Here is a 57,671-nt window from a genome sequence, read left to right on the forward strand (position 1 = left end):
CGGCCTTCGCGAAGCGGACCAGCACCTGGAGGCGCCCGGGCGGGATCGAGGACAGGTCCCGGCCGCTGCCGCCCAGCGCGTTCAGCGACTCATACCGTTCCAGGGCGTTGCCCACCCCGCGCGCGGAGATGTCCCGCGGGGAGCGGCGCATCCGGTCCAGCTCCGATATACGTTTCCCGGCGGGGACGACGACCAGTTGCTGCAGCTGCGCGGCCTGTCGGGGATGGGCGCGTCCGCGAGGGTAGCCCACAGCCGCTTCTCCGCCCGCTCGCGGGTGCCGGGGACCAGCCGCTCCAGCACGGTCACGCCGGGCAGCACCACCTTCTTGTCCACCAGCCGCTTGGTGGCCAGGTCGAACAGCAGGGTCGGGCGCTCGCAGCCGATCCAGGCACGCTGGTACATCCAGCGGGCCAGCGTGAACCACTGGTCGAACTCGAACTTCGTGTACCCGTACGCGGTGCGGATCTGCTCCTGGTGGTCCCAGCGGTGTTCCATCGCGCCGTACCCGGCGAGGTCGCCGGCCTGAAGGCCCAGTTGCTCGGCGACGTAGTCCACGACGACGGCGGGGACCTCCTCGGGGTTGTCGAGGAAGGTCCCCAGGTAGCGGGCGGTGCCGAGCTGGAGTGCCCAGCCGAGCCGGTTTCTGGCGCCCTTGGCGGCCATCGCCCGGCGCCGCGCGGTCTGGTCCATCAGGAAGGACCCGGCGAGCCGCCCCTCATCGGGTTCCTCGGTGAAGCGACCGAAGCGCTTGCGCTGGTCCCAGCTCAGAAAGTTGGTGGGCACGCCCGCTCCCTCGGTCCTCGGCAGTCGCGCGCGATGATCGCAGCCAGAACCGGCAGGTCACCGAGTATCGGCGATAACCCCACCCGCTCCCGAGGGATGGTAATGGCCCGATGTCGCACAGCAGGCGAACCCAAGGGGCGACGCTGCTCGTTGAGCAGTCAATGGGACGGGACAAGGCGAACAAGCCGCTCCCGGCCTGGGTACCGGGCCGCGGCCTCAGTCCGTCTCGAAGGCGTCCTCCCGCAGGTGCGCGGTGAGAAGTTCCGCGATGGTGTCGAGAGCGTCCTGGATGGCGACGTGGTCGGTACCGCTGACCGTGGCGCCCAGCAGCTCGCTGTCGCTGGTCACGGTGGTCCATCCCTCGTTAGGGCTGCGGAAGTCCTCTCCGCCGAGCGTGACGGTGATGGTGCGGCCGATCGGCAGCGACAGCTGGAGCGTGGCGCCGCTGACCACGGCCTGCTGAACGCCGAGCAGGTCGAGATCCCGCGCGGCGGTCCGGGCGGCGAGCTGGTCGTTGCTCTGGAGCGAGGCCCACTGATCCGGACCGGAACCGACTCCTACGGTTCCAGGCCATCGAGGACGAACGCGGCACCAAGAAACACCCGGTGAGTTTGTCCTCGGACGTCCGGGCCGGTCAGTTCAGCAGGGCAGCCGTGAACGTCTGGCGGTGCTCCACCAGCCAGGTCTGCATGCGGTCCCAGCGTTCCCATCCACCACGCTCGGCCAACGCCTGGAGATAGCTGGGGTCTCCGCCGGCCACACGGCGGGCGACGAAGGCCCGGCAGACCTCCGTGGCCTGCTCGATGACGCCAGGCAACTCGGCGCGGCCCCCCGCCGAGAGGCCGTAGCCGTCGGCAAGAATCCGCAGCCGTGCGGCCGCATCCAGCCCGGGGGGATGGAGAGCGGCCGCTGACTCGGGATCAAGCATGGGCACCCAATAACGGGCGGTCATGGCGATGTCCCAGAGGGCACGGCCCGGGGCCGCCAAGTCGAAATCGATCAGGGCCGCGGCACGACCGTCGCGAAAGACGACGTTCTCCGGGCACACATCGTTGTGGCACAACATCCTTCCCCCCTCCGGGTCGGCAAGGTCCGAGGGCCACTCTGCACGGGTATCCACCGCGACGACCGCGCTGGTCTCATGCAGACGCCGCAGCAGGCTCCCCACCGATGCGAGGGCAGAACTCGTCATCGCCCAGTCCGGGAACGGCGGCAGAGCCACGTCGCCAGGGATGAAGGTCAGCTGCTCACGGCCATCCCCGGTGAGACCGACAGGGGCCGGCGCCGCGTCGAAGCCGTGCTCCTTCAGCGCGAGGAGATAGGCATGCAGGGCGCGCGCGTTGCGCGGTGCCGGTCGCTCCACCAACTCCCCCCGGCGGAAGACCGCCCCCGCGTTCACCATCCCGCCGACCAGCGCCTCGTCTTCAGCCGTCATGAGGATCACGCTATCGCCAGACCGACCCCGCGCGGGGCGGGCCGCACACGACGTGGATCAACGCACGACGGAACGCGCAACGCGGAATCCCACGTCGTCGACCTGGAAAGTCGGGTGGCTGCGGCGCCGCGTGGAGGCCCGGCAACTCCAGTGCTCATCGAACCAACCACCGCCACGGAGCACCCGGTAGGTGCCATAGACCTCGGCGTCGTAGACGTCCCAGCACCAGTCCCAGACGTTGCCGAGCATGTCGTAAAGCCCCCACGAGTTGGGGAGTTTGCCGCCCGCCTCGTGGATGCGCTCGTGCGAGTTGCCGCGGTACCAGCCGATCTCGTCGAGATCCCCGTAGCGCGGCCCGGTCGTCCCGGCACGGCAGGCGTGCTCCCACTCGGCTTCGGTCGGCAGTCGATACCCGTCGGCGGACGCGTCCCACTCGATACCTTCGGCCTCATCTTCGGCCTCGGCACGGAAGTGGTACGCGGGTGTGAGGCCGGCGCACTGGGACAGGGCGTTGCAGAACCGCGCCGCGTCCCACCAGGAGACGCACTCGACGGGCAACTGGTCCCCAGGGGTGGTACTCGGCTGCTGGCCTGTGACCTGTGTGTACAACGCCTGAGTGACCGGGGATACCTGCCCCGGTGGGGTGGCCGGGGTTCAGCGCGTGCGGGGAGGCGGACTCATGCGGGCAAGGAGCAGCCTGCTGCGGGTTAGTTCGGCTCCTTGCTCGTGTTCCTCGGTGAAGAGCGCGATCAGGCCACGGGGAGCCTTCCAGTGCTCGTGCAGACTGGCAGTGGCTCCGAGATCGTCCAGCAGCGCGTCGGCGACCGTCGCGGCTTCACTGGGCCGGTCGTGACGACTGTCGCCCCACCACAGGTGTTCGGTCTGAGTGCAGGGTGCGGGGTGCACCTGGCCGTCGCTGGTGGTGATCCACACGGTGTGCTGCAGGACGATGGTGGTGAGTTCCGCACTGCCGGCCGGGAGGGACAGCGGTGCGTAGAAGCGCCAGAGCGGTCTGCCGTTGACGGCGACGGTGCGCAGCGCGGGCATGTCGGTGAGGGGGTCGACGAAGAACGCGTCCACCGGGTCTCCGTGGGCGAGCACGGCATGAGCGGCGGTCGGGTCACACGGTGCGAGCCGTCGGGCCCACCGTTCGGTGACCGTGCCGGGCTGTACGGGTACTTCGGTGACGGCCCCGAACGGCAGCAGTTCCGGATCGTGACCGATGGCCACCTCCAGCGCGGCGACGGCGTCCGGATGGTTGCTGACGGCGAGCTTGTGCCAGCCCGCTCTGACGGCTTGGCGGTCGCCGTGGCACGGCAATGGGTGCTCGGTGGTGTCGGGTTCGGCGGCAATGACCACGGGATGGGGTTGCGCGCCGAACCTCTCGGTGCCGAAGACCTCGTTCTCGTGCTCCGCTCTGTTGATCCGGTCGTTGCGGATGTGGTTGGCCATGTCTGTGGCGGCCGCGCGGGAGACGGCATCGAAGGCTTCGTTGCGCGCTGCCCGGCGCAGGATCTGCTCGTTGCTGTTGGGCGGCACCTCGGCGACCGCCGGCGGGGCACCGGGCTGCCACGTGCGGATCAGTCGTGGTAAGCGCAGCAGGTCGGGCCACCAGGGCAGCGCCTGGCCGGCGAGGGCGGCGACGTCGCCCCACTCGGCTTCGTACTCGATGCCAGGGTGGGCGGTGTCCGAGGCGATCAGGGCCGGGCCGGTGAAGCCGACGTCCCCGTACAACGCGCAGACGGTGATCACACCGTCCGGATTCCCCGTTGCGGCCACGTCGGTGGCGACTTCGGCGGCGGCCTTGCGGTCATCGCTGTAGACGATGCGGACCGTACCGAGCACGGTGTGCCAATCCAGCGCCGGCCCGCGCACCGTGTGCGTATACCCGGCCCAGTCGCCGTCCGCCAGATCCTCGGGACGCGGGCGCAGCAGCACGGCCCCGCGGTGGGCGAACTCCGGTGTGTCGGCGGCCCAACGGTAGACTTCCGTGGCGTCCCAGACTGCGTCGGCTTCCTTCGTGTGACGAAGGGGGTCGTACGGTTCGATGGGCTGCGGAAAGTCGTCGTACTTCCGCTCCAGCCGCCACAGCCCGAACGTGTTGATGCCCAGCATCTGCTGGACTTCCACGCTGGACAGGTAACTGCTGCTCACACCCATACCGACACTCCTCACCGTCCGTGGATCAATAGTGGCCCAGACCTGATCATGAGACGGTCCGGGCGGCGCGAAGCGTGGTCCCCTGCCCGGTTCCCCACCCGTATTGGCTGGGAAGGGACGGTGGCGTTCCCTTGAGGATGGCTCGGACCGCATGCCGGAGCAGACATTCAGCCGGGCATCTCGTGGGCTGCGCCACCCTAACTCTCCTTTGTTCAACGTTACTTGACCCGGGCGGGGCACTACGGGCGCGGGTTCCTGGCAGGCCGAACGGCTGGTGCCGGCCGACTGGCGATGCGGTACTCGGTGAGCAAGCCCAACGCGCATCTACCGCGAGGTGAGTAGGCCCACTCGGGCGCCGTTCATTGCGGATATCTGCGCTCGGCGACATGGGCACCCAGCAGTTCGCCCAGTAACGCTCGGCGCGTGGGCAGGGGGAGCTACTCCGGGATGCGAGGAGCGGAATCAGCCGACAGGCGACGGGCGAGGGCCGGGATCGCCCCGGTGCCATCGCCGTCACCCTCCCACTCCTCACGGTCGTCTGGGTCCTCTGCGTCCTCTGCGTCCTCTCGGCCCAGCTCCGGCAGGCGGCCTCGAAATCCCGGCATTCGGCAACGCGGTCGGCTGCGACGTGGTGATCCGCCGATGCCCGGTCTGTCGAGTTACGTAAGCCCTCACAGCACCACGAAGATCCGCCCCACGGGTGTCGTTGGCGGACGGGGCGGATGTCGTGCGGCGGAGTACTGCAGGCGTCCCCGAGATCCCGCGGGCAGTCGCCCAGGGACAACAGGTAACAGGTAGTCGAAATCTACTCATACCGAAGGGAAACCTTCGACTTTCAGACGGCCGACCGATCAATATCGGGCCTAGATCGAGAGAAATTTGAGAAGAACTTGGCTTTACCAGGGGTGGTGAACCAGGATCGACGTGCTGTCCGGAACGACCTGCCGGGCAGTGAGGCGGAGCGGGAAACTCCCTTCCGCGCGGGCAGCGCTGGCCACACAGCCGCATAAGTCCCCCCGGGGCCGGGCCCTTCTCGCGCCCATGTCCAGGCCCGGCAGACAGGGCCCGGACAACGCCCGGTCCCTCAGAAGGCGTCCTAGCCGTTACCACATCCGGCAGCAGGTCGACAAGGGGGAGAGCAACCGGCCATGAGCTTCAAGTTCACCGCTCCCGAGTGGATGCACGCACTGCATCGCGTCGGCAGCCTCACCAGCCGAGAACTCGAAGTCTTCCAACTACTCGCCGACGGCTCCAGCAATGCGGAGATCGCGGATGAACTGCTGGTCACGGAACGGACCGTCCGTGCTCACACCGGCAGCATCCTCTCAAAACTCGGGCTGGGGTCACGCCTGAAGATGTGCCTCGCGGCATTCGCCTACACCCAAAGACTGGCCCCGAAGCCAATAGTCCACGACCGGCGAGGCGGACACCATGGATTCACCACCGAACGAGAGGGGGTGAACACCATGAAGAAGTCCTACGAGGCTCCCGCCCTGATCGCGCGCGGCCTTTTCGCCACCGCGACGGCCGGTTTCGGCCGCATCAAGGGTGACCAGCTGGTCGGCCGTCTCATCCCGTAAGGCCACGCACTGCCGAGGAAGGCACTCGATAGCTGATGGATTGTTTTGTGGTAGTACCCGAACACACTACAGCTCAGACTGTTTCCGAGTGCCTTCCTTTCAAGCCGACGAACGTAGTGAGATACGCATCCGGGCGTCCTTGGATCATCGCGTCCCTGCCGTTCGCTTCATTGACGCGAATTCGGTGCGGAAAGAACACTCTTGTCCTGATCGGCCCTGGAGAGCCGCCCGAGGATTTCGTGCGGATCGCCTTCTCCCGCTGTCGTACCGTCAACGATCTCGACGAGATCATCACGTCGATCCCCGGCGTCTTCCACGCCGTCGCCCATATCGGCGGGCACACCAGGGTCCAGGGCACCGCCTCCGGTGAACGGCGCGTCTTCTACTCCCGGTTCCAGGGCTGCTGGCTGGCCGCGGACCGCGCCACATCCCTGGCCCGCCTCACCCACGCTTCCGTGGATGACGCCGCGATCGCGCTGCGGCTGCTGGAACCCGTACCCCACCCGCTGTCCCAGCGCGTGCCGTGGCAGGGCGTCCACGCCGTGCCACCGGGGCACTGGCTGCACCTCACCGACCAGGGCCAGGGCCAGGTCCGGCGCTGGTGGCAGCCCCCCGTACCGGAGCAGCCGCTGGCCGTCGGGGCCCGGGCCGTCCAGGAGGCACTGAGGTCCTCCGTCCGTCTGCACCTGCGGGGACGCACCAAGGTCAGCAGTGAACTCTCCGGCGGGTTCGACTCCACAGCCCTGCTGTTCCTGGCCCAGGAGGAGCACAGGACACTGGCGGTGACGGCAGCGAGCCGCGATCCGCTGGACGAGGACGAGGCCTGGGCCGTCCGCGCGGTGCGCGACAGTCACCGGGTCGACCACCGCATCGTCCCCGCCTCCCAACTCCCATTGGTGTATGCAGAGTTGGACGGCGCGGCGGAGCAATTGGACGAACCGTCCATCGCGATCGCCAGCCGTGCCCGTGTGCTGGCCATGACCCGCGAAGCACAGGCCGAAGGCTCGCAGGTGCACCTGACCGGGCACGGCGGAGACCACCTCTTCGTCGGACTGGCCACCTTGTACGCCGACCTCGTGCGCCGCCATCCGGTGATCGCTCTGCGGCGCATCGCGGCCTACCGCGGCATGTTCGCCTGGTCCTGGCCTCACATCGCCCGGCAGTTGCTGGCCCCCCGGTCCTTCCGGACCTGGCTGGCCACCGAGTCGCTGTCCGGGACGGGGGCGGACTGGAAGCATCCCTTTCTCACCTGGGGGCTGGGCGCCACCGCCCCGCCCTGGCTCACCGCTCAAGCACACGGCCTCATCCGGGACGAGGTCCGCGCGGCCACTGCGACGGCCCGTCCGCTGGCGCCGGGCCCGGGCCGCCACCTCGAACTCGACGGCATCCGCGACGGAGCCCGTCTGGTGCGGGCCCTGACCGACATCACCGGCCACGCCGGCCTGCCCATCAGCGCGCCCTTCTTCGACGACCGGGTCATCGAGGCGGCGCTGGCCGTGCGCGTCCCCGACCGGGTCCAACCCCACCTCTACAAACCCCTGCTGGCCGCCGCGATGCGCGGCGTGGTGCCCGATCCCCTCCTGGCACGTACCACCAAGGGTGTGGGAGACCTCGACCAGGCCCTCGGGCTGAGGAAGAACGCGGTGGCACTCAACCGGCTGTGGTCCGACTCTCGTCTCGCCGCCCGTGGCCTGATCGACCCGGGGCGGCTCTCCGCGCTCTGCGCACAGCCCGACTCCCCGGAACTGGACGACGGATCCCTGCTGACCACCGTGGCCTGTGAACTGTGGCTGCGATCACTCGACACCGAATCGGCGACTCCCAGGAGCGAGAACCATGGCACTGCGCTTGCGTGAGGACGTATCCATCGTCAAGACCGACTACGGGTCCGTGCTGCTCGACGAGCGCAGCGGGCGGTACTTCCAGCTCAACCCCACCGGCACCCAGGTGGCCGAAGGCCTGCTGGCCCAGTGCTCGCCCGAGGACATCGCCCGGCACCTGGTGCGGGATTACGACGTGACGACGGCGCAGGCGGAAGCGGACATCACGGCCCTGGTCGAGCAGTTGCGCGCGGCGGAACTGGTGCGGCCGTGACCGTGGGAATGACCATGCCGACCGCCCGTAAGGGCGGCCGCCCCCGCATCAAGGTGCGCGTGGCGATCGCGGCTGCTCTGCTGCTGCGCCGGCTGCCACCGCGACACCTGCGCAGCGTCATGCGGCGGGCCGCCGCGCGCGCCCGTCCCGCCGACTACGCCCGGACCGAGCGCCACTACTTCGCCGTCACCGCCACCCACCCGCGGTGCGCGGGCTGGCAGGGCTGTCTGCCACGTTCCATCGCCGTTGCCCTCCTCTGCCGTACCGAAGGAACCTGGCCCCAGTGGTGCACGGGCGTACGGACCACTCCCCCGTTCGCGGCGCACGCATGGCTGGAGGCAGAGGAACGGATCGTGGCCGAGCCGGGCACACCCGGGGCCTACCAGGCCCTGCTGCGGGTGGAGGCGGGCCGTGGCCGCTGAACGCTCCCGCCCTCCCGCGCCGAACCGCCCCGCGGCACGGGCGGTCATCCCCCCTCCGCGCCGCCCTGCCCCAGCCGTCGCCCCGGCCGGGCGGCTGCGCGCGGCTCACCCCCGACCCACCCGAGATGCCTGACATGAAGCGGACTTCATCCACCCCACCGGGCGGCACCGTCGGGACGCGGGACCTCCTGCGGCTGCTGCGCCCGCACCGTCGGCTCGTCTCCCTCGCCATGGTCCTGGTCCTCGCCGCCTCCGCCCTCGGCCTGGCCCAGCCGATGCTCGCCGGCGAAGTGATCGACCGTGTGCGGACCTCCTCTCCCATCGCCGGTGTCGTCACGGCCCTGACACTCCTGTTCGTCGTGCAGACCCTGGTCGACACCTTCGGCCGGTACCTGCTGGAACGCACCGGGGAAAGCATCGTGCTGGGCCTGCGCCGGCTGCTCGTCCACCGGCTGCTGAGGCTGCGCATCCCGGTCCTGAGCGAACACCGCATCGGCGACCTGATCTCGCGCGCGAGCAGCGACACCACGGCGCTGCGCGACACCATCACCCGCAGCCTGATGGAGATCACCGTCGGCGTCCTGACCGTCGTCGGTGCCACCGCGCTGATGCTCAGCATCGACGCCGTGCTCTTCCTCGTCGTGATCGGCGTGTTCGTCGTGGCGGGCGCCGGCGTCATGGCCGTTCTCGACCGGATCCGCGTCGCCGGCGAACAGGCCCAGACCGCGGTCGGGACCTTCACCGCGGACATGGAGCGCGGGCTGTCCGCGATCCGCGCCATCCGCGTGTACCGCGCCGAGGACCGCGAGACCGAGCGCATCGTCGCCTCGGCCCAGGCGGCGTACCAGGCCGGAGTGCACGGAGCCAGGCTCACCGCCGCCGCCCAGCCGGCCATCCAGCTCGCCGCATCCGGCTCCTTCCTCCTCGTCCTGGTCATCGGCGGTGTCCGCGTCTCCACCGGCGATCTGCAACTGGGCGACCTGATCGCCGTCCTTCTGTACGCCCTTCATCTGGTGATGCCGCTCGGCAACCTCCTCGAAGGGCTTGCCACCATGAAACGGGCCATGGGTGCCCTGCAGCGTGTCCACGACGGCCTCAACCTGCCCGCCGAACCTCCGGACGGCCCGGTACGTCCTGTCACCCCCGCCGCTGCGGACACCCCCATGCTCGCCTTCGACGACGTGCACTTCTCCTACGGCGACCGCCCTGCCCTGCACGGCGTCACCTTCACCCTGCCGCCCGGCTCCCGCACCGCGATCGTGGGACCGTCCGGCGCGGGCAAGTCCACGATCCTCTCCCTCATCTGCCGCTTCTACGACCCCGACAGCGGCGCCGTCTCCTATCGGGGGCACCCCGCAAGCCAGTTGACCCGCGCCGAGAGCCGCCAGTTGATCTCGCTGGTCGAGCAGGACGCCCCCGTCCTGCACGGCACACTGCGGGACAACCTGTGTCTCGGCCGACGGGCCGATGACACGCAGATCGCCAGCGTCCTGCACCAGGTCAACCTCCACGCTCTGGTCGACCGCCTGCCCGCCGGCCTCGACACGCCCGTCGGCGAGCACGGGACCCTGCTGTCCGGTGGCGAACGCCAGCGCCTGGCCATCGCCCGCGCACTCCTTGCCCGGCCTGCCCTGCTCCTCCTCGACGAGCCCACCTCCAGTCTCGACACCGAGAACGAGTCCGTCATCGTGGAGGCTCTGAACCAACTCCCCGACCACACGGCCGTCCTCGTCGTCGCCCACCGGCTGTCCACCGTCCGCAGCGCCGATCGCATCCTCGTCGTCGACGACGGCCGGATCGTCGCGGACGGAGACCACGACCACCTAGAGCGGACCAGCCCCCGCTACCGGCTTCTCCTCAACGGCCACCTCACCGACCAACCCGCAGCCCCACAGCAGGAAGTGACGTCGTGACAGCCGACCTCGAATTCTCCGAAGCCGTCACCGGGCTCGGCCCCACCGCGCTGCGTGCCGCCGCCACACTGCATCTGGCCGACCACATAGCCGCGGGCCACGACACCGTGCCAGGTCTGGCCGACGCCACGAAGACGGATCCCGACGTCCTGGCCCGGCTCCTGCGCTTCCTGGCCGCACGCGATGTCCTCGCCGAACCCACCCCGGGCACCTACAGCCTCACCCCGCTGTCCGCGACCCTCCTGGACGGCCACCCCGCACACCTGCGCGCCTGGCTCGACCAGGACGGCATCGGCGCACGCATGGATGCCGCCGTCCACGATCTCCTCCGGGCCCTGCGCAGCGGTGAACCGCCCTACCCCCGCCTCCACGGGCGCGACTACTACGCGGACCTCGCCGACCACCAGGACGGCCCGGCCTTCGACACCCTGCGCCACACCCACGCGACAGGCTTCGCCGCGGAACTCGTCGACGCCCATCCCTGGCACCAGGTCCGGCACGTGGTCGACGTCGGTGGCGGGACCGGCGCACTCGTCGAAACCCTCATGCGCCGCTTCCCCGGCCTGCACACCACACTGGTGGATCTCCCCGACGCCGTCGCGGCGGCTGTGACGCGCATCAGTGCGGCAGGGTACGGATCCCGATTCACCCCGGCCCCGGGCAGCTTTCTCGACCCGCTGCCCACCGGGGCGGACGTCTACACGCTCGTCAATGTGCTGCACAACTGGGACGACGACCACGCCGTCCAGATCCTGCGCCGCTGCGCCGCGACCCCCAATGCCACGGTCATCGTCGTCGAACGCCTCGCGGACGACACCGACCCCCGCGCGATGACGGCCATGGACCTGCGCATGTTCCTCTTCCTCGGCGGCCGTGAACGCGGTCGCGAGCATTTCCACCGGATCGCCGCCGCAGCCGGCTTCTCCCACGTGACAACCGTCAGTACGCCCTCCGGCCTGGCCCTCCTCAAGTACGGCTCATAGGGCAACGAGCAAGTGTCATGCGGCCGATCACCATCGTCACGGCGGTCCGGGCAGGCATCGCGGCGCGTGTCGCGGCCGGTGTTGGTGACGGTGGCCCATTCGGCATTCGGGCTGCGCCGGTAGCGGTCGTCATGTCCGGGACTGTCGTACCGGATCTTCCAGAGGACGATCGTGGGCTGATCCCTGTTGCCTGGGACGGCGCGGGCTTGGTGCCGGACGGTTGCCCATGGGTAAGCGGTCAGTTGAGCCACGTGCCCCGGCAGGCAACCCCTGAGAACCCCGGTCCGAAGGCCAACAGGAGTGATCCGTCCCCGGAGACCGGGGGGTCGTCGTGGGTCCGCCGGAGAACGTCGAGTACGGCTGCGCCTCCCAGATTTCCGTTCTCTGCCAGGCTGTTCCGTGAGTGCTTGGCTGCTTGTGGGCCCAGCCCGAGGCTCTCGGACACGTCGTCGATGATGCCCGGGCCGCCCGGGTGGATGACGGGAACGGTAGGACGCCAGGGGCCGAGCCAGTCAAGGAGGGGCGACATGACCTCTGCTGCGGCTTTGGGTGCTTCCTTGGTGCTGTCGAAGTGCAGCCCGGTGGGGTCCATCCGGCCGGTGTAGCGGTCGATGCTGTTCGGCAGCAGGTACTGCCAGGTCTCCTCGATCCGCAGGCCCGGCCCCAGGGGGGCGTCGGAGACGATGCAGGCGGCGGCGGAATCGCCGAACAGCGCCTTGTAGACCATGGATTCGATGCTGTCGTCAGCGTGGTTGTAGACGCTGCTGATGACCTCGGAGACGACGACGAGGACTTTGGCGCCGCGGGGCAGGGACGCTGTTGCTTCTGCGGCCCTGATCAGGCACTGGGTGCCGCCGGCGCAGGCCAGTGCGGTATGGGACTGGTGGCGCGTGGTCGGTTTCATGCCGAGCGCGCGGATGAGCTGGATGTCCAGCTGCGGCACTCCCCATGAGGTGGAGTGGCTGGTGACCACGGCGTCGATGTCGGCGGGTGTCAGCCCATGGTCGTCGAGCGTTCGGCGGGCTGCGCGTTCGGCCATCTCCATGGCGTCGGAGAAGGCGGCTTCCACGCGCGTTTCCAGGGGGGCGGTGCCTGAGATGACATCCGCGTCCAGGGGCCGGGTGAAGCGCCTGCTGGTCACGGTCGTGTTCTCGATGATGCGCCGCATGGCACGCAGTCGGGGGTGGTTGGGGTGGTGGGCTGCTATGTCACTGATGATCTCGTCGGTGCTGACCTCGTGGCGGGGAAGGAAGACGGTGGGGCGCGATATGTAGCTGGGCTGCATGCTGCTCCTCGGCGCGTGGTCCGCTTTGTCCGGCCAACTTAACGGCAATTCGGCCTTACGTGTCAGTTCGGGCGGTGAGCAGCGGCTGCGGCCTGCCCAGCCGTGGTTCGGATGCGACACGCAGGATGATGAGTCGCGCCCCGGGGCTGCCCAGGGGCTCGGCGGCGCAGACGGTGACCCAGCAGGGTCCGTGGTCGGGGTGGAGCAGTGGTCGTTCGTCGCCGTCGAGGGGCACGAACAGGTCCGGGACCGCCTCGTACAGCGGACCGGCGACGGGGTCTGCCAGTACGTCCTTCTCGATCGCACGGAGGATGCGGTCATCGGGGCGGGCTGCCAGGGCCGCCCGCATCTGGGGGATGATCAGGGGGGCCCAGGCATTCTCCCAGTCGATGAGGATTTCTCGGGCGTCCGGGTTCAGGAGCATCCACCGCATGGTGTTCTGCGGTTGCTTCTGGTCGGGGAAGAGTCTGCTGAAGAGCTCGTTGCCGCCGAGGACTTCCCAGCTCTCGTTGTTTATGTACGCCATGTCACTGAAGTGCGGCAGCGCGTTGATCCACACGTCGGACACCTTCTGCCCGGAGGCCGGGTGCAGCGGGTGGGGGGCTTCCATGCCCGCGGCGTACCGCCACAGGGCGTTCCATTCGTGTTCGTTCATACCCAGCAGCCGGGCCACGTCCTGGAGCAGGTCGGCGGGCGGGTTGGTGTAGCGGCCGGACTCCAGGCGCTGGTAGACGCCGTCGGCCCGGTTGAGGAGCCGCTCGATCTGGCTTTGCGTCAGACCTGGTGCGCGGCGGCCCTGTCGGGCCAGGGGGCGAGGGAGGCCGCAGTCTTCTGGGCGGATCGCGGCCCGCTTCTTCTCCAGCAAGATCTTGAGTGCGGCCTTGTCCACGAGCGCCTGGCCTCCTAGCAGATCGACGTTAGGTGAGGAAGGGTCTTTGGGCGGTGAGTTTTTGGGTGCAAAAACCTTCCGCCGCTGGTTGGTCATTATTCACGGATCATCAGGAGGGACTGGTGTTGCATGGAGCTTTGACAGTCGGACAGAGCGTCGCAAGCCGCGCAGATATGACCATTTTGGGTAGGGAAGCAGCCAATTGACCTGAGCAAGTCGACTGCGTGAGCAACCAGCAGAGGCGGCAACGCCCGCCCTGTACGCGGAGGTAGTGGCCGGAAGCCCCGACAGGGGCAGCGCGTCATCGAGATGCGGCAACCGACCCAGTCATCGAGATAGGCCAAGGCAGAGATGTGTGAGACCTCGGGCAGCGCGGGCACGCCGACAGCTCTGCGCGCGTCCGGGCCGGACCCGGACTTCGCTCCGAGGCTCTGCCGCCGCCCCTCGATTCGGCAGCCCGCGGGGCAGCTTGAAGGCCGATTCAGTTCGCGGCGACGCGCGGTCCCTTCTCACCGATGCCCGGCAGTCCCTGATGCACAGCGCTGTCGTGCGAGTGCGGGCAACAGGCAGGGCGAAGCTGCTGGTGCACGCCCCAAGCCTGGAGCCCTCGACCGTCTCCCGGGTCTCGCCGCGCCCTCCAGTGATCCCTCTGCCGCCGTCTGCCACCCGCCGCAGGAACCGTGCCAACCACGAGACTGTGCGCGGCATATGGCCGCTCACGCACTCACCTGCGTCCGAAGCGCCAGAGGACCACGATCTCGTGCTCCTGGCCTGGCCGAGAGCCTGCCATCACCCGGCGCCCGCATATCAACCCAGCCCAGGGTAAGTCCGCACCGCGAGCTGAACACAGCACCGCTCGCCGATGACCGCAGAGGTGAGGATCTGCCGGTGGCCAGGGGGAGCCATATGGCACCTCCGCCTCTTGACGAGAAGTCCCGCGTCGCAGCACAGGGACCCACTCACCGTCGCCACGCTCGGGGACGCGCCTCGTCGGCGCTGTGCACCTCGACGGGCGTCGACGCCACGATCCGCCCCCTGAGGGGGTGGTCATGAGCTGACGGACAGCGGCGGCTGAGCCCAAACCCTCGCCAGGGTGCTCGCCGCCCGGCCGCAAGCCCACACGGTGTGCCAACACCGAGTGCGGCTGCGGCCAACACATCACCCCGCCGACTTGAGTCGCCACTCAGTCCGCGGGCCCGGTACGAGCCGGGTTCTTTCAGGTTCTCCCAGAACCGGCCCCGCCAAAGCGGGGACTTCCCCAAGCGCACTGGACGGGGCCGCCGCGCTGCGGGCCTGTCGCAGGCGCAGGTGGCGCAGGCTCTGTTCGTGACCGAGCGGACCTACGCCGTCCTCGAACGTGGGGAGAGTGTGCCCAGCCCGGAGTTCCTCGATGCCGTGGCCGGCGTCTTGCGGATGGAGGAGCGGGAGCGCACCACCCTCTATATCTACGCGCTCGGGCATGTGCCCCCCATCCCCATGGATCCGATGACTGGGACCAACGTGGCTCCGGCCTGGCAGAACGCCGTCAACCAGATATCCGGGCAGCCCTGCTACATCAACGACGTGGCTTGGAATGTCCTAGCCGCCAACGACGACTTCATCAAGATGTTTCCTCAGGTCGAGGGCCGGGCCCCGCGGCTTCCCGAACAGAACCTGATGCGCTGGCTGTTGCTGCGCGAGGACGCGCGCGAGCACCATCTGGTCGACTGGGAGAGGCAATGGGCTGTGCCCGTGGCGGCCCAGCTGCGCACGGCGGTGGCCGCCCATCCCGACAACGAAGACCTCCAGCGGCTCGACAGGGAAGCCAACGAGGACCCGGTCGCGGGACCGCTCTACCGCAGCCGCAACCTCGCCTACGTACACCCGGACGGAGACTCCCGGCCCATGCGCCATGCCGGTTACGCGGTCGAGAGGGGTGCCCAGGACCGCCGCAGCCGCTGCTGCGAGGCGCACGCACCCTCCCAGTTGGGCACCGTCACCATGTGCACCGCCCAGCCGCTCGGCAGCCCCGGTGCCCGCTTCTTCCTCCTCCCCTTCGCCGCTCAGGCCTGATCAACGGTGACAGCCGGCTCGGTGTGGGATTTCCACCGGCCCACCACACCCGCAGAATGGATGCCCATGGCACCGATATCTCAGCTGAATCAGATCGCGCCCGGCGTGTTCGCATGGCAGCCCGGCCGGGACGCGGCATGGGGGCTGGCCAACTGTGGCCTCATCGTCGACCAGGACGAGGCGCTCCTGGTCGACACCCCCTACACGCCGGCCCTCACCGATGCCTTCCTCAATGCCGCCCGGACGGCCGCCGGCCCGGGCATCGACCTGTCCCGCGTCGCCGTCACCCACGCCAACGGCGACCATACTTGGGGCTTGCAGCAACTGCCCGGCGCCGAGGTCCTGGCGACTCACGCCACCCTGGAGCACCAGTGCCTGGAGCCGACACCCCGGCAACTTCAGGAGCTGATTCACGACACCGACCCCGCCCACCCGCTGGGCTGGTACTTCCGGAAGCACTTCGGCCACTTCGACTTCTCGGACGTACAGGTCCTTCCCCCGACGGACACCTTCACCGGGCGCCGCGACCTTCAGGTCGGCTCCTTACCCGTGGAGTTGCACGAGGTCGGCCCGGCGCACACCGTCGGCGACCTGATCGTCCATCTGCCCGAGCAGCGCGTGGTTTTCGCCGGAGACATCGTCTTCGCCGGCGACCACCCCTCGCACTGGGCCGGCCCCTTGGAGCGAGTCTCCGCCGCGTGCCGGCGGATTCTGGATTTCGACCCTGCGCAGATCGTGCCGGGCCATGGGCCGCTCATGACCCCCGAGGACCTGCGGGCGTACGCCGCCTATCTCGACGACCTCGCCGACCAGGCCCACCTGATGCACCGTCAGGGCCACACCGCCACCGAGGCGGCACGCATCCTGCTCAAGGAAGACCGCTATCCCGGCCTGGGTCTTCCTGAGCGGCTCGCCATCACGCTCAGCACGGAGTACCGCCACCTCGACTCGGACTCCACCGCCCCTGACCTGCTCGCGCTGATGGATCACGCAGCACGCATCGCATGGGAGCGCTCGTCGGCTGTGACGTCCACACCCTGATGCGCCCAGCCATGTGTCCTCGGTGTTCCAGCAGGTGGAACAACGGCCGTCGCCCATTCCGATCGTTGAGACAGGAGCTGACTTCGTAGTCGTCTGTCTTGCGCCCTTGGCCGGCCGCGCGATGAAGTACCGAAGTCGGCGCGCGTGCAAGCACGGGGGAGCGCCGCACAGACACCGAGGGCACTCCCACGCCCGATGACGTGTGCGACCGAGCAGCATGCCGTTGCTCGACTCGGTTCCGGATGCCGTCGCCGTTCCCCCGGCGGCGGCACCCGCCGGCGGCAGCCTCACTCCAGGAAGTCGGCCAAGTTCTCGGAGACTTCGGGTGCGGGACGCGGGTTGGCCACCAGCCGGTGGTCGCCCCGGCCCAGGGACAACGCTTACGCGACCCGTGTGGCGGACCTGTGTGGGCGAGCCCCCGGGACAGCCGGCGTTCAGGACGCGCGGGCCACTCTCGTAGAACGGGGCCGGCGGCAGGGCGAGGCCGCCCCAGCGGTCCTGGAGGGCAGCAGCCCGGTCGATCTCCACGGCGGGGACCCCGTGCCCGATCCACCCGTCACGGCGACACCGGATGTCCTGGTGCGAGACGCGAATGCCGTTCACCTCGACGAACTGCTGAGCCCTGCGGGCCAGGCCGGCCGGCGCGACCAGGTACGGCGATGCACCCTATCGGTCCAGCGGCGCCGTCCGCGCATGCCCCCTGCGGGGCCCGATACCCCCGCCAGTAGGCTCTCGGGGCTCTCTCGCCCCACTAGCCTGTCGACCCGCCGACCAGGAGTGCACGATGTTCCAAACCCGGATGCCCATGGCCCCGTCGATCCTCGCGTCCGTCACAGCCGTCGCCGCCGGCACACTGCTTGTGGGCTGCTCGGCCCACGTCGAGGTGGGGAAGCCCACGCCGAAGTTGTCCGCCGACAGGGTTGCCGACACCGTCGCCGAAAAGCTCGCCGCTGCCACAGGACAGCCAAGGCCGCACGTCACCTGCCCCGAGGATCTCGTTGGCAAGGTCGGCACGACCATGCGCTGCACCCTCACGGGGGGGGCGACGGCCGCACCCTTGGTGTGACAGTCAACGTCGCCTCGGTCGCCAAGGACCAAGTCAACTTCGACATAAAGGCCGACGACAACAGTTCGCCCGCTCCGAACTAGGTAGAATCCAAAGCGAGTTCACCGGAAGGTGAGCCAATGCGGGGCGAGGGCAACCGTGCTGGTCAGCGCGCGAAGCGCACACACGCGAAGGAACCCGTGCCGCTCTGAGCGGCGGGGCCCTGTCGGTGTTCGCGGAACGGGTCTGTCGGGCGACCCGATGGCCCGTCAGGCGGTCTTGGCCTGGGTGCGCTTGAGGGTGCGGAGGATGAGCCACTGGTCGCCCCAGGCCATCGCGGTGATGACCGCCATCACGATGCCGAGGGTGGGCTGACCGGCAGCCGCACCAGCGCGAGACCGGCAACGCCCAGCCCGTACCGGATGACGAACCGGACGGCGAGGAGCCCGAGGGCGAAGAACCGGGTGCGCTTGTTCTTCCACAGCGACTTCATGTACCGAATGCGGGCCTTGAGGACGGTAAAGGCGAGCACGATCTGCACGATCGCGACCACCGGGATCAGCGCGTAGAGGACGGGGTAGACACGGGCGATGTCGAAGATCCCGGCGAACAGCCCGACCAGCAGGAAGTACCACGCGAGCTCGGATCGTGCTGTGGTCGGACGCAGGGCGTCGTCGCAAGGACAAGGCCGAACTGCTCGGGGTGTCGCTGCCCACCGTGGACCGTCGGAAAGGTCTGTTATGCCCAGAGCAGGCTGGCCAGGCTGGAAGGTGACTGGCCCGGCCGGGCCAGAATCGCACCCCATCAATGCTGAGGATCAATGCTGAGGCCGTCGGACTCGTCATCGGCGGCCTCTCAGCAAGTGCCGGGCGGCTCAGGCGGACGGCTCGGCGTGCCGGGCTGGGGCCCGGCCGGACGGTTTCGGATGTCCGTCGTGACCCGCCGGGCTCCACGGGCGATAATCGGGGGCATGGCTGTCACCCGCTCTCGTTTCCCGGTGCCGAACGCCTTCGAGCTGCTCCGCGAGCAGTACGCCAAGCGGTTGCCCGCGCGCCTTGAGGATCTGACGGGACCCACGCGCGGTTCGGTCGACCTGCCGTTGCACGTGGTCTGGTCGGGGCGGCACTCGTACGACGTGGAGCAGCCCCGGTCGCGGATGGGCCTGTACCGCACCGTTCTGGCCGAGGGGCAGCGCGAGGATCTGGTCGCCTTCCTGAACCGGGATCTGCTGGTCGGCCAGTGGCCGGTGCTGCGCACCCTGATCAGCCGGCCACTGCGCGATGCCTGGGAAACGGCCTTCCCCGAGCTGGCCACCGTACGGGGCGCGTCGGCCGCGTGAACCTGACCGACCTGCACCGCCGCCTCCTTGCCGACGTCCTCGCTGTCGGCACTCCGTACCCCCTGGTGATCACTGGCGGCTACGCCGTCCAGGCGCACGGCCTGGTCGACCGCCTCAGCCAGGACCTCGATGTCGCCACCGAGAACCCCGCCCCGATCGCCGAGATCGTCGCCACGGTCAGCGACGGTCTCGCCGCGCGCGGCTGGCGCGTGCGCCAGATCGAGACGAGCCCCCTCTCCGGTCGCCTCATCGCGATCGACCCGGAGTCCGGCGACGCGTGCGAGGTGGACGTCCTCAAGGAGGCGTTCTGGAGCCCGCCCACCGAGACCGAGTACGGTCCGGTGCTGGCGCTCGACGACGTGATCGGCACCAAGGTCCGCGCGCTCGCGGACCGCGGCGCGGTCCGCGACCTCATCGACGTCCATGCCGCCTCCCGGCACCACACCACCGCCGGCCTCGAAGCGCTCGGCCGCCGCCACGCCCGCTTCGAATTCAGCCTCCAGGACCTGCGCGACCGCCTCAACGGTGCCGAGTGGTGGGACGACCAGGACTTCACCGACTACGGCCTGGGCCCCGAGCAACTGGCCGACCTGCGCGCCTGGGCCCTGGCCTGGGCGGCCGAACTCGACGCCCGCCTCTACGCCGAGGAAGACCCGGACGAAGTCTGAACCGGCGCCCATCTGCACACGACGGCCCGGACCAGGTCTCAGCCGGCCCCGTGCCGGACCGTACAAGCAGCGCTCAGAGCTCCGGTGTGCCTAAGTCACGGACGACTTGGCGAAGGCTCGGATGAGGTCGGTCTCGGCTCCGGTGCGCCACACCGGGCTCCAGCGCAGGCGGGGTGCGTCGTGGAGGGGCAGATAGACGATGTCGGGGCGGGCGGACGTGGTAGCGGGTTTTGTGGGCAGCGGGCAGTTGAGTGCTTCGCCGGTGGCGGCAATGGCGTACAGCTCGTCCAGGTTCCCCACGGTGTGGTTGCGTTCGATCGTACGGCCGCTGGGGGTCTGACACGGGATGAAGGCGTCCTCCCAGTAGTCGGGCAGCGGGCTTGTCGGGCCGATGACGCAGTGGCCGCCGAGGGGACGCAGGCCCGGACCAAGGGATTCACGGGCCTTCGGCTACAGCATGGGGGCGGCAGCTCGGCGTCGGGAGCGAGGAGTGGTACGTCCTCGCCCCCGACGCCGTGTGGTGGGCGTTGCGCAGTGCTCAGTTGGTGCGGCGGCGGTGGCGGCCGGTTCCGGCGACGAAGGCGGCGCCCATGCCGACGAGGGCGGTTCCGGCTCCGAGCGCCCAGGTGGTGGCATCGCCCGTTCCGGTCTGCGCGAGCTCACCGGTGGTGTGCGTGCCGGTGTTGGTGGCCGTGATGGGCGTCGTACCGCCGGTCTGCGGCTTCGGCTTGCTCCCGCTCCCGGTGTCGGGGGGCGTGCTGGTCCCAGGAGCCAGGATCGCGGAGCGGAACCACGGTGAGAAGCTTTCCATGCGCTTGCCGTTACCCAGGTAGGCCTCGGTGATGGCCCTCAGGGTGATGGGGACGGTGGGGGCGTCCGCGGTGAACCGCATCCGCACCTTGAGCGTGGCCCACGGATCAGCAACGAGCCATCGGCATACAGCGACCGTGTGGTTCGAGCCCGAAGGTGCAAAACGTTCTGGAACTCAGAACACCGTGGTGAGCTTCTTGTCCCGCATCAGTTGGTCAAGCTCAGCGTCCGACAACGGGTGCAGCGTGTTGAGCAGATGACGGAGCCCGGGTTCGTCGACGCTTGAGCTGGTGACTTCGACCTCCGCCTTCCCCTGACGACGGGTCAGGCTGACGTTCCGGCCACCGCCGGCGAAGTCGTGGACTATGCGCATTTCGCCGTCCGCGTTCACCGTGCAGGTCGCGCCTTGGTCGGCAGGCTCAAGGCATCGGGGTGCGGGCCCGGCGGGAACGCGCACGCTGAGGTCTGCGTACCCCGTCTCGTACCCCGCCCGGACAGGGCGGTACTCAACGACGAAGGAGGCGGGGCCCGCCTGGGCACGGGACACCTCCATGCCGGGCGGGGCTGCGCCCAGGAGGAGCAGTTCGGAGTGTGCCCGGTAGCGGGCGACCTCTGCCTGATGCTTGCGCTGCTGTGCCTGTGCCGGACCGACGATGCCCCCATAGACCACGGCAGCCACCAGCGCGACCGCCGCCCCCAGCCGCACCCACCGGTTCGGCACGAACAGCGCCGCGACCACCACGTACGGAGCCCCCGCCAGTACAGTCCGGGTGCCGGCGCTGCCCAGGTCGACGTTTGCCGCGTACGCAGCCAGCCCTGCCAGGACGCCGAGCGTGCCAAAGACGAAGACCAGCACCGCCCAGCCGAACGTCCGCGGCACGGTGCTGCACAGCGGCACCACGGTCCGCGCCGGCAGGCCCGCCGCCGTCAGCAGGCCCACCGCCAGCGACACACCCAACACGAAGACCGGCACCGCCGCCCCGACGCCTCCGCCCCAGGCCGACAGCACCAGCCCGAAGCCCACCGCCGGCATCACGACCGTCATTACTGCCCAGACCGCAAGGAGATGCAGGGCCGTCAGAGCCCATCTGCCACTCGTCATACCGCCGATCCTGGCGCCCGGCACCCTGACGCACATGAGTACGTGTACTCAGACGCGAGCCCGCCCGGTCGGCGAAGAATGCGCACACTTCAGGGTGCGGTAGACGACATTCGACAGGAGCCGTCTGAGGGCCTTGCGAGCCTCGGCCGGGGTCTTTCCCTTCGGGGATTGTCCGCAGGCAGCCGGACCCGGAGGACATCGGGACGCTGCTGGTGCGGGCTCGGGCCGGGGGCTGACGGCTCCGGCAGGGTGGCAGGCCCGGCAGGACCCCCGAGCAGCGCCGTCGAAGCGGTCCCGGCTGCGGCCTCGGTGGGCGCCGGGACCTGGGGGGGGTCAGTGGTGTTGGTGCGGTTGAGGGCTGAGGTTGCGGACCTGGTGCTCGTATTCGGTGAGCAGGTGGTTCAGCTGGTCCAGTGCCTCGGTGGGGATCTCGGCCGGTGCGGACTCCACGACGTACCGGGCTGCCGCGATCAGGGCCGCCAGCTCGTAGGCGTGGAAGGTGCCGCGCAGCACCAGTGGGCGGATCCGTTCGAGTTCCATCAGGCGGCCTTGGACCTGACGTAGTCCGTGACCTGCTTGAGTTCGGCGGCGAACTGGTCGTAGTCCTCCTGCATGCCGTTGATGTAGGCGCTCCAGCCCAGGCTCGCCTTCGCGTAGTGCACGGCTTCCTGGATCTCCTCGTCGGTCGCGCCGAACAGTTTCGCGGCCTCGGCGTGGAACAGGCTGCAGTAGCGGCACTTGGTCTCGGAGTGGAGTCCGACGCCGATCAGTTCCTTGTACTTGTTCGGGATCAGCGTCTCGCCGAGTTCGATCCGCTTGAAGATCTCCCATTCCGGGCCCAGCAGCTCGGTGGGGATGCTCTGGAAGAAGTGCGGGACCAGGCCGAGGGTTTCCTTGATGTCGGCTTCGATCTCGCCGCGGTTGACCGTGGCAGACATGACAGCCTCCTCATCGGGCCCCGCCTGCCCGATCCGGCCCAGCCCGCTCCGGCCACGAGCTACCAGGACCGGCTCTCGGAGCGGGCCCTGTGACCATTTTAGGTCCGGCTCCGGGAGCGGTACGGGGAAGATCTTCGGCTGGGTCTTCGTTGAGATCTTCGTTGTCGGTTCAACGGGATACGGGTCGGTCCGGTCGTCCGTGACGGTCCGCGGTGAGGCACTCGTACGGGCGCTCAGAGGCTGCGGGCCGTGATGTCGCCGTACGAGGTGGTCGCGTGGATGTTCAGGGCGGCGGCCGCGCCTTCGGTGTTGTTGAGGGCGTTGTGGATGCGGCCGTAGCTGGTGCCCGCGTCCAGGGTGGCGGAGGCTCCCTGGGCGGCGCCGACGGAGATCTTGCCGGACTCGGTGCGCAGCGTCAGGGTGCCGCGCAGGGCTTCGGCGATGTTGATGTCGCCGGCCGCGACGCTGATCTCGCTGTCCCCGGCCAGGCGGCCGACCGAGACGTCTCCGGCGTGGACGGTGAGGTGCAGGCTCGCGGTCTCGTCGAGCTGGGCCGTGCCGTGGGCGCCGTCGAAGGTGACGTCGCCGAGGCGGCCGACGGTGCGGAACTCGGCGGCCTGCGACTTCGCCTCGATGCGGGATCCCGCGGGGACCTGGACGGTCACGTCGAGGGATCCGGAGGCGCCGAAGTACTCGTTCTTCACCACGGTCTCGATGCGCAGGACGCCGTCGGCGTAGGCGACCGTGGTCCGCTCGGCGGCCTTCACGTCTCGGTTCTTGGAGGGGTCGGCGGGCTTGACCTCGACGGTGGTGTCGGCCTTGTCGGCGGCGATGACCTGGATGCGGCCAGCGGGGATGTCGAGGACGGCGGTGATCGGGGCGGCGGTGGTGAACTTCTGCATGGCGGGCTCCTGCGACTCGTTGTGTTCTGCGGCTTCCGCGGTTTCGTTCGCCGCGGTGTCGATGTCGTAGAGAGTGCGCGGGGTGGGTTTCAGTGGGGCGTTACTGCGGTTTCAGTGGGCTTCAGGGGGGCGGGGCCCAGGTCACAGGGCGGGGCGTGCCGGGTGGTCTGGCCCTGAACTGGCAACTGGCTCAAAGCAGTTGGCCGTTTCGGTGCTGCCGGTGATCTACTGGCAGGAATCCCAGGAAGGAAGATCCGTCATTCCCATCAAGACTCTGCAGATACCCACCCCCGACGGCCAGGCCGACGCCTTCGCCGCCTTTCCCGAGCACGGCGAGCGGCACCCGGGCGTGCTGCTGTACATGGACGCCATCGGGCTGCGGCCCGTGCTGGAGGAGATGGCGCGCGAGTTGGCCGGGCACGGGTACTACGTACTGGTGCCCAATCTCTTCTACCGGTACGGTCCCGCGCCGGTGGTGGAGGTTCCCGAGTTCATCGGGCAGGACAACCAGGGCGAGCTCTTCGCCCAGCTGATGCCGATGGTCCACGCGCTCACCCCGGAACTCGCCCTGCGCGACGCCGAGGCCTACCTCACCTTCCTCACCGGCCAGCCGGAGGTCAGTGCCGGGCCGGTCGGCGTGATCGGCTACTGCATGGGGGGTGGCCTGGCGATGCGTACCGCGGCCGCGCACCCCGGGCTGGTGGCCGCTGTCGCCGGGTTCCACCCGGGCGGCCTGGTCACCGACGCGCCCGACAGTCCGCACCGTCTCGCTCCCGGGCTCACCGCCGAGGTCCACTTCGGGCTCGCCGAGGGCGACCTGACGCCCGAGGGCATCGCCGAACTCGACCGGTCGCTGGACGCCGCCGGTGTCGACCACAGCTGCGAGGTCTACCCCGGCACCCTGCACGGCTTCACCATGGCCGACACCGCGGCCTTCGATCCCGCCGGGATGCAGCGACACTGGGAGCGGTTGCTGCCGCTTCTCGGGCGGGCGCTGGGCAAGGGCTGAGGTTCGTGCTTCTCGTACGGAAGCAGTCCTGACGTGTCCTGCGGTTGCCGGTGCCCGACTGGTGGTCGGGCACCGGGCCCTCAGGCCAGGTCCAGGACGCGGACCGGGTGGGATTCCCAGCGCTTCGGGGCGGTGGTGGCGACGATCGCCCCGTCCGGCCGGTCCGGGGTGGGCTGCGCGGTGTACTCGGCGTGCGCGGCGGCCCAGGTCTCGTGCGGGGCGATGGCCAGGGCTGCGGGCAGGTCCAGGTTCAGGACGATGATGCCGGGCATCGCGGCGAGGTGCTCGACCGTTCCAGGGCGGCTGCGTTCGGCTTTGACGAGGGCGCAGGCCGGGGCGTACAGGAACCAGTCCGGCTCCGCGTGTGCGCGATGGATGAGACGGGATGCCAGGACGTTGCCCTGGCCGGCCGCGGCCATCGCCGTCTCGTCCAGGACGATGTGCACGGATTCGCTCACCGGCCGGTCACCCGGGCCAGGCGCTGGTCCAGTTCGGCATCGAGGTCCTGCTGCTCGGTGGCCGTCGGGGCATACCCGTTCCACTTCTTGAGCGCAGCCCGGGCCTGCTCGGCCCGCTCTTCCCTCTCTTGAGGGGTGAGCAGGGTGTCGGCGAGGCGGGCGAGGTAGGCCCGCAGCGAGAGCCCTTCACCGGCTGCTATGGCCGCGAGGCGGTCCTTGGCTTCCTCAGGGATGCGGACGTTGGCGTCGGCCATGGTGGTGCTCCTCTCCACCCCTCCAGGATACGGGTACGTACCCGTATCCGTATCGGATTGCGGGAAGGAGCTCCGGATCGGATCTGCCGGACTCATCAGCAGCTCACGGGGGGGGGCGTCGCTCGAGGTGTCGTGCATCCATTTCCGTGCCGTCGCGAGGTCGGGGGCGGTTCCGACGGCGACGTACGCGAAGGCGGGTTCACCGGGCGGCTCCGGACGGGACAGTGTGGCAGGGGCACGCGCAGTTGAGGACTTCCAGGGGCAGCGCCCCCGAGGGCTGTCGTACTTCGAGTGGCCCGGGGCAGTGGAGGTGGCCCGTGTCCCAGCGGAGGTTGCGGGCCTCGCGGCACTCGGGGGTCACGTATGTACTCGGGGCCTGGGTCCGGTTCAAGATTCGTCCCCGTTCGTCAGGGCGTCCGATCCGGCCGTGGGCATGCCGGCCGGACGCATCGGGTCGCACAGGTCGCTGGGCCGGAGCATGGGCGCGGACCAACAGTTTGCCAGGAACTCGTTGGGCTCGATGTGCTCCACCCGGGGGATGCCGACGTCGTGGCCGGGGCCGGGGTACATCGGGTACCGGACGGCGCCCGCCCCGGCTAGCGGTGCTCCTCCCGCCCGTACCTGAGATACACGATCAGCCCGAGCACGTTCCCGAAGGCGCAGATCGCCAGCCACGTCCCGGGGGTCAGGGTTCGGGTGTTCGGGTGGCGGGTTATGTCCAGCATGCAGACGATCGCGGGGATCAGCGCCATCAGGGGGACGAGCGTGGTCCACACGGCATGCGGGGCCGGCATCGCAAGTCCTTACGGGACTTCCGGTGCCAGGATGAACAGGCCCGCCACCTTTTCGTCCGTGTCGAAGGCGACCCTTGCCTTCATGTCGCCAGCCTCGTAGCGCAGCGGGATGTCCACCACCGTGTGGTCGCCCACGCGGCGGACGAACGGCTCCTCCTGCGCGAAGGCCTCGAACTCGCCCACCAGGCCCGCCACTGTGGCCAGGCCGCTGCCCCTCACCTCGTCCGTGAAGGCCTCCAGGACCTGGGAGTTGAAGTTCTGCCTCGCTTCGTCCATGCGGTCCTCCAGGACGGCCTCGACGATCTTCCTCGCGCGTGCTGCCGCGTTTTCCATGCGCACCGTCTTGTCCATGGGGGCTCCCGTCCTCGGGTCGATCGGCTTGCCGAACCTCTGGAAGGCGGCCTGGCGGGTCACGCCGAGCAGGTCGCCGAGCTCCTGCCAGGTGTGGCCGGCGTCCCTGCTCTGCTGCACGAACAGCTTCAGCACCTGTTCCGCCAGGCCGTCCAGGTCCCGGGCGCGCCGGACCAGGTCGAGGTAGGCGGGCGGCTCCAGCGGGCTGCCGACCGCTCCGGCCAGCACCGACGCCTGCTCGGCCAGCTGCTCCGTCAGGGCTCCGAGCGGCATCGAGGGTGGTTCGACTGTCGTCATGCGTAAAGGGTGCCTTTACAACCTCCTTCGCGTCAAGGGATTCTTTACGTCCACTCCCTCAGTGGTAGCGGCTTCCGTACTCCCACGTCACGTTCCTCGCGCGGCGGCACGAAGGGCTCCTCTCGCCGCTCCCGCGCGGACGCGGTGCGTACAGGCGGCATGCCAGGGACACGCCCAGTGGCAGGCGAAGGCGGTGGCGGCCAGGAGCAGGAAGCCCTGGATCACCGCTGAGACCACTTGGTGCCAGAGCGATGTTGCGAACTGGCCTGCCTTGTCTGTCGCGTCGCCGTCTCCGGTGATCAACTGCCAGGTAGACACGCCCAGTTGGGATGCGTTGTCCCAGACGTCGGTGATCTGGTGGACGGTGTAGACGCCGATCGCGCACGCGGCCGCGAGGACCAGGGCGAAGTCGAGGCCCAGGCCAGTGCGCGGCGGGCCGTGGCGGGGCGGTTCTCGGGCGCTAAGGGGTCCAGGGGGGTGCATGGTTGTCTCCCGCTGATACGGCGAGAGCGGCGGCCTCGGCCGGTAGGGGCCCAGGTCACCGCTCTCGCTGTCCGTGTGTGGTGGGGGGGCGGGGTCAGTGGGTGGCGAGGACCGCGTCCGCCGGGTTCTGGTCGGCGGTCCCGGTGGCCGGAGCCTCCTTGTCCTTGCCCTTCATGAGGAACACCGCGAGGATCGCGGCGCCCACGACGCCGGCGGCGCCGACGAGGAAGCTGGCGGACATGGCGTCGGTGAAGGCGCTGTGGGTGGCGTTCAGCAGGTTGCTGTCCTTGGCCTGGGCGGAGGCGGCAAGGGCATCGCCGATGGAGTGGCGGGCCGCCGCGGGGGCGTCGGCGGGCATGTTGTTCGTGAACGTGCTGGAGAGGATCGCGCCGAGGATGGCGACGCCGAGGGCGGCGCCCGCCTGCTGGATCGTGTCGTTCAGGGCCGAGCCGACACCGGCGTGCTCGTCGGGGATGGCGCCCATCATGGCGCCCATCGCGGCAGGCATCGCCAGACCCGAACCGGCGCCCATCAGGACCATCGCGCCGGCCAGGACGCCCCAGCCGGACTCGGTGGTCAAGTTGGCCAGGAGCGCGAAGCCCGAGGCGATGATCAGCAGGCCGAGGACGGCCATGACGCGGTTGCCGGTCTTGGCGATCAGCGAGGCGCCGATCGTGTTGAACAGCAGCGTCGCCACGGCCAGCGGGGTGAAGGCGAGGCCGGTCTCGGTGGGGGTGTAGCCGAGGACGAACTGAAGGTACTGGGTCAGGACCAGCATCAGGCCGCCGTTGGCCAGCGTCAGCAGGACCAGCGAGAAGCTGGCGCCGGTGAAGACCTTGTCGCGGAACAGGGCCAGCGGGACCATCGGCGACTTCGAGCGGGCCTCCCAGATGCCGAACGCGATGAGCGCGACGACGGTGACCGCCAGGGAGACCTCCGTGGACTGGTGGGACAGGCCGCCCTTGGGGAACTCGTTGATCGTCCAGACCAGGGCGCTCATGCCGACGACCGAGAGGACCATGCCGACCGGGTCGGCCTTGCGCCAGGGGCCCTTGGACTCCGGCATCAGGACCATCGCGGCGGTGATCGCCAGGATCGCGATCGGGATGTTGATCAGGAAGACGACGCCCCACCAGAACTGGGCGAGCAGTGCGCCGCCGAGGACCGGGCCGCCGACCAGGCCGACCATCGCGACCGCCGACCACACGGCGATCGCCTTGGGGCGCTCGGCCTCGTCGAAGACGGTGATGAGGATCGAGAGGGTGGACGGCATGACCAGCGCGCCGCCGACCCCCATCAGGGAGCGGCCGATGATGAGCATCCCGGGCGAGGTGGCCTCCATCGCCACCACCGAGGCCGCGCCGAACAGCGCGAGACCGATGATCATCATCTTCCGCCGGCCGAACTTGTCGGAGAGGCTCCCCGCGGTGAGCAGGAGACCGGCGAAGACCAGCATGTACGACTCAAGGACCCACTGCAGGTCCTGAGCGCTCGCGCCCAGATCCTCCGCGATCGTCGGGACCGCCACGGTGAGCACCATGTTGTCGATGACGAGCACCAGGGTGCTCAGGCACAGCACGACCAGGATGAGCCACCGGCGGGGATTACGGGCAGCAGCTGTCGGTTCCATAGACATCTCTCTGAAAGGCGCACGGGTATCCCGGACTGGCGGGGCGGTGCGCGTTTGGGGGTGGCTTGGGCGCAGACGCGGCACGTGTGGATGCGTACGTCTGCTGAAGGGGGGTCAGGCTCCGGCGGGCGGGACCCACTCGACGAGTTCGACGACGACCCCGTTGGAATCGGTGAGCTGGAGTGTCCACTCGCCCCAGGGCTTCTGGCGAAGCGGTGTGGTGATGGGGGCGTTCTCCCGGAGCAGCCGGGCGTGTTCGTCGGCGATGGCGGTGACGGTGAACGTGACGGTCACGTTCCTCGGCCCGCGACCGTACGTCGGCTCGGGCGGCGACTCGGCCGAGCGCTGCAGCAGCACGATGTCGGCGGCCTCGTCGTCACGGCTGAGACAGATGTACTCCTCGCCCAGGGACACCACTTCCCTGAATCCGAGGTGGGTGGTGAAGAATTGGGCCGAGGCGGCTGCGTCGTCGACGTACAGGGCCACGGTGGAGGCGGTGATGTTCATGCGGTCGCCGTGTGGGTGCGTCGCGGGTTCTTCCGTGGCGTCGCATCGCGGGTACGGGTCATGTGAGACTGCCCTTTGCTGGGGTCAGATGTGAAGTCGGCCGGGCATCGGCGACACGAACCAGCATCGGCCGTGGTCAGAGGGGGAACAACGGCCAATCCTGCAACGTTCGTTAACCCACAGGTTTATGACGACAGGTTCATGAAGGGCCAGGCACGGTGGAGCTGCGCGACATCGAGATATTCCTGACGCTCGCGGAAGAACTCCACTTCACCCGGACCGCCGAGCGGCTGCATGTCTCACCGGCCCGGGTCAGCCAGGCCATCAAGAAACAAGAACGCGTCATCGGCGCCGAGCTGTTCGAGCGCACCAGCCGCCAGGTCGTTCTGACTACCGTGGGCCGACGGCTGCGGGACGACCTAGAGGTGGGCTATCGCCAGATCCAGCAAGCCATCGCGACGGCCTCGACGGCGGTGCGCGGCATCACAGGCGTGCTGAAGGTCGGCTTCTCCAGCGCCTGGTGCGGCAACCTGATCGTCAAGGCCGCCGACCAGTTCCGGACCCGCCACCCCGGCTGCGAGGTCCAGATCGCGGAGATGCCGCTGCACGACCGCTTCGGGGCGCTGCGGGCAGGAGACATCGACCTTCAGCTGACCGAACTGCCCGTCGACGAGGCCGACATCGTCAACGGGCCTGTCATCTACTCCGACCAGCGCGCCCTCACAGTCTCTGCCCACCATCCCCTCGCCCGGCGGGAGTCGGTGTGCCTGGAAGACCTTGCGGGCATTCCCCTGATCACGATCACCGGCCCGCCGCAGTACTGGCTCGACGCCCACCTGCCGCACCGCACTCCGGCCGGCCGCGCGATCCCGCGCGGGCCCGCCACCATCGCCTGGCAGGAGGCACTCTCCCTCGTTGCGGCGGGCAAGGGCGTCTGTCCCACTTCCATCCGTTCCGCCCGCTACTACGCCCGCCCCGACCTCGCCTACATCCCCCTGCTCGACGCCCCTCCCATCGAGTTCGGGCTCTCCTGGCAGGCCGGCAGCGAAACCGTCACTGCCCAGGCCTTCGTACGGACCCTCCTGGAAGCCGCCGACAAGGAGAGCATGGACAGCCCGGCATAACCCCCTTCGCCCACTGGTGGGACGTGCTTGCGGCCGGGACCCGCGCAACCGTCCTGGCTACGCCGACGGCCGAGCACATAGGGTGCGATGTCGCAGGTCAAAACGCATGGCTGGACGGGGGGCGAGACAGCGGTGGAGCTGCGTGACATCGAGATATTCCTGACGCTGGCCGAGGAGCTGCACTTCGGCCGGACCGCCGAGCGGCTGCATGTCTCACCGGCCCGGGTCAGCCAGGCCATCAAAAAACAAGAACGCGCTATCGGTTCCGAGCTGTTCGAGCGCACCAGCCGGGCCGTACGGCTGACCACGGTCGGCGAGCGACTGCGCGACGACCTGCGGCCGGTCTACCGGGGACTGCGGCAAAGCCTTGAGCGGGCCAGAGCGGCCGCCCAGGGCAAGGCGGACGTCCTGCGGGTCGGCATGATGCCCAGCAACGCCCACGACCTGCGCGCGTACTGGGACGCCTTCCGCTCCCGGCACCCCGAGTGGGGGCTGAGGATCCGCCACAACGGGTTCATCGACCCGTTCGCCCCCCTGCGCGCCGGCGACATCGACCTTCTGGTGTCCTGGACCCCGGTCGAGGAACCCGATCTGACCGTCGGGCCCGTCCTGTTCACCGAGCACCGGGTGGCACTCGCCGGGCGGGACCACCTGCTGGCCGACCGGAAGTCGGTCTCCGTCGAAGTCCTCGGCGACTACGGCGTCATCGGCCCGACCACGCCGCTGCCCGACTACTGGGAAGACGCCTTCATACCGTTCCAGACCCCTAAGGGCCGGCCGATCGACCGCAATCACACCGCGGACAACCTGGACGCGCTGTACACCATCGTCGCCGCCGGTGAAGCCGTCAACAGCCTCGGCGCCCACGTCACCCGCTACTACACCCGCCCCGACATCGTCTACCTCCCCCTTCACGACGCCCCCCGTCTGAACTGGAGCCTCGTGTGGCGCACCGGCGCCGAGAACGACCTCGTCCGGGCCTTCGTCCAGGTGGTCCGTGACCTGGGAACGGCGGCGCTCTGAGCTTCAGTCCGAACCGCGCGCCGGCGTCCTGCCCCCGGGTTCGAGGCCGACAGTACGGTCCACTTCTTCGCGCGGCACTTCGGCCGGCCGGGCACAACTCCGGCCTGCCCTAGGGGCGGTAGCGGCGCCCGGCTCATCAGCCGGGCGCCGCTGCCTCTGTCACAACGCGTCAGGGCGTCCGGCAACAGTGGCCGCGCAAGGAGCTCCGTCAGTCGAGGATGTCGGGCTCCTCCTCGGCGCTAGGGTCGGCGAGCAGGTTGAAGTTGTGGCGGGCCAGGTCAGCGTTGCCGAACTGCCGGTGTCGGGGCCGTCCCGGCAGTCCACGAACCCTGCCCCTCCAGTCACTGGACCCGCCCCAGGCGCGCCTTGATCACCCGACAGGCGCTTCCACCGCCGCCGGGGAAGCGCGGGCCGGACGGTGGGGGCGGTCGGCGGTCTCTTGCACGGAGTGTGTCGGACGGGCACGGCAGCGGCATGGCCGGAAAGCTCCGGCCGGGTTGAGGCCGGACCCAGAACCGCTCGGCAACGGCCTGACGTCCGCGCCCGGAGCGGGTCACGAAGTGAAAGCTGCTGGGGCATTCCCCCGCACAAGTGCAGCCCGGGGCAGGTACTGGCGAGCGGACCGGTTCGGCAGCACCACCTGGCCGGACGGCCCCGGCCCACAGCACCTGGAAGACCTCGACGATGGGGCCGACCGCACGAACGCGCGGGCCGTGGGCACCATCCGGCCTGTTGTCCCATCGGCAGAGATCCCGTCAGCGCCTGCCTTCACCGCAACGAGCCCGGATCGGAGACCCGTACCGTGACCCCACTGGTTCCCGCAGCGCGCACCGCAGAACATCTCGTCGCCAACCTGTTCACCATCATTGACGGTCGCAGATGGGACGACCTGCCCGACGTCTTCGCCCCCGACTGCGTCTATGAACGCCCCGGCTACGAACCGCTCACCGGCCTGGCCGACGTGGACTTCTTCTACCGGCACACCCGGATCGTCTCCGTCGGCCGGCACCGGGTCGACCGGGTGGTCTCCGACCTCGGGTCGGCCGCCTGCTGGGGCCGGTTCACCGGGCAGGACCGATTAGGGCATCCGCTGGAGGAGGGCTTCGCGGACACGTATCTGGTGCAGGGCGGAAAGATCGTCCACCGCACCACGTACTTCTTCCGAGCCGCGATCTGACCTGCTCCCCCGCCCCTCTGCGGGGTTCGTGCCGCAAGCCGCCGGCCCAAAGGGGATCGGCTCCGCACCGTCCTGGGATGCCGTTGGTTCATCCCAGGACGGTGCTGAGCCCATCGTTTCCGTCCGCGGTCTCCCGCTTCCGGTGTCCCTCACAAATAGTGGGTCCCGGCCCCGTCACCGATCTCGACGAGCAGCAGACTCCACGCGGCAACCGGGCTGGCGCTGAGCAGCACCGCCCGTTGTCCGTCCGCGAGGCCGCCGCGTTCGAGCTCCGTGTGGAGGTTCAGCAGGACGTCGTTCGGGCCGAGGTGCCCGTACTGCCGGAGGTTGTCGAAGCACGCCGTACTGATCTTGATGTCGAGTGCCTCCTCGGTGAACCGGAAGGCTCCGGCGGACAGGTTGTGGCTGAGGTGGCAGGAGATGTCCCGCGGTTCGAGGCCGTTGCGTTCGAGGAGACGCCGGTACAGCGCGCACAGCCGGTTGCGGGTCTCCACGGCCAGCCGGAAGGAGTAGTCGGGGATGTCGCGGCACTCCTCGCGCCATTGGGCGGTGGGCCGGTCCCGGAAGTCGACGCGGAAGAGGTCCCAGTAGGCGCCGTGGGTCTCCTGGAGGATGTCGAGGATCCGGACCGGCCCTCGGCGGGATACCACGGCTGCCGCACCGCCGTCGCCGCTGACGGTCACCGGGTGCCGGTAGCGCAGCGGCGTCGGCGGCTTGCTGCCGTGTACCACCAGGACGTTGTCCATCTCCCGGTCGGCCGCTAACAGTCCGCGGGCCGCGAGCAGGGCCGGGGTGAGGGAGACGCAGCCGAGACCGCCCACGGAGAACGTCACCGCTTCCTCCGCCCCCAGCAGCGCCTGGAGCCGGGTGGCCGAGGAACTCATCAGCGTTTCCGGGGCCCGGGCGTCGACCAGGATCAGCGCGCCGATGTCGGCCGCCGGGAGCCGGGCCTCCGCCAGGGCCCGGCGGGCGGCCCCGGCCGCGAGATCGAACGCGGACAGCGAACCGTCCGCGCGGACTTCGTCGATGCCGAGCTGCGCACAGCTCTCCCGCTCGGTCGCACCGAGCTGGTCGAGGCCCGGCAGCTCCGCGACGCGCAGCACGCCGTCCGGCTGGTGGAAGGCCATGGCCCTGAGGGCCGTCGTCGGCGCCATTCAGCGCACCCCGTCCGCGTCCTGGGCGGCGGCGAGCTCGGCGAACGCCTCGACCAGGTGGTCGGCGAAGGCCTCCATGTCGGCATCGGCCACCGAACCGCGGGAGACCACCCCGAGTTCGAGCACCCCGCCGATGACGTGGCTCTCGACCACGATCGGTACCTGGGCGAGCAGCGAGTCCGGCAGAACCGACAGGGCCATCGACCGCATCCGGACCGCGTCGCCGCTCAGCTTGGCGAGCCCGTTGTTGGCGTTGGCCAGGTGCTCGACGATGACCGGCGGCTCCGCCAGCGCGCGCAGCTGTGCCACCTCGCAGGTGTGCGGGCTGAGATGGCGCAGGACGCCGTACCCGATGCCGTCGTTGGGAACCGAGAGCGCCGCGCCGGCGACCGGCAGGACCTCGGCGACCGCGGCCCCCGGCGCGACCTTGAGGAAGGCCGGGAACAGGTGGGTGAACCAGCCGAAGGACGCGCTCCGGTCGCCGTGCCACAGCGCGTTCGGCGCGGCCCCCATGCCCAGGGTGCTCAGGTAGGCATCGGGCGTGCCGCGCCACCGGGACCAGGCCACTGCGACCGCGGCCATCGCGGCCTGCTGCCCGGAGGGGCCGCTGTCGGACAGCTGCGGCGCGGGGCGGCCGGCGACGGTACGGCGCACCAGACTCGGCGGCGCGTCGGCCGTGCCGTTCTCGGGCACCGGCTCCAGACCGGCTCCCGCGCTCAGGATCCCCTTCCAGTAGGGGAGTTCACCGGCCACCTCGTCGGACGCGGACATCGCACGCAGCTGCTGGGTCCACTCCCGCCAGGCGGCCCGGCGCGGGACGGCCGGGGCGCCTGTGAACGCCGCGTTCAGGTCCTCGATCAGCGGCACGAACGACAGGGCGTCGTAGACGAAGTGGTGGATGACGAAGAGGATCACGCCGGGCAGGTCGCCGCCGCGGTCGTAGAACCTGGCCCGCAGCAGCGGGCCCCGGCCGAGGTCGATGCCCTCCAGGAGTTCGTCCAGGTCGGCCGCCAGCTGGGCCTGCAGCTGCTCCTCGTCCAGTGGCGGCAGCAGCCTGGCGTCCACGAACGGGGCGTTCTCGCGCTCGGCGCACTCGATGCGCCAGCCGAGGCTGTTGTGGCGGAAGCGGTAGCGCAGCGGCTCCTGGTTCTCGACCAGACGCTCGAACGCCGCACGCACCGCGTCGGCCCGGATGCCCCCGGCCGTCTCCAGGATCACGGGGAGCACGAAGTCCCGTGCGGCGTACCCGGACTCGGCGAGCATGGCCTGCACCAGCGGGCTCGGGGGTACCGGCTCCAGCACGGGTGCGGATACGGCCGCGACGGGCTCCGGCGCGGGAGCGGAGACCTTGGCGGCGACGGCAGCGAGCTCACGCAGGGTCGGGTGGCTCAGCACGTCGTGCGGGGTCAGGCGCAGCCCCGCCCGCTCGGCGCGCGAGGCGACGCCCACGCTCAGCATGGAGTCACCGCCGATCTGGAAGAAGTTGTCGCCCGGCGCCACCCGCGCGACGCCGAGCAGATCGGCCCAGATCCGGCCGAGGACCCGCTCGGCCTCGCGCCCGGCCTCGTCGACGACAACGCCCGGCATCATGGTCGTCGTCACCGCCGTCAACTCGCTCATGCTGGCGTGGTCGGACATCTCTGTCTCCCTCATCCTGTTGCGGTCGAGCTTTCCGTTGCTCGTCTTGGGCAGGTCGTCATGGCGCAGCACGCGGCCGGGCACCATGTAGGCGGGCAGCTCACGAGCCACCCATGCCGTCAGCTCGGTCTCGTCGGGCAGCTGTTCTCCGGCGATGTGGGCCACCAGGAGCGGGGCACCGGAGGGCTGTTGCTCGGCGAGGACGAGCGCCTCCCGCACCTGCGGATGCCGCATCAGGGTGCGCTCGATCTCGGCCGGCTCCACCCGGTGCCCGCGCAGCTCCAGCTGGTCGTCGGCGCGCCCCTGGAACTCCAGGGTCCCGTCGCGGCGGACCAGGGCCAGGTCGCCGGTGCGGTACATGCGGGCACCGGGCTCGTCGCAGAAGGGGTCGGCGACGAACCGGGTCGCGGTCAGGCCCGGCCTGCCGTGGTAGCCGCGGCCGACGTTGACCCCGCCGAGGTAGACCTCGCCGCGCTCGCCGCGCGCCACCGGGCGGCCCCGCCCGTCCAGCAGGTACACCCGGGCGTTGGGGAGCGGCCGCCCGATGTCCGGGAGCGCGGCGGCCCCGGCCCCGGCCTCGGCCACCCGGCCCGCGGTGGCGCACACCACGCACTCCGTCGGTCCGTAGACGTTGAGCAGTGCGAACGGCGCCTTGCGCGGCGGCCGTACCCGCAGGAGGTCGCCGCCCGTGAGCAGCGACCTCAGGACGAGGCCGGGCACCTCGGGGAAGTCGGAGAGCACCAGCTCGGCGAGCGGCGTCGGCATGCCGGCCACGGTGATGCGGTGCTCGGCCAGCTCCTTGAGGAGGTTCTCCGGGGTCTGCAGGGTGTCCTGCACGAAGCACAGGGTCGCGCCGTAGTAGAGGGCGGACATGACTTCGAGCACGGCCAGGTCGAAGCCGGGCGCGGCCAGCTGCGCGATGCGGTCGCCGGCGCCGAGTCCCGTCTCCTCGCCCCACCAGTGCAGCAGGTTGATCAGGCTGCGGTGCTCCGTCTCGCAGCCGAGCGGGTGCCCGGTCGAGCCCGACGTGTGCGAGACATAGGCCAGGTTGGCCGCGCCCGCCCGCTGCGCCGGCGCGGCGTCGGCACCAACATGTCCATGTCCATGTCCATGTCCATGTCCGTCGCCGTCGCCGTCGCCGTCGCCGTCGGCATCAACATCGGCGATCCGGACGACTGGGCCTGCGAGGCCCTCGGCCACTGCGCCCGCACCCGCACCCGCACCCGCACCCGCACCCGCACCGACCAGGGTCACGGGAACGGTGAGCCCCACCAGGATGCTCCGGATCCGCTGCTCCGGCACGGCCGGGTCGATGGTGGCGAAGGCGCCGCCGGCCTTCTGGACGGCGAGCCAGCCGACCACCAGGTCGGCGCCGCGCTCCGCGAGCACCGGGACGACGCTGTCCGGGCCGACGCCGTGCTCGGCCAGTCGCCGCGCCACCCGGTTCGCCCTGCGGTCGATGTCCCGGTACGTGTGGTCGCCTGCACCGTCGACGACGGCGGTCTCGTCCGGGCGCCGCGCGGCGTGCTCCTGGAAGACCTCGCTCACCAGACGCATGTCGGACCAGTCCCGCCGCTCGCCGACGAGGAGCGCCGACCCGCTGTCGTGGACCGCCGGCTCGCCGTCGTGGACGGTCGGCTCTTCGCGGCCCCGGACGAGCTCCTCAAGGGGCCGGTCCGGCTCGTTCATCGCGGCCGCGGCGACGAACTGGAAGAGGTCGACCAGGCGGCGTGCGGTGGCGGGCTCGAACAGGTCGACCGCGTACTCCAGGTAGCCGTCCATCGGACCGCCGTCCTGGTCGTACAGGCCGAAGGTGAGGTCGAACTTGGCGGTTCCCGGGGCGACTCCGGAGACCCCGGAGAGTTCTTCCCCGACGCTCTCGGTGGTGAGGCCCGGCAGGTCGAGGGAGGCCGTGGCGGTGTTCTGGTGGGTGTAGCAGACCGTGAACACCGGATGCCGCGAGGGGTCGCGGTGGTCCGCGTCGGCGACGATCTTGGCGAACGGGATCTCCTCGTGGTCGAGCACCCCGGTGGCGGTGGTCGCGCACCGGGCCACCAGCTCGCGGAAGCTCAGCCCCGGGTCGACCTTCGTGCGGAACGGCAGGAGGTTGTTGAAGTAGCCGATCAGGCCGTGCGTCACGGGGTTGAAACGGCCGGTGGTCGCCGCGCCCACCACCACGTCGCGGTGGCCCGCCCACAGGTGCAGGACCGCGTCGATCACCGCGAGCATGGTGACGAAGCTCGTCGTGCTCTCGCGCACGCTGAAGGCGCGCAGCTGCGCCGCGACTTCCGGGTCGAGCCCGAACTTCACGGAGTCGCCCCGGAAGGACTGCACGGCCGGGCGGGGGTGGTCGAGCGGCAGCTCGGGGAGGTCGAGGCCGCTCAGCTGCGCGCGCCAGAACTCCAGGCCGCGTGCCGTGCGCTCCTCGTCCAGCCACTCGCGCTGCCAGGCCGCGAAGTCCGCGTACTGGACGGACAGTCCGGGCAGCCGGGCCGGGGGTCCGCCGCGCCGGGCCGTGTAACAGGCGGAGAGCTCGCCGAAGAAGACGGCGGGTGTCCAGCCGTCGAAGACGATGTGGTGCCAGGTGTGCAGGACCACGTGGTCCCACTCGCCGATCTTGATGACCACGGTGCGGAACAGCGGTCCGCGCGCGAGGTCGAAGGGCGCCGTCGCCTCGTCCGTCATCGCCCGCGACAGTTCCGCGGTGCGCCGGTCGTCGGGCAGCGCCGCGAGGTCGAGGAACGTCAGCTGCGGCTCGGGCACCTCGTCGAGCGCGTAGGGCCGGCCCTCCTCGTCGAGGATGCGGGTGCGCAGGATCTCGTGCCGGTCCGTCACATCGCGCAGCGCTCCCCGGTACGCCTCCAGGTCGAAGTCGCCGACGTAGCGCAGGTTGGTGGGGATGTTGTACAGCGCGGTGCCCGGTTTCAGCCGGTCCAGGTACCACAACTGCTCCTGGTTGAAGGAGAGCGGCAGCCGGCCGGGGCGCGGTATCGGCGTGATCGTCCAGTCGTCCCGCTCCGTGTCCGCGGCGCGCAGGACGTCGATGCGCGTGGCCAGTTCGCGCAGTGTGGGGTACTGGTGCAGGTCGGAGAAGGTCAGGTGCACGCCGAACTGCTCCTGGGCCTGCCGCAGGACCGTGATGCCCGCGATCGACGTGCCGCCGAGCTGGAAGTAGTTGGAGTCCGGACCGACGCCTTCGGCCTTGAGGACGCCGGCCCAGATCGCGGCCAACTGCCGTTCGGTGTCTGCCCGTTCACTCTGCCGGCCCGGTGCCCCGGGCCGCTCGGCCCCGGCCGCGCCGGCCGGGTGCGCGTCCAGCGGAGCGCCCGGCGGACGGCACCAGCAGGACACCTCGTCGGCGTCGAACGGGTACGTCGGCACCTCGATGCGCCGCAGGCTCCTGTCGGCGTAGTACCGGCTCCAGTCGAGGTCCACGCCGAGTGCGTAGAGCCTGGCGAGCGCGCCGAGCACGCCCTCACGCGAGGGATCCGCGAAGAGGCGTACGACCGCGAGCTCCGGGGCGACCCGGGAGATCTCCCGCGCCAGGGTGCCGTCCGCGGCCAGCTCGACGAGGACGGCGCCCTCTTCGGCGAGGCTGCCCACCGCGCGGCGCAGCCCGGCCTCGTCGACCGTGCTGGTGATCGGGGCATCCGCCGCCTTGCGCCGCGCCTGCTCCGCCGTCGCCGGGTTCTGGATGCTCCGCACCACGAGGTTGCCGATGCCGGAACCGACCAGCCGCGTCTCGGTCAGGCCCAAGGAACGCGCCAGCTCGTAGCCCGCGCGCTGCCGGGCGTGCAGCCGGGCGCCGGGCGAGGTGTCAGCCGTGCCGTCGGCGTCGGCGAGCTCCGGGAAGGCCGTGCGCAGGCCCTCCCACGTCTCGTCGCCGAGTTCGCCGTCACCGGAGAGCAGGAGCACCAGGGGCGCCGCGGCCGACGGCTCCCGCCCGCCGGGACGTGCCGCGCGCAGCAGGGCGGCCAGTTCCTGGTTGTCGCGCGCGGTCGCGGCCCAGCGGTACGGGTGGTCGTCGCGACCCCGGTTCAACGCATGCGCCACGGAGGGGAGTTGGTGTCCGGTGCGGTCCAGGAAGTCAGCGAGGCGCTGAGCGTAGGCGGTGAGGGCCCCGGGTGACTTCGCGGAGAGGGTGACCAGTTCGGGTGCCTGTTCGCCCGGCTCCTCGGCGGGTGCCACGGCGGGCGGCTCCTCGACGACGGCGTGCACGTTGGTTCCGGTCAGTCCGAAGGAGCTCAGGCCCGCCCTGCGGGTGCGGCCGGCCGTGCGTTCCCAGGCCGTCGCGGCCTCGTCGACGTGGACAGGGCCGGTGAAGTCGATGAGCGGGTTGGACGTCTCGAAGTTGGGGTTCGGGTAGCGGGTGCCGTGCCGCAGCCCGGCGAGGACCTTGAAGAGGCCGGCGACTCCGGCGGCGTGGTTGAGATGGCCGATGTTGCCCTTGATCCCGCTGATCCCGCACGGGTCGGTCAGGCCCGCGTCGGCGAAGGCCTGGCGCAGCCCCTCGGCCTCGATGACGTCGCCGAGCCGCGTGCCCGAGCCGTGGGCCTCGATGTAGTCGAGCGGGGCCGTACCGGCCTGCCGCCAGGCTTCGGCGATCACTTCGGCCTGTCCGCGGGCGCTCGGCGCGCTCATGCTCGTGGCACGGAAACCGTTGTGGTTGAGGGCTATGCCCCTCAGTACGCCGTGGATGTGGTCCCCGTCGGCCAGTGCGTCGCCCAGGCGCTTGAGGAGGACGAGTCCGCCGCCTTCGCCGCCGGTGGAACCGTCTGCCCGGGCGTCGAAGGGACGGCACACCCCCTCGGGGGACTCCAGTCCGGCCATGGCCACGCGGTCGCGCTCGGGCACCATCACCGGGTAGATGCTGAGCCCGCCCGCGATCGCCAGGTCCGACTGCCCGTTGCGCAGCTTGTCCACGGCGACGGTGATCGCGGTGAGGCTGCTGCTGCACGCGGTGTCCAGGGCCAGCGCGGGGCCGGTGAGGTCGAACAGGTAGGAGATCCGTGCCGCCACCGCGGAGGGGTGCGCGCCGAGGATCTGCTGCGGGTCGCTGTCGGTGTACAGGCTCGCGTAGTGGGGTTCGGGCGCGCTGAGGACGACCGCGGTGTTGGAGCCCTTCAGGTCGCCGGGCGCGTAGCAGGCGTTCTCGATGGCCTGGTGGGCGAGTTGTGCGGTCATCCGCTGGTGCGGGTCCATCAACTCCGCCTCGCGCAGCGAGAGCCCGAAGAACCGGTGGTCGAACAGGTCGATCCGGTTCAGGTAGCCCATCTTGAGGTAGTCGACGTCCGTGGGCGCCCCGGCGTAGTGCACCCGCTCCTTGCCCGGCGCCCGCACACTGGCCCGCCCGACGAGCAGGTTGTGGTGCAGGGCATCGAGGTCGTAGGCATCGGGGAGGGCGAGGGCGACACCGATGATCGCCACGGCCTCCTGCTCGGAAAGGCTCGGATTCGTCACAGCTCGTACCCCAATTCATCAGTGGTTTCGCGGGCGGGCCCGTCGTCAATGAGCCGGGCCATCGCCTCGACCGTGGTGTGCTCGAAGAGAGCGCCCAACGGCACGGGATGCCGGGCGAGTTCGGCCAGTCGGCTACTCAGTGCAAGGAGGGAGAGCGAGGTCCCGCCGGCGTCGAAGAACTTCTCGTGTACGTCGATCTCGTCGCGGTCGAGCAGCTCCGCCCAGATCGCGGCGACCGCGCGCTCGGTGGCCGTGCGCGGCCGGACCACGGCGGCCTCGGGCCGGGCCTCGGGGCCTCGGGGGTCCGGCAGGGCGTGGCGGTCCACCTTGCCGTGCCGGGTGAGCGGCAGGGCGTCGAGCTCCACGAAGACGGACGGCACCATGTGGTCCGGCAGGCGCCGCGCCAGATGCGCGCGCAGTTCCTCGGCCCCGGAGCCGAAGGACGCCGTGGGGGCGGGCTCGTCGGCCGGGACCACATAGGCCACCAGCTGCTGCCCCCCGGCGCCGCCCGGGCTCTGCCGGGCGACCACCGCCGCCCGGGCCACCCGCGGATGGGCCGCCAGGGCCGCCTCCACCTCGCCGGGCTCCACCCGGAACCCTCGGATCTTCACCTGGTCGTCGGCGCGTGCCCTGAACACCAGCTCACCGTCCTTCGTCCACGTCACCACGTCCCCGGTGCGGTACATCCGCGCCCCCGGCCGGTCACCGAACGGGCAGGCCACGAACCGCTCCGCCGTGAGGCCCGGACGGTGCACATAGCCCCGCGCCAGACCCGAACCCGCCAGGTACAACTCGCCCTCCACGCCCGGCGGGACGGGCCGCAGCAGGTCGTCCAGGACGTACACGCGTGTGTTGTCCATGGGCCGCCCCACCGGGACCACCGCACCGACCCGGTCGGCGGCCGTGATCCGGTGGCAGGTGGCGAACACCGTCGCTTCCGTCGGCCCGTAGGCATTGACGACCGTGACGCCCGGGCAGGCTCGGAGCACCCGCGCCACAGCCGCCGCGGGTACCGCCTCGCCGCCGGTCAGCACCTCGCGCACCCCTGCGAAGCTCTCCGGGCGCTCGTCGGCGATCACCGCGAAGAGCCCCGCGGACATGCACAGCGCGCTCACCCGCTGCTCGGCCATGACCGTGGCGAGCGCGTTGACGTCCAGCCGCCCCGGGGGCGCCACCACGATCCGGCCGCCGTTCAGGAGCGGCACCCACATTTCGTAGCCCGAGATGTCGAACGTGGGCGCCGAGTGCATCAGGACCCGCTCGTGGGCGCCGCCGGGCCACTGCCGGTCGGCCGCGAGGTCCACCAGGGCCCGGTGGCTCACCCCGGCTCCCTTGGGCACCCCCGTCGAGCCCGAGGTGTAGATGACGTACGCCAACCGGTCCGGGCTTCCCTCATCGGGCAGGTCGCCGCCCGGCTGGGCGGATACGGCCGCGGCCGTTGCGGGGTCGTCGACGAGCAGCCGGGGGCAGGTGCCCCGGGGCACGTCGGCCGCCACGGCGGAGGTGGTCACGAGCAGCGCGGGGCGCGCGTCACGCAGCATGAACTCCACGCGCTCCGCCGGGTGGTCGTGGGCCAGCGGCACATACGCGCCGCCGGCCTTCAGGACGGCGAGGACCGCCACGACGTACTCCGGCGAGCGCGGCACGGCCACGGCCACCGCCGACTCCCGGCCCACCCCGCGCCGCACCAGCTCGCGGGCGAGCCGGTTGGCGCGCGCGTTCAGCTCACGGTAGGTCAGCGATTCCCCGCCGCTCACCACCGCGACCGCGTCCGGCACGGCAGCGGCCCGCCGTTCGAAGAGCTCGGGGACCGTCACCTGCGGTGTGGCCACGGCGGTGTCGTTGATCCCCCGGACCAGTCGGTCCCGCTCGGCGGGCGCCAGCGCGTCCACGGTGTCGAGCCGCTTTCGCGGCGCGGCCGTCAATTCCGTCACCAGGCGTACGAATCCGGCCGTCAGGCTCTCCGCCGTGCCGCGGTCGAACAGGTCGGTGGCGTACTCGACGAGCCCGGACAGTTCCTGCCGCGCCTCCATGCCCGGCTCTTCGACGTGGAAGAGCAGGTCGAACTTCGCGGTCCCGGTCACGACCGGTTCGGGGACGGCTCTCAGACCGGGCAGTTCGAGGCTGCCCGCGCCGCCCTGCCAGGAGAACGCCACCTGGAACAGGGGGTGGTGGGCGGTGGAGCGTTCGGGGTTGAGCGACTCGACGAGCCGCTCGAAGGGCACGTCCTGATGGTCATAGGCACTCACCGCCTTGTCCCGCACCTGACGCACCAGGGACTCGAACGACGGATTGCCCGACAGGTTCGCCCGCAGCACCCACGTATTGACGAAGAACCCCACCAGATCGGCCAGCCCCTCATCAGTACGCCCCGCGACCGGCGCACCCACAGTCACATCATCGCCACCACCCATCAGATGCAGCAGCACCACCAGCGCGGACTGCAGCACCATCGGCACGGTCGCGCCCTGCGCCCGCGCCACACCCTCGACCGCCGCCAGAACCTCCGGCCCGATCGTGAAGCCCACCGTGTCCCCCCGATGACTGGGCACCGGCGGCCGCGGCCGGTCCAGCGGCAGCCCCAGCGGCTGCGGAACACCCGCCAACTCCCCCCGCCAGTACGCCAGTTGACCGGCCAGCAGACTCCCCGGATCCCCCTCCTCCCCCAGCAGCTCCCGCTGCCACAGCGTGTAGTCCGCATACTGGACCGGCAGACCGGCCCACTCGGGCGCCTGACCACGCAGGCGTGCCGCATACGCCGCGCCCAGATCACGGGCCAACGGAGCCATCGACTCACCGTCCGCCGCGATGTGATGCAGCAACAACACCAGTACGTGCTCATCCGCACCACACCGCAGCACACACGCCCGCACCGGAATCTCCACCGACAGATCGAAGCGGCGGGCCACCTCCCGGGACACCGCGGCACTCACCTCGCCCGGCGCCACTTCCCGTACGGGCACCGTGAGCACGACGTCACCGGCCGGCACCACCACCTGCGCCGCGACACCCTTGTCGTCCGTCACGAACAGCGTCCGCAGACTCTCGTGCCGCACCACCACATCGCGTACCGCCAACGACAGTGCGCTCACGTCCAGTTCACCGCTGAGGCGGACCACGAACGGGAGGTGGTAGGTGGGCAGCGGCTCAAGCTCGTCGAGGAACTTCAGCCGGTGCTGTGCGAACGACAGCGGTACCCGCTCCGGCCGCGTCTGCGTCCGGCGCAGCGCCGGACGCGACGACCGGGCCCCCAGGCCCTGGCACTCCACCAGCCGCGCCACGGTCGCCGACTCGAACACCGTCCGAACCGGAACCTCCACCCCCAGCACCGCACGCACCCGGTTCACCAGCCGCGTGACCAGCAGTGAGTGCCCGCCCAGATCGAAGAAGTCGTCGTCGATGCCGACCTTCTCCACCCCGAGCACCTCCGCGAACAGGTCGGCCAGGAGCTCCTCCTGACCGGTGCGCGGGGCCCGGTAGGGGGAGGCGCTGGTCAGCTCGGGGGCCGGCAGGGCCCGGTGGTCGAGCTTGCCGTTGGGGGCGACGGGGAGGCGGTCGAGAAGCACGAAGGCGGCGGGGACCATGTAGCCGGGGAGCCGCCCGGCGAGGAAGGCACGCAGCTCTGCCGGGGCCGGCCCGCTCTCGCCCTCGACGGGCACCACGTAGGCGGCCAACTGCCGTGCGCCGTGGGCGTCATGGGCCAGCACGACGGCCTGGGCGACGCCCGGGTGGGCCGTCAGGGCCGCCTCGATCTCACCGGGCTCGACGCGGAAGCCGCGGATCTTCAGCTGGGAGTCGCCGCGGCCGAGGTACTCCAGCTGCCCCCTCTCGTTCCAGCACGCCAGATCGCCGGTGCGGTACATGCGCGCGCCGGGCTCGGCGGCGAACGGGTCGGCCACGAACCGCTCGGCCGTCAGGCCCGGGCGCCCGTGGTAGCCGCGGCTGACGTTGCCCGCGACGTACAGCTCGCCGGCGACGCCGACCGGCACCGGCTGGAGTCCCGGGCCGAGGACGTAGGCGCGCATGTTGCCGAGCGGCGAGCCGATCGGGGTGCTGCCCGCGGGCTCGTCGCCGGGTTCGAGGGTGTGGGCGGTGGCGTAGAACGACTCGGTCTGACCGTAGGCGTTGACGACGCGGATGCCGGGGACGGCTTCGCGTACCCGCCGCACCAGGGCCGCGGGCAACGCCTCACCGGCGAACACCACCGTGTCGGCGGCGAGGGGGCCGCCGCTCTGGTCGAGCAGCTCGGCGAAGACCGACGGCACGGTGGAGACGACGCCGCCGCTCCAGCCGCCGCGCTCACTGATGGCGAGCACGTCGCGGGCGACCTCCAGGGTGCCGCCGTGGGCGAGGGTGGTGACGGTCTCGAAGACGGAGACGTCGAAGTTGATCGACGTGCCGGCCAGCGTGCGGGTGCCCTGGGTGATGCCGGTGCGCTCGGCGAGCCGGAGCACGCCGTTGACGACGTTGGCGTGGGTGACCGCGACGCCCTTGGGGACGCCAGCCGAGCCAGAGGTGTACATCACGTACGCCGCGTTGTCGCCCCGCAGCATGACCTCGGGCCGCGTGGCGTCGCCGTCCGTCCACCCCGGCTCGTCGAGCAGGAGGTGCGGCACGCCCGGCTGCGGCAGCGTGTCGAGGGTGTCGGCGTCGGTGAGCAGCAGTACCGGGCGCGCATCGGCCAGGATGTGCGCAAGGCGCGCGCTCGGGAAGCGCGGGTCGATCGGCAGGTAGGCGCCACCCGCCTTGAGGACGGCGAGGAGCGCGACCACGAGGTCCGCCGAGCGCGGCAGCGACAGGCCCACGACGGTCTCCGGGCCGACTCCCCGGGCGATCAGGTGGCGGGCGAGCCGGTTGGCACGCGCATCGAGGTCCCGGTAGGTCAGGGTGACATCGCCGTGCTCGACGGCGATCGCCTGCGGGGTGTGCTCCACCTGCTGCTCGATGAGGCCGGGGATCGTGACGTCGGGGGTGTGGGTCGCGGTGTCGTTGAAGCCGCGCAACACCAGCTCCCGCTCGTCCGCGGCCAGGACAGCCACCTGACCTGCCAACTGGTGGGGGTCCGCGGCGAGTTGCGCGAGCACCGCCTTGAACCGGTCGGCGATCCGCCGGACCGTCGCACGGTCGAGTGCCTTCGGCTGGTACTGCAGCGTCAGCCGTAGATGAGGGTCGAGTGCGGCGTTCACGGTCAGCGCGTAGTGCGTGCTGGACAGCGGGCGCAGGCCGGTGACCGTGATGCCCGCGGCGTCGTGTGCCTCGCTGAGGCCCATCCGGTCCACGGGGTAGGAGTCGAACGCCACGAGCGTGTCGAACAGCACGCTCGTGCCGGTGGCCCGGTGCATCCCCGTCAGGCCGTAGTGGTGGTGGTCGAGGAGTGCGGCCTGGCGGTGCTGCAGGTCGGTGAGGAGCCGGGCGAGGGGGGCCGCGGGGGCGCACCGCACCCGTACCGGCAGGGTGTTGGCGAAGAGGCCGACCATCGTGTCCACCTCGGGCAGCGCGGCCGGGCGCCCGGACACCGTGGCGCCGAACACGACGTCCTGGCGTCCGGTGAGGCCGGCGAGCAGCACCGCCCAGGCACCCTGCACCAGGGTGTTGAGGGTGATGCCGAGTTCGGCCGCCCGCCGGGCCAGCTCCCGGGCGGTGTCCGTGGGCAGCGGCACTTCGACCTGCCCGTAGCGGGCGTCCTCCGCCTCGGGCCGCTCGGGTGCGGCGGTACCGGAGGCCGCCAGCAGGGTCGGCCCGTCCACGCCGTCGAGTTCCCCGGCCCAGGCGCGCGCAGTCGCTTCCTGGTCCTGATGCGTCAGCCAGCGCAGGAAGTCGCGGTATTCGGGTGCCCGCGGCAGCGCCGAGGCGTCCCCATCGGCCCCGTACAGTCGCAACAGGTCCTGGATGATCAGTGGGAAGGACCAGCCGTCGAACAGCAGGTGGTGCGCGGTGAGGACGAGTTCACAGCGGTCCGCGCCCAAGCTCACCAGGGCCATCCGCAGCAGCGGCGGCACAGCCGGGTCGAAGCGGTTGCCCAGGTCCTCGGCCAGGTAGTGCTCGACGGCCGCGGCGCGAGCGGCCTCGCCCAGGTCCGTTGCGTCGATGTGCCGCCACGGCAGCTCCACGTCCTGGGACACCAGCTGCACCGGGTCCCCGCTGGCGCCGGGCACGAAGGCCGCCCGCAGGTTGGCGTACCGGTTCAGGAGGGCCTGTCCGGCCACGCGCATCCGCTCCGGGTCCACCCGCCCGCGCAGATGGAACACCAACTGCATGTGGTAGGCGTCGAACGACGCGTCGGCGAGCAGCGCGTGGAAGACCAGGCCGGACTGGAGAGGGGTGAGCGGCCACACGTCCGCGAGGCCGCGGTAGGTGCGTTCCCACTGTTCGAGGTCGCGCCGGGCCACCGCCACCAGCGGCACGTCCGAGGGCGTGAGCCCGCCCGCGCCGGGCGCGGCGGCGTGCCGGGCCAAGCCTTCCAGGGCCTGGCGCCACAGCTCTGCCAGCTCCAGCGCCTCCTCGCGTGCCAGCGCACCGGTGGGGAAGGAGAGCACCGCCTCCAGGACCGGTCCCCGCGCGGTGTCGGTGGCCTGCGCATCGATGTGCAGCACGGCCGGTGCGGGCAACTCGGCGTCGGCCGCGGCCGGTTCGACGGTCTCAGCGCTCTGGTGGAAGCCGAGGCCGCGCAGGTCCTGCGGCATGTCGGCCGGGGAGAAGCGGCCGAGGTAGTTGAGTTCGATCTGCGGTGCGGGGTACTGCCTCAGCTCCGCTGCGGTCCGCGGGTTCAGGTGGCGCAGCAGTCCGAAGCCGATGCCGTGGTCCGGGATCGCCAGGAGCTGTTCCTTGACGGTCTTGATCAGTTCTCCGGCGGCCGGTCCACCGGCCAGCACCTCGTCGAGGTCGCACCCGGCGGTGTCGAGGCGCACCGGGAACAGGCTGGTGAACCAGCCGACCGTGCGGGACAGGTCCGCCCCCGGCACGGCGTTCTCCTCGCGGCCGTGCCCTTCGACGCCCATGAGTACGGACGGCGCGTCGCCTCCTCGGGCCCCGCGCCGGCGGGCGACGGCCGCCGCGAGGGCTGCGAGCAGGCCGTCCTGGACGCCGCAGCGGAACGCCGCGGGCAGCGTGGTCAGCAGTGCTTCGGTGACCGGTGTCTCAAGCCGCACCCGCACGGTGTCCACCGTGGGCATGCGGTCCACGGCGGGGTCGAGCCGCCGGGAGCCGAGGACCGGGTCGGGTCCGTCCAGGATCGACTGCCACAGCGGCAGCTCGGCAACCCTGTCCTCGGCGGCCGCCTCCGCCCGAAGGGCGTGCGTCCAGCGCCGCATCGAGGTCGTCACCTCCGGCAGGGCCGGGGTGCGGCCCGCACGGACCTGGGCCCATGCGGCGGCGAGGTCCGGCAGCAGGATGCGCCACGACACCCCGTCCACCACCAGGTGGTGCAGGACCAGCAGGAGGCGGCCCGTGCCGCTGCCCGCCGCCGGGTCGAACCACACGGCCTGGACCATCACCCCGGCATCCGGGTCCAACCGCGCTGTCGCGGCGTCCAGTTCCGTCGCGGCCGTCCGCCGCCACCGCGCGTCCCAGTGGCCGTCGCACGGGACGCGGCGGATCAGCGCCGCCGTATCCACCGAGCCCGGCGGGTCGACCAGCAGGTCCCCGTCAGGGTGCTCCTCCAGCCGCGACCGCAGGATGTCGTGGCGGTCGAGGACCGCGCTCAGGGTGGCGGTCAGCCCTGCTCCGTCGATGCCGTCCGGCAGCTCCACCAGGGCCGACATGGCGAACCGGGCCCAGCTGCCGCCGAGTTCGCGCAGCTGCAGGTCGATCGGCGGCAGCGGCATCCGGCCCACGCCACCGCCGTCGAACTCTTCGAGCACCGCGCCCGCGGCGGGCTGCCGGTGGGCCGGGGCGAGCCGGGCGAGAGCGGCCACCGTGCGGGCCTGGAAGATCTGGCGCGGGCTGACCTCCACGCCACGGGCCCGGGCCCGGGACACCACCTGGATCGAGCGGATACTGTCCCCGCCCACGGTGAAGAAGTCGTCGTCGGTGCCGACGCGGTCCACGCCGAGCACCTCGGCATACACGGTGGCCAGGATCTTCTCCGTCGGGGACTGCGGCGCGCGGTACCGGCTGTCGCCGGACTCGGGCTCGGGCAGGGCCGCCCGGTCCAGCTTCCCGTTGGGCGCCAGCGGCAGCCGGTCCAGGACCACGAACACGGCCGGGACCATGAACTCGGGCAGCCGGTCCGCCGCGAACCGGCGGACCTCGCCCACCGACACACCGCCGGCGAGGTCGATGTCGTCGGCGCCCGCGCCGGCGTGGTGCACGGGAACCAGGTATCCGACGAGCTGCCGGTGGGCCCCCCTCCCCTCGCGGACGGCCACCGCGGCTTGCGCCACGCCGGGGTGGGCGGTCAGAGCGGCCTCGACCTCACCGGGTTCGATGCGCAGCCCGCGGACCTTCAGCTGTGCGTCGGCGCGGCCCGCGTACTCCAGTTGCCCCGCGCCGGTCCAGCGGGCCAGATCGCCGGTGCGGTACATCCGTGCCCCGGCGGGCCCGAAGGGGTCCGCCACGAATCGTCCGGCAGTGAGCGCGGGCCGCCCGTGGTAGCCGCGGCCCACCGCACCCGCGACGTACAATTCGCCGACCACGCCCGGCGCGACGGGGGCGAGCCCCGGCCCCAGCACATAGGCACGCATGTTCCCCAGCGGCCTGCCGATCGGCGCGCTGCCCGTGGCACCGCATCCGTCGTCGGGCTCGGCCGCGGTCGCGTAGAAACTCTCGCTCTGCCCATAGGTGTTGACCACCCGCACGCCGGGCAGGGCGGCCCGCACGCGCGCCACGAGTGCGGCGGGCAGTGCCTCGCCCGCGAAGACCAGGGTGTCCACCTGCACGCGGTCGGCGATCTCGTCGAGGAGCTCCGCGAAGACCGACGGCACGGTACTGATCACGGCACCGGTCCAGCTGTCCCGCTCGGCGAGCTCCAGGACGTCCCGGACCACCTCGACCGAGCCGCCGGCCGACAGTGCGGTGACGATCTCGAACACCGAGACGTCGAAGGCGACCGACGTCCCGGCGAGGATCCGCGACCCGGCCGTGACCCCGGTCGCGGGCGCGAGGCGCAGTACCCCGTTCACGACGCCGTGATGGGTGATCGCGACGCCCTTCGGGGTCCCGGTGGAGCCCGAGGTGTACATCACGTAGGCGAGGTTGCGGGGCGACAGCGCGGCCGTCCGTTCCTCGTCCCGCAGGTCCGTGCCGTCGCCGTCGGCGAGGTCCAGCTCGTCCAGGAGCAGCCGGACCGCCCGGCCGTCGTCCTGCGGCAGGACGCCCTGCGTCGCGGAGTCGGTCAGGATGCACTGCGGGCGTGCGTCGGACAGGACGAAGCCGAGGCGGCGGCTGGGATAGCGCGGGTCGATGGGCAGATGGCCGGCGCCGGACTTCAGGATGCCGAGCAGCCCGGCGACCAGGTCGGCCGAGCGCGGCAGGGCGAGCCCCACCAGCTGCTCCGGTCCTGCGCCGTGTCGTACGAGTTCCCGCGCGATCCGGTTGGCGCGGGCGTTCAACTCCGCATAGGTCCAGGTCACTTCACCGCACACGACCGCGACCGCGTCCGGTGTGGCGGCCGCCTGCCGCTCGAAGAGCGCGGGAAGGGTCAGGTCCGGGGTGGCCACGCCCGTGTCGTTGAGGTCGTACAGCAGCCGCCGCCGCTCCCCCGCCTCCAGCACATCCAGCGCCGCGACCCGCGCGTTGGGGTCGGCCGCCACCTGCCGCACCACCTGTACGAACCGTGCCGCGAGGGCCTCGGCCGTACCCCGGTCGAACAGGTCGGTGGCGTACTCGACCTCACCCGAGACGCCCTGCCCCGGTGTGTCGACCATGCTGAACAGCAGGTCGAACTTGGCGGTCGCGGTCGGGACGGGGGCGAACCGGGCCTTGAGACCGGCCGGTTCGAGGTCCTCGTGGGCGATGGTCTGCCAGGCGAACATCACCTGGAACAGGGGGTGGTGGGCGGTGGAGCGTTCGGGGTTGAGTGACTCGACGAGCCGCTCGAAGGGCACGTCCTGGTGGTCGTAGGCACTCACCGCCTTGTCCCGCACCTGACGCACCAGGGACTCGAACGACGGATTGCCCGACAGGTTCGCCCGCAGCACCCACGTATTGACGAAGAACCCCACCAGATCGGCCAGCCCCTCATCAGTACGCCCCGCGACCGGCGCACCCACAGTCACATCATCGCCACCACCCATCAGATGCAGCAGCACCGCCAGCGCGGACTGCAGCACCATCGGCACGGTCGCGCCCTGCGCCCGCGCCACACCCTCGACCGCCGCCAGAACCTCCGGCCCGATCGTGAAGCCCACCGTGTCCCCCCGATGACTGGGCACCGGCGGCCGCGGCCGGTCCAGCGGCAGCCCCAGCGGCTGCGGAACACCCGCCAACTCCCCCCGCCAGTACGCCAGTTGACCGGCCAGCAGACTCCCCGGATCCCCCTCCTCCCCCAGCAGCTCCCGCTGCCACAGCGTGTAGTCCGCATACTGGACCGGCAGACCGGCCCACTCGGGCGCCTGACCACGCAGGCGTGCCGCATACGCCGCGCCCAGATCACGGGCCAACGGAGCCATCGACTCACCGTCCGCCGCGATGTGATGCAGCAACAACACCAGTACGTGCTCATCCGCACCACACCGCAGCACACACGCCCGCACCGGAATCTCCACCGACAGATCGAAGCGGTACCCGGCCTCCGCCGCCACCGCGGCACTCACCGCATCGGGGGCCACCTCCCGCACCGGCACGTCGAGCACGACGTCCTCGCCCGGCACCACCACCTGCCAGGCAACGCCCCGGCCGTCCGCCTTGAACAGCGTCCGCAGACTCTCGTGCCGCACCACCACATCGCGTACCGCCGACGCCAACGCCTCCGTGTCCAGCTCACCGCTCAGGGGCAGCACGTACGGCAGGTTGTAGGTGGCCGAAGGGCCCTCGTACCGGTGCAGGAACCACAGGCGACTCTGCGCGTACGACAGCGGCACCCGCTGCGGGCGCACCTCGGCCCGCCGCAACACCGCGCGCGACGACCGCACCCCCGTCGGCAAGGACTCCGCGAGCCGCGCCACCGTCGACGAGTCGAACACCACCCGGGCGGGAACCTCCACCCCCAGCACCGCACGCACCCGGTTCACCAGCCGCGTGACCAGCAGTGAGTGCCCGCCCAGATCGAAGAAGTCGTCGTCGATGCCGACCTTCTCCACCCCGAGCACCTCCGCGAACAGCTCACACAGGACCTGCTCCCGCCCTGTCCGCGGAGCCCGCCCGTCGGCGCCGCGCGCGTAGTCGGGAGCGGGCAGCGAGCGCCGGTCCAGCTTTCCGTTCGGGTTCAACGGCACCTCGGCCAGCGGCACCACCGCCGACGGCACCATGTACTCCGGCAGCCGCTCGGCCACGAAGGCGCGCAGCTCGGCGGAGGCCGGCCCGGTGCGGCCGTCGGCGGGCACCACGTAGCCCACCAGGCGCCGGTCACCGTCGTGCTCGGCGCAGACGACGACCGCCTGAGCCACTGCGGGGTGCGAGCCCAACACTGCCTGGACTTCGCCGAGTTCGATGCGGAATCCGCGGATCTTGACCTGGTTGTCGGCGCGCCCGTGGAAGACCAGCTGGCCGTCGGGGGTCCAGGTGACCACGTCGCCGGTGCGGTACATCCGGCGGCCGGGTGCACCGAACGGGCAGGCCACGAAGCGTCCGGCGGTCAGGCCCGGCCGGCCGAGGTAGCCGCGCGCGAGCGACGCGCCCGCCACGTACATCTCGCCGGGCACCCCCGCCGGCACCGGCCGCAGCGCGTCGTCCAGAACGTACATCTGCGTGTTGGCGATCGGCCGGCCGATGGGCGGTGTGCGGCCGTCGGCCGTCAGCGGATCGCTGAACGTCACGATCGCCGTGGTCTCGGTCGGTCCGTAGGCGTTGACCATGTCCCGGCCTTCGGACCAACCGGTCACGAGTTCCGGTGTGGCCGCGTCGCCGCCCACCGCGAGGCAGGTCACGCCGGGCAGCGAGCCGGGCGGCAGCGCCCCGAGGACCGCGGGCGGCAGGAAGACATGGGTCACCCGCTGGGCGGCGATCGTGTCGATCAGCGGCGAGCCGGGGGCCAGTCGGTCCTGGGGGGCGAGGATCAGCGTGGCGTCCGTGAACAGCGCCATGCACACCTCGTAGACCGAGACGTCGAAACTCGGCGAAGCGAACTGCAGCACGCGGCTCGTGGCCGTCAGACCGAGCCGGGCCCGCTGGGTCGCGACCAGGTCGGCCAGTCCGAAGTGGGTGACGGCCACGCCCTTCGGCCGCCCGGTCGAACCCGAGGTGTAGATCACGTACGCGGCGTTCGCGACGGACAGCGGGCCCTTTCGGTCGGCGTCGGTCAGCGGCGCGGGGTCGAGCCGCGCCAGCGTCGCGGTGATGTCCGCGGCGTCCAGTCGCAGGACCGGCGTCGCCAGTTCGGGCAGCCGGTCGGCGGTCGTCGTGTCCGCCAAGACCATCAGGGCGGCGGAGTCCGCGAGCATGTAGGCGATCCGGTCCGCGGGATACGCCGAGTCCACCGGCAGATAGGTGCCGCCGGCCTTCATGACGGCCAGCAGCGCCACCACAAGGTCGGGCGAGCGCGGCAGCGACACCGCCACCACCGTCTCCGTCTCCACCCCACGCCGGATCAGCTCGCGCGCCAGCCGGTTCGCCCGTGCGTCCAGCTCCCGGTAGGACAGCGCCTCGTCGCCGCACACCAGCGTCACCGCGTCGGGCGTCACCGCGGCCCGCCGCTCGAAGAGCGCGGGGACGGTGGCGGCCTCGACCGGGACGGCGGTGTCGTTGTTCTGGTTGAGCAGCCTCTCGTGCTCGGCGGGGCCGAGCAGATCGAGGCGGGCCAGGGGCACGTCGGGCTCGGCAGCGATCCGGCGAAGGACGCGTGCGAGCCGCTCGGCGAGCGCCCCGGCGCCGTCGGGGTCGAGGAGTTGGCGCCGGTACTGCAGAGCCACCTGGAGACGCGGTCCGGCGGCGACGGTCACCGTCAGCGGGTAGTGGGTGCCGGCGAACGCCCGGACACCGGCGACCTCGATGCCCGCGCCGCCGCCGTCCAGGTGGTCCAGGTGGTCCAGGTGGTCCACCGTGAACGTCTCGGACGTCACCAGGGTGTCGAACAGGAGGTTCGTGCCGGTCGCCCGGTGAATGTCGGCAAGGCCGCAGTAGTGGCCGGCGAGGGCCTCCTGCCGCTGTTGCATCCCGCGCAGCAGATCCGCCACGGTGTCGGTGGGCGCGAGCCGCGCCCGTACCGGAAGCGTGTTGACGAAGAGCCCGGCCATCGCGTCCACGCCGGGCACCTCGGCCGGACGCCCGGGCACGGTCGCGCCGAAAACGACGTCCTTCTGTCCGGTCAGCCCGCCCAGCAGCAGCGCCCAGGCTCCCTGCACCAGGGTGCCCACGGTGACGCCCAACTCGGCTGCCCGCCTTGAGAGTTCGCCTGCCGTCTGCTCGGTCAGAGCCACCTCTGCCTCACCAAGCCCGCCGTCCTGCGGCTCCGCCCCGTCACCGCCGGATCCGACGACCGGGGCCAGCAGGGTCGGCTCCTCCACCCCCGCCAGCTCCTCGGCCCACACGCGGGCCGCGGCGTCCCGGTCCTGCCCGGACAGCCACCGCACGAAGTCTCGGTACTCGGGAACCCGCGGCAGCGCCGAGGCGTCCCCATCGGCCCCGTACAGTCGCAACAGGTCCCGTACGATCAGCGGGAACGACCCGCCGTCGAACAGCAGGTGATGAGCCGTCAGAACCAGCTCGGAGCGCTCGTCCCCGGTCCTCACCAGGGCCATCCGCAACAGCGGCGGCACGGCCGGGTCGAAGCGGTGGCCCAGGTCCTCGGCCAGGAGGGCCTCGAACGCCTCCGTGGCCTCAGCCTCTCCCGCCAGATCCGCCTCGCGCCAGGGGAGCTCCACGCCGCCCACCACCACCTGCACCGGCTCCCCGTCGGCGCCCGCCGCAAAAGCCGTGCGCGCATGAGCGTGCCGGTTGAGGAGCGCCTGGCCGGCCGCCCGCATCCGCGCAGCGTCGACCCGCCCCCGCAGGTGGAGGACGAACTGCATCTGATAGGCGTCCCGCGACGAGTCGTCGAGCACCGTGTGGAACAGCAGCCCCTCCTGGAGCGCTGTCAGCGGCCACACCTCCACGAGCCCCGGATACTGCCGCTCCCACACCTCCAGTTCATGCCGTCCCACCGCCGCCAGCGACACCGCCACCGTCCCGATCCGCCGACCGGGCTCGGCCGCCACCTGTCGCACGACCCGCACGAACTGCTCCGCGACCGCCTCCGCCGCCTCCTGGTCGAACCGGTCACCGGCGTACTGCGGCGTGCCGGCGACACCCTGTCCTGAGCGGCCGGAAAGGAGGCGGGACACATCGGAGGGAAGGCACTGCGGGCCGTCGTCCATGCTCCCGGCCCGATCCCGGACCCGCCGGACCAGCACCGTGAACGGCGGATCGTCCTTCACCAGCTCCGTCAATGACGCCAAGGCATCGGCAAGGAGCCACGGCGTCCCCGCCGCGCCCTCGTCACCTGTCCCTGGACGCCCCGCCACCGGCAGTCCCATCGCCAGGCCGTCAGCCCCGCCCAGCCGGTGCAGCAGCACCACGAACGCCGCCCTCAGCACCAGGGGAGCCGTCGCGCCCAGCCGGCCGGCCGTCTCCTCGACCGAGCACACGAGTTCGTCGTCGAGGCGGAATGCCACCGCTCCGCCGGAGCGCGGAAGGATTCCCGGCTCGCCCGAACCGGGATACAGAAAGGTAGTCACGGAAAACCGCACTCCCATCGGGTTGGGGGGTGGAACGCAATACGCCCCCTGCGCGGCGAGAACTGCCGGAACAGGCGACGGGAACCCCCATCACCATGACGGACGGCCCGCCCGACAGCTCTTTTCCTCCGACTGCTCTACAGTGCATCTCAAGCGGAGAACCGGCTCGGACTATTGCCGCGCAGGGATTTTCTCCGCATCGCCGAGGCGAGATTCCGGCGATCACGCAACAGCACTGGGCTGCGGCTTATCGGACACAACCGCAGGTCGGCGGGTATCCCGGTTGGCCCGGCCCACCGCGCCCCCCACATAGGGGCGGTCGCCTTTCACGAGAAGCCCCCGGTTGATTTTCAGCCATAAACCCCGCGCCGAAATGGCCGAAAATCACGAACGAATCCACACCGTTCACCGGCGGCCCCCACGACCCTATCCCTTTAGGAGCCCTCAAGGACTTCTATATCAACCCCGCCCCGGACTGGCTTACGCTATCGATTGATAGGCGAATTCTTCTTGCCCGGAGACCGCGGGCTCCGTGGAAGGTGCGGTCAACAGCTGTGTGAAATAAGCAGCTTGTTTACGTTCCTTGCCCGGTGGCCGCCTGGAGTCTGCTCCTCCTCGTGGAGACCGGGACGGCGAAGACGGCACGCACCACCTGCAGACCCGAGGAGAGATCACCCCCATGACGACAGCCCCCGTGACGACAACCGTCGAGGACGTCCTGGCCTTCCTGGCCGCCGCGCTCGGCACCGAAGTCGGCCCTGACGACGACTACTTCGCCGCCGGACTCGCCGACTCCCTCTTCGCCCTGGAACTGGTCACGTTCGTGGAGCAGCGCTTCCGGCTGACGGTGGAGGTCGAGGACCTCGCCATCGACAACTTCCGTACGGCTGCGCGCGTCCTGGCCTTCGCCCGGGCCCGGGGCGCCTGCACCGGTGCGGCGGCGTCATGACGTACGCCGTCGAACCGGTCGGCCCGCCGGACGCGGTGAAGTTCGCCGCCACCGTCCGGGGCGAGGCCGGCAACTGGGACCGCGCGGGCACGCTGCCCGAGCCTGTGCGCGAGGCCGTCGCGCGAGCCGGGCTCTTCGGGGTGGGCCTGCCCGAGCGCTACGGCGGATCGGGCGGCGGCCCGGCCGAACTGGGCGAGGTCTGTGCCGAGATCGGCGGGGTGTGCAGCGCGCTGCGCGGCCTGCTCACCGTCCAGGAGATGGTCGCCGCCGCGCTGCTGCGCTGGGGCACGGCGGCCCAGCGCGAACAATGGCTGCCGCAGCTGGCCCGCGGCCACCGGTTCGCCGCGTTCGCGGCGACCGAGGCGGGGGCGGGCACGGATCTGGCCGGAGTGGAAACCCGCATCGACGAGGACGGTGACGACCTGGTCGTCACCGGGCGCAAACGGTGGATCACCTTCGGCGGGACCGCCGATGTCTTCCTGGTCCTCGGCCGGGCCGCCGGGCGGCCCGCAGCGGTGCTCGTCGAGGGCGACCTGACGGGCGTGCGCCGGGAGCCCGTCGAGGGCCAACTGGGCATGCGGGCGGCCGAGATCGCCCATGTCGACTTCGACGGGGTGCGGGTGCCGCGGGACCACCTGGTCGGCCCGCCGGGCACGGGCCTCACCCACGTGGTGGGCACCGCCCTGGACCACGGGCGGTACACCGTGGCATGGGGCTGCGTCGGGATGGCCGAAGCCGGCCTGGACGCCGCTGCCGACCATGCGGTGAACCGTCTCCAGCGGGGTGTCCCCCTGGCCGAGCACCAGCTCGTACGGGCCCAGCTCGCCCGCGCCGCCGTTCAGACCAGAGCCGCACGCGAACTGTGTGCCCGCGCGGGCAGGCTGCGCCGGCAGGGCGATCCGTCAGCCGTGGCGGAGACCGTCGTCGCCAAGTACGCGGCGGCCGGTGCCGCCACCGCCGTCGGCTCGACGGCGGTGCAGACCCTTGGCGCCGCGGGCATCGCACCGGACAGCCTGGCGGGGCGGTTCTTCCGGGACGCCAAGGTCATGGAGCTCATCGAGGGCTCCCCCTTCGTGTCGGAACTCCACATCGGGGACCGGCTGTTGCGCCGCCAC

At 70.8% G+C, this 57,671-nt stretch carries 41 protein-coding genes and 1 pseudogene (2 of these 42 cut by a window edge); 17 read left to right on the forward strand and 25 right to left on the reverse strand.

Translation table 11 applies throughout. The features are described from left to right. The 6 genes and pseudogenes from ACSHXC_RS41055 to ACSHXC_RS41080 form a co-directional block, all read right to left on the reverse strand. Positions 1-151, reverse strand: partial view of a hypothetical protein gene (locus tag ACSHXC_RS41055; RefSeq protein ID WP_438297245.1) — the 5' end (the start) only. 416 nt of this gene lie to the left of the window's left edge; only the first 151 of its 567 coding nucleotides appear in the window; its start codon is at positions 149-151; its stop codon lies beyond the left edge, outside the window. After that, positions 82-783 carry a DUF4158 domain-containing protein gene (locus ACSHXC_RS41060; protein ID WP_438297247.1) on the reverse strand — a complete coding sequence of 234 codons (702 nt, stop codon included), beginning with the start codon at positions 781-783 and terminating at the stop codon, positions 82-84. Before ACSHXC_RS41060 ends, ACSHXC_RS41055 begins: the two co-directional genes overlap by 70 nt. A 216-nt stretch (positions 784-999) precedes the next feature. Then, on the reverse strand, positions 1,000-1,236 hold the full coding sequence (locus ACSHXC_RS41065; protein WP_438297248.1) for a hypothetical protein: 237 nt from the start codon (positions 1,234-1,236) through the stop codon (positions 1,000-1,002). A 181-nt stretch (positions 1,237-1,417) separates the two neighbouring features. Continuing rightward, positions 1,418-2,218, reverse strand: a complete 801-nt coding sequence (locus tag ACSHXC_RS41070) for an aminoglycoside phosphotransferase family protein (RefSeq protein WP_438297249.1) — start codon at positions 2,216-2,218, stop codon at positions 1,418-1,420. Positions 2,219-2,275: 57 nt separating this feature from the next. Continuing rightward, positions 2,276-2,842: pseudogene (locus ACSHXC_RS41075) on the reverse strand (formylglycine-generating enzyme family protein); the annotation flags it as partial. Positions 2,843-2,872: 30 nt separating this feature from the next. Next, positions 2,873-4,378: a hypothetical protein gene (locus ACSHXC_RS41080; RefSeq protein WP_438297251.1), complete on the reverse strand. Its 1,506-nt coding sequence runs from the start codon at positions 4,376-4,378 to the stop codon at positions 2,873-2,875. A 1,148-nt stretch (positions 4,379-5,526) separates the two neighbouring features. On the opposite strand from ACSHXC_RS41080, the gene ACSHXC_RS41085 reads away from it, so the two are divergent. From ACSHXC_RS41085 to ACSHXC_RS41110, 6 genes are all read left to right on the forward strand, one after another. Further along, a complete protein-coding gene (locus tag ACSHXC_RS41085) occupies positions 5,527-5,958 on the forward strand; it encodes a response regulator transcription factor (protein WP_438297252.1) in 432 nt (143 codons plus the stop codon). A gap of 239 nt (positions 5,959-6,197) precedes the next feature. Then, the gene (locus ACSHXC_RS41090) at positions 6,198-7,814 is read left to right on the forward strand and encodes an asparagine synthase-related protein (RefSeq protein ID WP_438297253.1); all 1,617 of its coding nucleotides are present in this window, start codon (positions 6,198-6,200) and stop codon (positions 7,812-7,814) included. Further along, complete coding sequence (locus ACSHXC_RS41095) at positions 7,795-8,052, forward strand: lasso peptide biosynthesis PqqD family chaperone (RefSeq protein WP_438297254.1); 258 nt, start codon at positions 7,795-7,797, stop codon at positions 8,050-8,052. The genes ACSHXC_RS41090 and ACSHXC_RS41095 overlap by 20 nt, the downstream gene beginning before the upstream one ends. Before the next feature lie 14 nt (positions 8,053-8,066). After that, a complete protein-coding gene (locus ACSHXC_RS41100) occupies positions 8,067-8,474 on the forward strand; it encodes a lasso peptide biosynthesis B2 protein (protein WP_438297255.1) in 408 nt (135 codons plus the stop codon). A 134-nt stretch (positions 8,475-8,608) separates the two neighbouring features. Next, on the forward strand, positions 8,609-10,387 hold the full coding sequence (locus tag ACSHXC_RS41105) for an ABC transporter ATP-binding protein (RefSeq protein WP_438297256.1): 1,779 nt from the start codon (positions 8,609-8,611) through the stop codon (positions 10,385-10,387). Beyond that, positions 10,384-11,370, forward strand: a complete 987-nt coding sequence (locus tag ACSHXC_RS41110; protein WP_438297258.1) for a methyltransferase — start codon at positions 10,384-10,386, stop codon at positions 11,368-11,370. The genes ACSHXC_RS41105 and ACSHXC_RS41110 overlap by 4 nt, the downstream gene beginning before the upstream one ends. Before the next feature lie 238 nt (positions 11,371-11,608). On the opposite strand, the gene ACSHXC_RS41115 is transcribed toward ACSHXC_RS41110, so the two are convergent. Together ACSHXC_RS41115 and ACSHXC_RS41120 are read right to left on the reverse strand one after the other, a co-directional pair. Beyond that, on the reverse strand, positions 11,609-12,655 hold the full coding sequence (locus ACSHXC_RS41115) for a PhlD (protein ID WP_438297259.1): 1,047 nt from the start codon (positions 12,653-12,655) through the stop codon (positions 11,609-11,611). A gap of 55 nt (positions 12,656-12,710) precedes the next feature. Then, a complete protein-coding gene (locus ACSHXC_RS41120) occupies positions 12,711-13,544 on the reverse strand; it encodes an MmyB family transcriptional regulator (RefSeq protein ID WP_438297260.1) in 834 nt (277 codons plus the stop codon). Positions 13,545-14,669: 1,125 nt separating this feature from the next. Between ACSHXC_RS41120 and ACSHXC_RS41125 the strand changes: the two genes are divergently transcribed. The 3 genes from ACSHXC_RS41125 (at position 14,670) to ACSHXC_RS41135 (ending at position 17,703) form a co-directional block, all read left to right on the forward strand. Next, the gene (locus ACSHXC_RS41125; protein ID WP_438297261.1) at positions 14,670-15,596 is read left to right on the forward strand and encodes an MmyB family transcriptional regulator; all 927 of its coding nucleotides are present in this window, start codon (positions 14,670-14,672) and stop codon (positions 15,594-15,596) included. A gap of 66 nt (positions 15,597-15,662) precedes the next feature. Then, positions 15,663-16,637 carry an MBL fold metallo-hydrolase gene (locus ACSHXC_RS41130; protein ID WP_438297262.1) on the forward strand — a complete coding sequence of 325 codons (975 nt, stop codon included), beginning with the start codon at positions 15,663-15,665 and terminating at the stop codon, positions 16,635-16,637. A gap of 784 nt (positions 16,638-17,421) precedes the next feature. Then, positions 17,422-17,703, forward strand: a complete 282-nt coding sequence (locus ACSHXC_RS41135) for a DUF4333 domain-containing protein (protein ID WP_438297263.1) — start codon at positions 17,422-17,424, stop codon at positions 17,701-17,703. A 331-nt stretch (positions 17,704-18,034) separates the two neighbouring features. Here the strand turns inward: ACSHXC_RS41135 and ACSHXC_RS41140 are convergent, their stop codons facing one another. Then, positions 18,035-18,235: a hypothetical protein gene (locus tag ACSHXC_RS41140; RefSeq protein WP_438297264.1), complete on the reverse strand. Its 201-nt coding sequence runs from the start codon at positions 18,233-18,235 to the stop codon at positions 18,035-18,037. A gap of 417 nt (positions 18,236-18,652) precedes the next feature. Between ACSHXC_RS41140 and ACSHXC_RS41145 the strand changes: the two genes are divergently transcribed. Further along, entirely contained in the window at positions 18,653-19,021 is a 369-nt protein-coding gene (locus tag ACSHXC_RS41145) for a hypothetical protein (protein WP_438297265.1), read from the forward strand. Then, positions 19,018-19,689, forward strand: coding sequence for a nucleotidyl transferase AbiEii/AbiGii toxin family protein (locus ACSHXC_RS41150; RefSeq protein WP_438297266.1), 672 nt, complete (start codon positions 19,018-19,020; stop codon positions 19,687-19,689). Before ACSHXC_RS41145 ends, ACSHXC_RS41150 begins: the two co-directional genes overlap by 4 nt. 90 nt (positions 19,690-19,779) lie before the next feature. On the opposite strand, the gene ACSHXC_RS41155 is transcribed toward ACSHXC_RS41150, so the two are convergent. The 6 genes from ACSHXC_RS41155 to ACSHXC_RS41180 all read right to left on the reverse strand — a co-directional run bounded on the left by ACSHXC_RS41155 (position 19,780) and on the right by ACSHXC_RS41180 (position 23,441). Beyond that, entirely contained in the window at positions 19,780-19,989 is a 210-nt protein-coding gene (locus tag ACSHXC_RS41155) for a hypothetical protein (RefSeq protein ID WP_438297267.1), read from the reverse strand. Positions 19,990-20,227: 238 nt separating this feature from the next. Next, the gene (locus ACSHXC_RS41160) at positions 20,228-20,581 is read right to left on the reverse strand and encodes an LPXTG cell wall anchor domain-containing protein (RefSeq protein ID WP_438297269.1); all 354 of its coding nucleotides are present in this window, start codon (positions 20,579-20,581) and stop codon (positions 20,228-20,230) included. Between the two features lie 93 nt (positions 20,582-20,674). Further along, on the reverse strand, positions 20,675-21,544 hold the full coding sequence (locus tag ACSHXC_RS41165) for a hypothetical protein (protein WP_438297271.1): 870 nt from the start codon (positions 21,542-21,544) through the stop codon (positions 20,675-20,677). Positions 21,545-21,934: 390 nt separating this feature from the next. Next, entirely contained in the window at positions 21,935-22,141 is a 207-nt protein-coding gene (locus ACSHXC_RS41170) for a hypothetical protein (protein ID WP_438297273.1), read from the reverse strand. Next, a complete protein-coding gene (locus ACSHXC_RS41175; protein WP_438297274.1) occupies positions 22,141-22,539 on the reverse strand; it encodes a carboxymuconolactone decarboxylase family protein in 399 nt (132 codons plus the stop codon). The genes ACSHXC_RS41170 and ACSHXC_RS41175 overlap by 1 nt, the downstream gene beginning before the upstream one ends. 233 nt (positions 22,540-22,772) lie before the next feature. After that, positions 22,773-23,441, reverse strand: a complete 669-nt coding sequence (locus ACSHXC_RS41180) for a DUF4097 family beta strand repeat-containing protein (protein ID WP_438297276.1) — start codon at positions 23,439-23,441, stop codon at positions 22,773-22,775. A 259-nt stretch (positions 23,442-23,700) separates the two neighbouring features. Here ACSHXC_RS41180 and ACSHXC_RS41185 point away from each other — a divergent pair, with 259 nt between their 5' ends. Beyond that, positions 23,701-24,450, forward strand: coding sequence for a dienelactone hydrolase family protein (locus ACSHXC_RS41185; protein ID WP_438297646.1), 750 nt, complete (start codon positions 23,701-23,703; stop codon positions 24,448-24,450). Between the two features lie 80 nt (positions 24,451-24,530). Here the strand turns inward: ACSHXC_RS41185 and ACSHXC_RS41190 are convergent, their stop codons facing one another. The 7 genes from ACSHXC_RS41190 to ACSHXC_RS41220 form a co-directional block, all read right to left on the reverse strand. Continuing rightward, positions 24,531-24,908, reverse strand: a complete 378-nt coding sequence (locus tag ACSHXC_RS41190) for a hypothetical protein (protein WP_438297277.1) — start codon at positions 24,906-24,908, stop codon at positions 24,531-24,533. Beyond that, the gene (locus ACSHXC_RS41195) at positions 24,905-25,162 is read right to left on the reverse strand and encodes a hypothetical protein (protein ID WP_438297278.1); all 258 of its coding nucleotides are present in this window, start codon (positions 25,160-25,162) and stop codon (positions 24,905-24,907) included. The genes ACSHXC_RS41190 and ACSHXC_RS41195 overlap by 4 nt, the downstream gene beginning before the upstream one ends. A 596-nt stretch (positions 25,163-25,758) precedes the next feature. Further along, positions 25,759-25,956, reverse strand: a complete 198-nt coding sequence (locus ACSHXC_RS41200) for a hypothetical protein (protein ID WP_438297279.1) — start codon at positions 25,954-25,956, stop codon at positions 25,759-25,761. A gap of 9 nt (positions 25,957-25,965) precedes the next feature. Further along, positions 25,966-26,604 carry a DUF3887 domain-containing protein gene (locus ACSHXC_RS41205; protein WP_438297280.1) on the reverse strand — a complete coding sequence of 213 codons (639 nt, stop codon included), beginning with the start codon at positions 26,602-26,604 and terminating at the stop codon, positions 25,966-25,968. 87 nt (positions 26,605-26,691) lie between these two features. Then, positions 26,692-27,087, reverse strand: coding sequence for a hypothetical protein (locus ACSHXC_RS41210; RefSeq protein WP_438297282.1), 396 nt, complete (start codon positions 27,085-27,087; stop codon positions 26,692-26,694). Between the two features lie 94 nt (positions 27,088-27,181). Next, positions 27,182-28,717 carry an MFS transporter gene (locus ACSHXC_RS41215; RefSeq protein WP_438297283.1) on the reverse strand — a complete coding sequence of 512 codons (1,536 nt, stop codon included), beginning with the start codon at positions 28,715-28,717 and terminating at the stop codon, positions 27,182-27,184. A gap of 114 nt (positions 28,718-28,831) precedes the next feature. Beyond that, positions 28,832-29,224 (reverse strand): VOC family protein, encoded by a 393-nt coding sequence (locus tag ACSHXC_RS41220; RefSeq protein ID WP_438297285.1) that lies wholly within the window; start codon positions 29,222-29,224, stop codon positions 28,832-28,834. A gap of 218 nt (positions 29,225-29,442) precedes the next feature. Between ACSHXC_RS41220 and ACSHXC_RS41225 the strand changes: the two genes are divergently transcribed. The 3 genes from ACSHXC_RS41225 to ACSHXC_RS41235 all read left to right on the forward strand — a co-directional run bounded on the left by ACSHXC_RS41225 (position 29,443) and on the right by ACSHXC_RS41235 (position 32,548). Then, positions 29,443-30,348: a LysR family transcriptional regulator gene (locus ACSHXC_RS41225; RefSeq protein WP_438297287.1), complete on the forward strand. Its 906-nt coding sequence runs from the start codon at positions 29,443-29,445 to the stop codon at positions 30,346-30,348. An 87-nt stretch (positions 30,349-30,435) separates the two neighbouring features. Continuing rightward, positions 30,436-31,371, forward strand: a complete 936-nt coding sequence (locus ACSHXC_RS41230) for a LysR family transcriptional regulator (RefSeq protein WP_438297288.1) — start codon at positions 30,436-30,438, stop codon at positions 31,369-31,371. Positions 31,372-32,173: 802 nt separating this feature from the next. Next, entirely contained in the window at positions 32,174-32,548 is a 375-nt protein-coding gene (locus ACSHXC_RS41235) for a nuclear transport factor 2 family protein (protein WP_438297289.1), read from the forward strand. A gap of 149 nt (positions 32,549-32,697) precedes the next feature. On the opposite strand, the gene ACSHXC_RS41240 is transcribed toward ACSHXC_RS41235, so the two are convergent. From ACSHXC_RS41240 to ACSHXC_RS41250, 3 genes are read right to left on the reverse strand one after another with little or no spacing between them, the layout of a single operon-like run. After that, positions 32,698-33,702, reverse strand: a complete 1,005-nt coding sequence (locus ACSHXC_RS41240) for a 3-oxoacyl-[acyl-carrier-protein] synthase III C-terminal domain-containing protein (protein ID WP_438297291.1) — start codon at positions 33,700-33,702, stop codon at positions 32,698-32,700. Beyond that, positions 33,703-40,800 carry an amino acid adenylation domain-containing protein gene (locus ACSHXC_RS41245; protein ID WP_438297292.1) on the reverse strand — a complete coding sequence of 2,366 codons (7,098 nt, stop codon included), beginning with the start codon at positions 40,798-40,800 and terminating at the stop codon, positions 33,703-33,705. Then, the gene (locus ACSHXC_RS41250; RefSeq protein ID WP_438297294.1) at positions 40,797-55,607 is read right to left on the reverse strand and encodes an amino acid adenylation domain-containing protein; all 14,811 of its coding nucleotides are present in this window, start codon (positions 55,605-55,607) and stop codon (positions 40,797-40,799) included. The genes ACSHXC_RS41245 and ACSHXC_RS41250 overlap by 4 nt, the downstream gene beginning before the upstream one ends. Before the next feature lie 679 nt (positions 55,608-56,286). Between ACSHXC_RS41250 and ACSHXC_RS41255 the strand changes: the two genes are divergently transcribed. Both ACSHXC_RS41255 and ACSHXC_RS41260 read left to right on the forward strand, forming a co-directional pair. Further along, on the forward strand, positions 56,287-56,556 hold the full coding sequence (locus ACSHXC_RS41255; RefSeq protein ID WP_438297296.1) for an acyl carrier protein: 270 nt from the start codon (positions 56,287-56,289) through the stop codon (positions 56,554-56,556). Continuing rightward, positions 56,553-57,671 carry the 5' portion of an acyl-CoA dehydrogenase family protein gene (locus ACSHXC_RS41260; RefSeq protein ID WP_438297298.1) on the forward strand. The gene runs 60 nt beyond the window's last position, so the window shows 1,119 of its 1,179 coding nt (coding positions 1-1,119); it begins with the start codon at positions 56,553-56,555; its stop codon lies off the right edge, out of view. Before ACSHXC_RS41255 ends, ACSHXC_RS41260 begins: the two co-directional genes overlap by 4 nt.

The sequence above is a fragment of the Streptomyces sp. HUAS TT7 genome, assembly GCF_051550175.1.
GTDB lineage: Bacteria > Actinomycetota > Actinomycetes > Streptomycetales > Streptomycetaceae > Streptomyces.

Bases quoted from the DNA above. Each gene is read 5' to 3' on its own strand.
- ACSHXC_RS41070 (WP_438297249.1), bottom strand. From the start codon at position 2,218: ATGACGGCTGAAGACGAGGCGCTGGTCGGCGGGATGGTGAACGCGGGG.
- ACSHXC_RS41080 (WP_438297251.1), bottom strand. From the start codon at position 4,378: ATGGGTGTGAGCAGCAGTTACCTGTCCAGCGTGGAAGTCCAGCAGATG.
- ACSHXC_RS41085 (WP_438297252.1), top strand. From the start codon at position 5,527: ATGAGCTTCAAGTTCACCGCTCCCGAGTGGATGCACGCACTGCATCGC.
- ACSHXC_RS41095 (WP_438297254.1), top strand. From the start codon at position 7,795: ATGGCACTGCGCTTGCGTGAGGACGTATCCATCGTCAAGACCGACTAC.
- ACSHXC_RS41100 (WP_438297255.1), top strand. From the start codon at position 8,067: ATGCCGACCGCCCGTAAGGGCGGCCGCCCCCGCATCAAGGTGCGCGTG.
- ACSHXC_RS41105 (WP_438297256.1), top strand. From the start codon at position 8,609: ATGAAGCGGACTTCATCCACCCCACCGGGCGGCACCGTCGGGACGCGG.
- ACSHXC_RS41115 (WP_438297259.1), bottom strand. From the start codon at position 12,655: ATGCAGCCCAGCTACATATCGCGCCCCACCGTCTTCCTTCCCCGCCAC.
- ACSHXC_RS41130 (WP_438297262.1), top strand. From the start codon at position 15,663: ATGGCACCGATATCTCAGCTGAATCAGATCGCGCCCGGCGTGTTCGCA.
- ACSHXC_RS41135 (WP_438297263.1), top strand. From the start codon at position 17,422: ATGTTCCAAACCCGGATGCCCATGGCCCCGTCGATCCTCGCGTCCGTC.
- ACSHXC_RS41145 (WP_438297265.1), top strand. From the start codon at position 18,653: ATGGCTGTCACCCGCTCTCGTTTCCCGGTGCCGAACGCCTTCGAGCTG.
- ACSHXC_RS41160 (WP_438297269.1), bottom strand. From the start codon at position 20,581: ATGCGGTTCACCGCGGACGCCCCCACCGTCCCCATCACCCTGAGGGCC.
- ACSHXC_RS41165 (WP_438297271.1), bottom strand. From the start codon at position 21,544: ATGACGGTCGTGATGCCGGCGGTGGGCTTCGGGCTGGTGCTGTCGGCC.
- ACSHXC_RS41170 (WP_438297273.1), bottom strand. From the start codon at position 22,141: ATGGAACTCGAACGGATCCGCCCACTGGTGCTGCGCGGCACCTTCCAC.
- ACSHXC_RS41175 (WP_438297274.1), bottom strand. From the start codon at position 22,539: ATGTCTGCCACGGTCAACCGCGGCGAGATCGAAGCCGACATCAAGGAA.
- ACSHXC_RS41180 (WP_438297276.1), bottom strand. From the start codon at position 23,441: ATGCAGAAGTTCACCACCGCCGCCCCGATCACCGCCGTCCTCGACATC.
- ACSHXC_RS41195 (WP_438297278.1), bottom strand. From the start codon at position 25,162: ATGGCCGACGCCAACGTCCGCATCCCTGAGGAAGCCAAGGACCGCCTC.
- ACSHXC_RS41200 (WP_438297279.1), bottom strand. From the start codon at position 25,956: ATGCCGGCCCCGCATGCCGTGTGGACCACGCTCGTCCCCCTGATGGCG.
- ACSHXC_RS41205 (WP_438297280.1), bottom strand. From the start codon at position 26,604: ATGACGACAGTCGAACCACCCTCGATGCCGCTCGGAGCCCTGACGGAG.
- ACSHXC_RS41210 (WP_438297282.1), bottom strand. From the start codon at position 27,087: ATGCACCCCCCTGGACCCCTTAGCGCCCGAGAACCGCCCCGCCACGGC.
- ACSHXC_RS41215 (WP_438297283.1), bottom strand. From the start codon at position 28,717: ATGGAACCGACAGCTGCTGCCCGTAATCCCCGCCGGTGGCTCATCCTG.
- ACSHXC_RS41220 (WP_438297285.1), bottom strand. From the start codon at position 29,224: ATGAACATCACCGCCTCCACCGTGGCCCTGTACGTCGACGACGCAGCC.
- ACSHXC_RS41230 (WP_438297288.1), top strand. From the start codon at position 30,436: ATGTCGCAGGTCAAAACGCATGGCTGGACGGGGGGCGAGACAGCGGTG.
- ACSHXC_RS41240 (WP_438297291.1), bottom strand. From the start codon at position 33,702: ATGGCGCCGACGACGGCCCTCAGGGCCATGGCCTTCCACCAGCCGGAC.
- ACSHXC_RS41255 (WP_438297296.1), top strand. From the start codon at position 56,287: ATGACGACAGCCCCCGTGACGACAACCGTCGAGGACGTCCTGGCCTTC.